The following is a 57119-nucleotide window of genomic DNA, read 5'->3' as shown; positions in this document are numbered from 1 at the left end:
ACTTCTTCGATGCCATCTGGCAGCAGCCAGCGGTCTACCGTTGCCATTACGCCATTCCCCTTTGATCCGGGCGGCCAGCCCTCGGCCGAGCCTTGAGTGAAGCAGAAAACACCCGCCCCCTGCATAAACCACGCGCAAGAGCGACGTGACGAACGGCCTGCAATCGGCCTCGTCGGGCACTTTCCTCGAAAAACCTGTCACGCCTGCCGAATCAAACATGCAGACGCAAAAAAGCCGGGAATTTCCCGGCTGCCGCATCATACACCCGTTTTCTGAAAGGATCACCCCGCCTGGCGTTTTAGCCGCCCGACGGAGTGCTTCCTACACAGTGACGAGCTGATTACTTGGCCTTTTCCAGGTAGCGGAAGAAATCGCTACTTGGGTCCAGCACCATGACGTCGGTTTTGTTCGCGAAGCTTTCACGGTAGGCACGCAGGCTACGGTAGAACGCGTAGAACTCCTGGTCCTGCCCGTAGGCCTTGGCGTAGATCGCCGCGGCTTGAGCGTCGCCATCACCACGGGCCTCTTCAGACTCGCGATAGGCTTCAGCCAGCAGTACACGACGCTGACGGTCGGCATCTGCACGGATACCTTCGGCCAACTCGTTACCCTTGGCGCGGTGCTCACGGGCTTCACGTTCACGCTCGGTGCTCATGCGCTCGAACACGCTGCGGTTCACTTCCTTCGGCAGGTCGATAGCCTTGACCCGGACATCGACCACTTCGATGCCCAGCTCTTTTTCCGCCATGGTGTTCAGCGAACGGGTGATGTCAGCCATCAGCGCGTCACGCTCACCGGATACCACCTCGTGCAGGGTGCGCTTACCAAACTGGTCACGCAGGCCCGATTCCAGACGACGCGACAAGCGCTCGTCGGCAATCTGCTTGAGGCCGGAGGTCGCGGTGTAGAAGCGCTCGGCATCCTTGACGCGCCACTTGGCGTAGGCGTCAACCATCACGGCTTTCTTTTCCAGGGTCAGGAAGCGCTGTGTCGGTGCATCCAGGGTCATCAGGCGGGCGTCGAACTTGCGCACCTGGTTGACGTAGGGGACTTTCACATGCAGGCCCGGCTGGACATCCGCCTGGACCACGCGACCGAATTGCAGCAGCACCGCACGCTCGGTCTGAGCCACGATGTAGAAGCAGTTCCAGGCAGCGATGACCACGACGACGCCCACAATCAGGGCGGTCAGCGATTTATTGCTCATCAACGACTCTCCCTGGTACGTGTTTGCTGTTGCAGCAAGTCGGCGGCCGCACGGGCGCTCGCTTCGTTGGCAGCGGCATTGGAACCGGTGGACGGTGCGCTGGTGCTGCTACGACCACCTTCGATCATCTTGTCCAGCGGCAGGTACAGCAGGTTGTTCTGCCCACCCTTGCTGCCGGTCACGAGAACCTTGCTGGTGTTGCTGAAGACTTCCTGCATGGTGTCCAGGTACAGACGCTCACGCGTGACTTCCGGCGCCTTGCGGTACTCGGCAACCAGCTTGGTAAAGCGATCCGCCTCACCCTTGGCGCGGGAGACCACTTCGTCGCGGTAACCGTTGGCATCCTCGAGGATGCGCTGGGCCTGACCACGGGCTTCCGGCACGACGCCGTTGGCGTAGGTTTCAGCCTGGTTGCGCGAACGCTGCTCGTCTTCACGGGCGCGGATCACGTCGTCGAAGGCTTCCTGTACTTCACGCGGTGCGGCTGCGCTCTGTACGTTCACCTGGGTGACGGTGATACCGGTGCGGTAGGTGTCGAGGAACCGTTGCAGGCGCTCCTTGATCTCGCTGGCCATCAATTCACGCCCTTCGGTCAGCACCTGGTCCATCGCGGTCGAACCGACGACGTGGCGCAGGGCACTTTCGGTGGCGTGTTGCAGGCTGATTTCCGGCTGGTCAACGTTCAGCACGAAGTCCTGCAGGTTGCTGATCTTGTACTGCACGGTCAGCGGCACTTCGACGATGTTCTCGTCTTCGGTCAGCATCTGGCCCTGCTTGGTGTAGGCACGCTCACGCGTGACGTTCTCCATGTACTTCTTGTCGATCGGCGGGAAATAGATGTTCAAGCCCGGTCCGACGGTTTCGTAGTACTTGCCGAAGCGCAGCACCACGGCCTGCTCCTGCTCGTCCACCACGTAAACGGCGCTGTACAGCCAAACGGCCGCCAGCACGACAAGACCCAAGCCCAGCAAGCCATAGCCACCGCCCTTGCTTGTGCGACCGCCGTCGTCACCACCACGTTTTTTCCCACCACCGAACAACCCATTCAGGCTTTCCTGCAGCTTTCGGAAGGCCTCGTCGAGATCTGGTGGCCCCTTGCGGTCGCCATTATTGCGGCGTTTACCACCCCAGGGATCCTGATTATTCGAGTTGCCACCCGGCTCATTCCAAGCCATAGCGCTCTCCATCTGATAAAGCAAAGACGCACCCACGGCGCGCCGACCAATGCTACAGAATGCCTGCCACTGCGGCACAACCGCTTTAGGAGGCTTTTATTGCAAAGTGTGTTGTTCGATGAACTCTGTCGGTACCACGCCTTCACGGCTGACCAGCCGATTCAGCTCCGAGCGCGGCAATCGAACGGCCAGCAAGCTGACACCCTCTTCGTCGTGTTCTTCTTTCTGTACCGCGCCCAACTCGAAAAACTGTGCACGCAGTCGAGCAAAACGCTGGGGCAAGCGCAAGGTGCCAACGAACAAATCGCTGCCGAGCAACTCGGCAATGGCTTGTTCAAGCAACTCGAGACCGCTGCCATCACGCGCCGACAGCCAGACCCGCTGGGGCTTGCCGTTCTCATCGCGCTGGATTTGTGGCTCAACGCCCTCAAGCAAATCGAGTTTGTTATAGACCTCGAGGATCGGCAAGTCCTGGGCGCCAATCTCGCCCAGCACCAGCATCACCTGTTCAATCTGCAACATGCGATCCGGTTCCGCCGCATCGATCACGTGCAACAGTAAGTCGGAATTGCTCGACTCTTCGAGCGTAGACCGAAATGCCTCGACCAGCTTGTGCGGCAAGTGACGAATGAAACCCACGGTATCGGCCAGGACAATCGGCCCCAGGTCGTCAAGATCCAGACGGCGCAGGGTCGGGTCGAGGGTGGCGAACAGTTGGTCGGCCGCGTACACGTCCGACTTCGTCACGTTGTTGAACAGTGTGGATTTGCCGGCGTTGGTATAACCCACCAGGGACACGGTCGGGATATCCGCACGGGAACGGCCACGCCGCGATTGCTCGCGCTGGCTGCGCACCTTCTCGAGGCGACCCTTGATCTGGCGCAGGCGAACCCGCAGCAGGCGTCGGTCGGTTTCGAGCTGGGTTTCACCCGGGCCGCGCATACCGATACCGCCACCCTGGCGCTCAAGGTGAGTCCAGCCGCGGACCAGCCGGGTGCTCATGTGGTCAAGCTGGGCCAGTTCGACCTGGAGCTTGCCTTCATGGGTACGGGCGCGCTGGGCGAAAATATCGAGAATCAGACCGGTACGGTCGATCACGCGACACTCGAAGACACGTTCGAGGTTACGTTCCTGACTGGGCGTGAGGATGTGGTTGAAGATCACCAGATCGGCTTCTTCGGCGTGGACCAGGTCGCGCAGTTCCTCGACCTTGCCGCTGCCAATCAGGAATTTGGCGGTTGGCCGATGACGCGGCACGTTAAAAAACGCAACGGTCTCGGCGCCGGCCGAATTTGCCAACTCCTGAAACTCCTGCGGATCTTCGCGCGCCTCAGGGTCCTGTCCATCCAAGTGAACGAGGATCACTCGCTCACCACCACCGTGGCGCTCAAAGAACAAAGGAGACTCCTATCAGGCGTTACCTGCCTCAACGTCACCCTGTTCATCACCCGCTGCGCTAGGCAGACGGATTGGACGAACTGGAACGACTGTCGAGATAGCGTGCTTGTAGACCATCTGGCTGACGGTGTTTTTCAGCAGGATCACGAACTGGTCGAACGACTCGATCGTACCTTGCAGCTTGATACCGTTGACCAGATAGATGGAAACCCCCACTTTCTCTTTACGTAAAGTATTCAAGTAAGGGTCTTGTAGCGAATGCCCTTTTGACATGTGCCGCACTCCTTTAAGGATCAATAATAAAAAATCGGAAAATAGATAGCTTATGGCCGTCACACCCCCAAGGATAGACGGCAATTGCAAGGACTCAGCTCAATATGGAGACCGTTCCCAAGTATTTCAAGGCGCGTGACAGATTGTCGCTGTCCAGGCTGTCCAGCCAGTGCAAATCGCTCCAGCTGCGCAACCAGGTGAACTGGCGTTTCGCCAATTGGCGCGTGGCAATGATGCCGCGTTCCTGCATTTCGGCTGACGTCAGCTTGCCATCCAGATGATCCCAGACTTGGCGGTAGCCTACGGCACGTATCGAAGGCAACCCTGGATGCAGGTCACCTCTGGAACGCAGAGCTACGACCTCGTCCACAAACCCCTGTTCCAACATAATTGTGAATCTTTGTGCAATTCGTTCATGCAGCACCTGGCGATTTGCCGGAGCGATGGCCAGATTCGCCACAGTATAGGGCAATTGTGACTGTCCCGAAGCGCCTGCGTCAGCACTTTGCGCACTTTGTTTGCGCCGGTGTTCAGTCATGGTCTGCCCGCTCACACGCCAGACTTCCAGGGCGCGGGTGAGGCGCTGGGGGTCATTGGGGTGAATGCGTGCGGCGGAGACCGGGTCGACTGCCGCCAACTGGTCGTGCAGGGCTTGCCAGCCAAGGCGTGCCGCTTCTTCTTCGAGCTCGGCGCGCACCTGGGCGTCGGCCGGGGGCATATCCGCCAGGCCTTCCTGCAAAGCCTTGTAGTAGAGCATCGTCCCCCCCACCAGCAGCGGGATATTGCCCCGTGCGGTGATGTCGGCCATGGCGGCGAGTGCATCGGTACGAAAATCTGCAGCCGAATAGCTCTCGGACGGGTCGATGATGTCGATCAACCGGTGCGGATACTGGGCCAGAAGCTCTTTCGAAGGCTTGGCGGTGCCGATGTCCATGTCCCGGTAAACCAGGGCAGAGTCGACACTGATCAGCTCGCACGGCAACACCTTGGTCAGCTCGATGGCCAGGTCGGTCTTGCCGGCGGCCGTGGGGCCCATCAGGAAGATCGCGGGGGGCAAGGCACTCATCAACGGCCGCGCAGGAATAGTTTGTCCAGATCGTCCAGGCCCATCTGGGTCCAGGTCGGTCGGCCATGGTTGCATTGCCCGCTGCGCTCGGTGTTTTCCATGTCGCGCAGCAAGCCGTTCATTTCCGGCAGGGCCAGGCGGCGGTTGGCGCGGATGGCGCCGTGGCAGGCCATGGTGCCGAGCAGCTCGTTGATGTGCGCCTGGATGCGGTCACTGGTGCCGTACTCCATCAGGTCAGCCAGCACGTCAGCCACCAGCCGGTTAGCCTCGGCCTGCTTGAGCAGCGCGGGAATCTGGCGGATGGCCAGGGTTTCCGGGCCAAGGCGTTGCAATTCAAAGCCCAGTTTCTGGAACACGCTGTGGTGCTCTTCGGCGCAGTCGGCCTCACGCTGGCTGACTGCCAGGGATTCCGGCACCAGCAGCGGCTGCCCACTGAGGCCTTCGCTGGCCATGGCAATCTTGAGGCGTTCGTACATGATCCGCTCGTGGGCGGCGTGCATGTCCACCAGCACCAGGCCGTGGGCGTTCTCCGCCAGGATGTAGATGCCCTTGAGCTGCGCCAACGCGTAACCCAGCGGCGGAATATCACCACCGCCCTCCGGCAAGGCGACCGGCGCCCCCGGCTCAGCCCCCGGCAGCGGTGCAAAAAACTCGCGATACGCAGCCTGGGCTTCGGCCACCGGCACCGCCGATTGCGGGCGCGGGGTGTATTGGTACTGATAACCCGAGCCGGAGCCGGCATTCGGCGCGGTATACGAAGGTTGCTGCTGTGGCGATTGCAGCAGGTTTGCCGCCAGGCTCATTTCGCCTTGAGGGCCGAACTCACCGGCTTGCGGGCCACTCGGCCGGACCACTGCCGTCACAATCGGTGCGGACAACTGATCATCCGGACGCACATCCCCCAGGGTGCGGTGCAAGGTGCCATAGAGGAAGTCATGCACCATGCGTCCATCACGGAAGCGCACTTCGTGCTTGGTGGGGTGCACGTTGACGTCCACCACCGACGGGTCGACCTCAAAGAACAGCACAAACGTCGGGTGACGCCCATTGAACAGCACGTCGCGATACGCCTGGCGCACCGCATGGGCCACCAGCTTGTCGCGCACCGCTCGGCCGTTCACGAAGAAATACTGCAAGTCCGCCTGGCTGCGGGAGAACGTCGGCAACCCGACCCAGCCCCACAACCGCAAGCCATTGCGCTCGATTTCAATCGGCAGCGCCTGCTCCAGGAAACCCGCGCCGCAAATCGCCGACACCCGGCGCGCACGCGCAGCGTCATCGTTGGCTTCATGCAGGCTGAGGATGGTCTTGCCGTTATGGCGCAGGTGGAAAGCCACGTCGAAGCGGGCCAGGGCCAAGCGCTTGATGACTTCCTGCAGGTGATCGAATTCGGTTTTCTCGGCCTTGAGGAATTTACGTCGCGCCGGGGTGTTGAAGAACAGGTCGCGCACTTCCACCGAGGTGCCGACCGGATGCGCCGCCGGCTGCACCCGAGGTGCCATGTCGCGGCCTTCGGTTTCCACTTGCCAGGCTTGTTCGGCGCCGCGGGTGCGGGAGGTCAGGGTCAGGCGCGCCACGGAACTGATGGACGCCAGGGCCTCGCCGCGAAAGCCCAGGCTCATCACCCGCTCAAGGTCTTCCAGGTCGCGAATCTTGCTGGTGGCGTGACGCGCCAGAGCCAGCGGCAGGTCATCGGCGGAAATACCGCTGCCATCGTCGCGCACGCGCAACAGCTTGACGCCGCCCTGCTCCACATCGACGTCGATGCGCTTGGCGCCGGAGTCGATGCTGTTTTCCAGCAGCTCCTTGATCACCGATGCGGGGCGCTCGACCACCTCGCCTGCCGCAATTTGGTTGGCAAGACGCGGGCTCAGCAGCTCAATGCGCGATCCGCTGTTCAGGAGTGATTCGCTCATTACTGTGCCGCCAATTCAGTGCCGGGGATAGTCAACACCTGGCCGACTTTCAATTCATCGGTTTTCAGGTTGTTGGCGCTGCGCAAGGTCGCGGCCGATACCTGGAAACGCACCGCCAGCATGGCCAGGGTGTCACCCGGCTGCACGCGATGGTCACGCGGGCCCTGGGCGATTTTCCCCGAGTCACGCAGCCAGGCGATGTAGGTGCCCGGCGGCGGGTTCTGCTGGAAGAACTGGCGGATACCGGCACTGATCGAACGCGCCAGCGCCTGCTGGTGACTGGCGCTTGCCAGCTTCGAGGCTTCGTTGGAGTTGGAGATAAACCCGGTTTCCACCAGGATCGAGGGGATATCCGGCGATTTCAGCACCATGAACCCGGCCTGTTCCACACGCTGCTTGTGCAGCGAAGTGACCCGGCCGATGTTGCTCAGGACCTTCTGGCCCACGTTCAAGCTGGACGTCAGCGAAGCGGTCATCGACAGGTCCAGCAGTACGCCGGCGAGCATTTTGTCTTTGTCATCGAGGGACACGTTGCCGGCGCCGCCGATCAGGTCGGAACGGTTTTCACTGTCGGCCAGCCAACGGGCGGTCTCGGACGTAGCACCTCGATCCGACAGGGCAAACACCGAGGCGCCAAACGCGGCGGCCGAAGGCGCGGCGTCGGCGTGGATCGACACAAACAGGTCGGCGCCTTTCTTGCGGGCGATTTCGGTACGGCCGCGCAGCGGAATGAAGTAGTCGCCGGTACGCGTCAGCTCGGCGCGGTAGCCCTTCATGCCATTGACCTGGCGCTGCAGTTCGCGGGCGATGGCGAGTACCACGTCTTTCTCATGCTGGCCGCGTGAGCCGGAAGCACCCGGGTCTTCCCCCCCGTGACCGGCGTCAATCACCACGATAATGTCACGCTTGCCGGCCGGGGCCGGTGGCGGCGGTGGCAGCTTGACCTGCGGTTGCGACGGGTTCACCGGCACCGCCGGCACCGTTGCCACGCTCGGGGTCGGCGCAGGCGGCGGCGCGGCATCGGCGGCGTTGTCGAACAGATCGACCACCAGCCGGTTGCCGTACTGGGCGTTGGGCGCCAGAGAGAAGCTTTTGGGGGTCACGACCTTTTTCAGGTCGATGACCACGCGCAAATCGGTCGGCGTACGCTGGGCCGAGCGCATGGCGGTAATCGGGGTGTTGGCGGTGGAGACTTTCAACGGCGCGGCCAGGGTCGCCCCGTTGATGTCGATCACCAGACGATCAGGCGCCGTCAGGGTAAAGACGCTGTGCTGGACCGGGCCAGACAGGTCGAACACCAGTCGCGTGTTATCCGGCGCTCGCCACAGGCGAACACTCTTCACCTGTGAAGCAGCCAGAGCATTGACAGTCATTGCCGCAAGCAACACCCCCACGACAGCAACCAACGCGCGAAAGCGCATACCTAACCCCACCAATTATTTGAATTCCAATGCCAAAGCCGCGCACCACGACTGGCCGCGCACGCTCTGGGGCAACAACTTCAACTGACGTCCATGCTCATGCGGCGTAATGGTAATGGTCAGGTCGGGCTTTGGCAAAAAGCCTGTGCCTTTATCTGGCCACTCGATCAGGCACAGCGCATCTTCGTCGAAGTAATCCCGGATACCCATGTATTCCAGTTCTTCGGGATCGACCAGGCGATAGAGGTCGAAATGGAACGCTCGCACGTCGCCGATTTCGTAGGGCTCTACCAGGGTGAACGTCGGGCTTTTTACCGCCCCCGTGTGGCCCAACCCGCGAATGATCCCCCGGGACAGCGTGGTCTTGCCCGCCCCCAGGTCGCCTTCTAGAAAGATCAGCCCCGCTCCCGCCGTGACCTGGGCGATGCGCTGGCCGAAGGCAACCATGGCCTCTTCATCGACCAGGAAAAGAATTACTTCAGACACGGTGACTGCTCCTCCAGCAATTGACGAATGGCAGGGATCAGGTCACTGGCGGCCAACCCGCGACCGAACGTGCCCTGGCGATCTCCCGCCGTTGCGTGCAACCACACGGCCAGGCAGCTTGCCTCATAGGCTGGCATGCCCTGGGCCAGCAGTGCACCCACCAGACCGGCCAACACGTCGCCCAGCCCTGCCGTGGCCATCGCCGGGTGGCCTTGGTCACAGCGTGAAACACGCCCGTCCGGGCTGGCAATCAAACTGCCTGCGCCCTTGAGAATAGCCACTGCGTTGAATTTCTGGCTCAACGCGCGCGCCACCTTAAGGCGATCGGCCTGAACCTCGGCTGTCGACAGACCCAACAACCGCGCCGCCTCCCCGGGATGCGGTGTGATCACGCAGTTGGCCGGCAAGCTGACGCTGCCGGTGGCGAGTTGATTCAAGGCGTCGGCGTCCCACACCTGCGGCTGGCTGGCGTTGGCGGCGACCGAAAGCAGGCTTCTGCCCCAAGACGCGTCACCGAGCCCAGGCCCGATCACAATGACCGAGATCTTTTCCAGCAGGCCCATCAGTTGGTTGGCCGAGGCGACGCCGACGGTCATGACTTCCGGCAGTCGCGCCAGGGCCGCGGGCACATGCTCCAGGCGAGTAGCCAGGGACACCATGCCCGCGCCGCTGCGCAAGGCGCTTTCGGCACTCAGCAGCGCTGCGCCGCCAAAGCCGTGGTCACCACCGATGACCAGCAGGTGGCCGAACCGGCCTTTATGGGCGTCCGGGGAACGCGCAGCGAGTTGCGGCAAATGGCCGTGCAGCAGCGGTTGTACGTCGGTTATTGCGTGTTTTGTCTGCGGCATGCGTCTTCAAGCTCCGATGTCTGGCAGAATTATACCTATCTAACCTGCGGTTTCCCTTGTCTCATGCCTGCCATCACCACCGATCTGCCTGCCCTCGCCCAATCGATCAAAGACTGGGGCCGCGAGCTGGGCTTTCAGCAAGTCGGCATCAGCGGCCTGGACCTGGCCGAGCATGAACAGCACCTGCAACGCTGGCTCGACGCGGGTTACCACGGCGAGATGGACTACATGGGCGCCCATGGCAGCAAACGCTCCCATCCGGATGAGCTGGTGCCCGGCACCTTGCGCGTGGTGTCGCTGCGCATGGATTACCTGCCCGGCGACACACAGATGGCGCAACTGCTGGCCAAGCCGGAAAAAGCCTATATCTCGCGCTACGCCCTGGGCCGCGACTACCACAAGCTGATCCGCAAGCGCGTGCAGCAACTGGCCGACCGTATCCAGGCGCAAATCGGCCCCTTCGGCTTCCGTGCCTTCGTCGACAGCGCACCCGTGCTTGAGAAAGCCATCGCCGAAAAAGCCGGGCTGGGCTGGATCGGCAAGAACACCCTGGTGCTCAATCGCAAGGCCGGCAGCTACTTCTTCCTCAGCGAGCTGTTTGTCGACCTGCCACTGCCGATCGACGCACCTCATAGCACTGAACATTGCGGGCGCTGCACCGCCTGCCTGGACATCTGCCCCACCAATGCCTTTGTCGGCCCCTACGTGCTGGACGCCCGGCGCTGCATTTCCTACCTGACCATCGAGCTCAAGAACGCAATCCCCGAAGACCTGCGCCCGTTGATCGGCAACCGCGTGTTCGGTTGTGATGACTGTCAGATCGTTTGCCCGTGGAATCGTTTCGCCCGCGCCACGGCTGAAGGCGACTTCAAGCCACGCCACAACCTGGATAACGCCGAACTGGCCGAGTTGTTTATGTGGGATGAGGATAAATTCCTCAGCAGCACCGAAGGTTCACCCCTGCGCCGCGCCGGCTATGAGCGTTGGTTGCGCAACCTGGCGGTAGGCCTGGGCAACGCACCGTCGAGCATTCCGGTGCTGGAAGCCTTGAAGGCGCGGCGCGAATATCCCTCCGAACTGGTGCGCGAACATGTGGAATGGGCGCTGAACCAGCACGCCAACCGCTAGTGCACGTCGTCGTTGTAGACGAACTTGGGCATTTCCCAGTGGAAACGGATCGCCAGCAAGCGCAGTAGAAAGCCGCTGAACAGCGTCAGCAGGATCGATTGCTCACTGGGCAATTCCAGATACAGGCACAGCATGTAGAACCAGGCGGCCAGGAACGACACGCTGGCGTACAGCTCACGGCGGAAGATCAGCGGGATATCGTTGCAGAAGATATCCCGCAAGATGCCACCGAAAACCCCGGTGATCACGCCGCTGACCGAGGCCACCAGCATGCCATGGCCCATTTCCAGGGCGGTCATGCAACCGATCAGGGTGAAGGCCACCAGGCCCAGGGCGTCCAATGCCAGGAACAACGAACGCAGGCGGCGCATCAGCGGGGCGATGAAGATCGTCACCAGCGCGGCGACGGAGGTCAGCACCAGGTATTCCGGGTGCTTGACCCAAGTCAGCGGGTAATGCCCCAGCAACACATCGCGCACCGAACCACCACCCAGTGCCGTCACGCAGGCGATCAGCACGACGCCAAACCAGTCCATGCCTCGCCGCCCAGCCGACAGCGCACCGGTCATGGCTTCGGCAGTGATGGCGATGAGGTAGAGCATCAGCAGCATGAGGGCGATCCTTGCAAAACTGTGGCGAGCGGGCTAGCCCCGCGTTGGGCTGCGCAGCAGCCCCAAAGCCGGCAATCATATCTGTTTGGAGAGGTGTGTTGGCAGTATTAGGGCTGCTTCGCAGCCCAACGCGGGGCTAGCCCGCCCGCCACAAAAAACCGGCTCACCAGTGAAGGAATTCAAGCCTTGATGAAATGCTTGCGGTAGTGCTGCAACTCGGCAATCGACTCGCGAATATCATCCAGCGCCAGGTGCGTGCTGCCTTTATGGAAGCTGTCCTTCACTTCCGGCGCCCAGCGCGCCGCCAGCTCTTTAAGCGTGGACACATCCAGGTTGCGGTAGTGGAAGTAGCTTTCCAGCGCTTTCATATGCGTATAAAGGAAGCGGCGATCCTGGCAGATGCTGTTGCCGCAGATCGGCGACTTGCCCTTGGGCACCCATTTTTCCAGGAAGGCGATGGTTTCGGCTTCGGCTTCGGCCATGCTGATGCGGCTGTCACGCACGCGCTGGGTCAGGCCGGAGTTACCGTGGGTGCGGGTGTTCCACTCGTCCATGGTGGCGAGTACGGCATCGCTGTGGTGGATGGCGATCACCGGACCTTCGGCCAAGGTGTTGAGGTTGCTGTCGGTGACAATGGTCGCCATCTCGATGATGACGTCGGTGTCGGGGTTCAGACCGGTCATTTCCAGATCGATCCAAATCAGGTTCTGTGGGTTTTGCATGGGTTGATTCTCTTGGCACCTTGGCGTAGCTGCGCAGTTTAGCAGGCGGGGCCGTGCTAGACTCGCGACCGTTTTACCCAACCTTTGCATTATCGACACGGAACACCAATGGCCAAACGCCAGCTCAACCGTCGCCAAAACTGGCGCATCGAAAAGATTCAGGGCGAACGCGCCGCGCGCGCCGCCAAACGTGAATCCTCCGCCGTGGAAGCGCTCGAGGGCGGCGACCTCGGCCCTGAACAAACAGGCCTGGTGATCGCGCACTTCGGCGTGCAGGTCGAAGTCGAGGCGCTCGAAGGCGAACTCGCCGGCCAGGTGTTCCGCTGCCACTTGCGCGCCAACCTGCCGGCGCTGGTCACTGGTGACCGGGTTGTGTGGCGTGCTGGCAACCAGGGTATCGGCGTAATCGTCGCCCAACTGCCGCGCACCACCGAACTGCGCCGCCCCGATAGCCGCGGCCAGCTCAAGCCGGTGGCGGCCAACGTCGACATGATCGTGATCGTGTTCGCGCCGCTGCCCGAGCCCCATGCCAACCTGATCGACCGCTACCTGGTGGCGGCCGAACACGCCGGCATCCGCCCGCTGTTGCTGCTGAACAAATTCGACCTGATCGACGAGCAGAATGCCCCGGCACTCAACGCCCTGCTGGCGGTCTATCGCACCCTGGGTTACCCGGTGCTGGAGGTTTCGGCGCATCACGGTAATGGCATGGAACAGCTGCAACAGCAGCTGGACGGGCGCATCAGCGTGTTTGTGGGCCAGTCCGGCGTGGGTAAGTCCTCGCTGGTCAACAGCCTGCTGCCGGAAGTCGACACCCGCGTAGGTCCGCTGTCGGAACTGTCCGGCCAGGGCACCCACACCACCACCACCGCGCGGTTATTCCACTTCCCCGGCGGTGGCGAACTGATCGACTCCCCCGGCATCCGCGAATTCGGCCTCGGCCACGTCAGCCGCAGTGATGTGGAAGCGGGCTTCATCGAGTTCAACGACCTGATCGGCACCTGCCGCTTCCGCGACTGCAAACACGACCGCGAACCGGGCTGTGCGTTGCTCAAGGCGCTGGAGGATGGGCGCGTGCAGCAGCAGCGGATGAACAGCTATCGGTCGATTATTGCGAGCTTGCCGGAGAGCAGTTACTAAAACCGCCATGCCTTGATACACATAAAGCACGGCACAGCATGGCCTCGTCCATTGATTTAACGGGGTCTGACATCAAGAATTCAGGACAACTGGACGGCCCACCGACACGAGCCAGCCTGAATTCGGAATTCCTGATGCGCATAATTGCTCCGTCACCAGCGCAAGCTGGCAGGAGTCTGGATCCTCTTCGGGGTTGATCCAGCGGCGCAGAAGGGGCGAAGCAAGCTCCATAGAAAGACGCGAGCCACAGGGCGGGAGTACTTCGTACCGCGCCTGTGCACCGATGACATGCGAGGCGTGATCAAAGGCGTCAAAGCCTACCTCCCGCTATGACTGCAAAAGAAAACGCCCCGATCAGTATCGGGGCGTTTTCATGAGTGAAGCAGCTTCGGCAGCTTAAGAACCCGTCTTGGGCACCGTAGGATCCTTCACCCCACCGTCATCAAACAGGTTCAGCTTCTGGCGCAACTCATGCGCCGGCAACGGCTCCTGCCCTGGCGGAATGGCGTTCGGGTCGGCCGGTACTTCACCCGGTGCGCCGGCCCCCGGAGTAGGTTGCGGCGCTGGCGGCTGGTCACCTTCAATCGCACGCTGGGCCTTTTTGGTCAGCACCACGATGTCGATCCGGCGGTTGACCGGGTTGAACGGGTCTTGATGATCAAACAGCTGCGACGAAGCAAAACCCACCACCCGCGCCACCTGCGCATCCGGATAGCTGCCGGCCACCAGCGCACGGCGTGCGGCGTTGGCGCGGTTGGCCGAGAGTTCCCAGTTGCCGAAATCCCCCTGGCCCGCGTAAGGCTTGGCGTCGGTGTGGCCGCTGATGCTGATCTTGTTGGGTACCGCTTTGATGGTATCGGCCATGGCCAGCAGGATGTCTTCGAAGTACGGCTTCAAACGCGCGCTGCCGGAGTCGAACATAGGCCGGTTGGCGGCGTCGGTGATCTGGATGCGCAGGCCTTCAGGCGTGATTTCGAAGGAGATCTGGTCCTTGAACTTCAGCAGTTGCGGGTTTTCCTCGACCTTGTTCTGCAGCTCCTGCAGCAACAGCTCAAGGCGCTCCTGCTCGACCTGTTCGGCCATCGACTCGACAGTATCGCGCTCGATCGGGATTTTTTCCTGAGGCGCTTCAGTCTTGACTTCGGGGTTGATGGTGCGCTCAGGCGCCAACTGCGGCGAACCGCCCAGGTCGATCACAAAGGGCGTGCCGCTTTCCGAAAAGCCAATCGGGTCCTTGAAGTAACCGGCAATGGCGATCTTCTGTTCGGGCGTGGCGGTGGACATCAGCCACAGCACCAGGAAGAACGCCATCATCGCCGTCGCAAAGTCGGCGAAGGCGATTTTCCAGGCGCCACCATGGTGCCCCGCAGCGAAGCGCTTGACGCGCTTGATGATTATCGGCTGGTTGTTCTCCATGGCTTAGCGACCGCGAACCGCTTGTTCCAGCTCGGCGAAGCTTGGGCGATGCTTGGGGTACAGCACTTTACGACCGAACTCCACCGCCAGCGACGGCGGCATGCCGGAAGCGGAAGCAACCAGGCTGGCCTTGATCGATTCGTACAGGTTCACTTCTTCCTTGGCGTCATGGGCCAGGGAAGTCGCCAGCGGGCCGAAGAAGCCATAGGCCGCCAGAATACCGAAGAAGGTACCGACCAGCGCTGCACCCACGTGCATGCCGATAGCGGCCTGGTCGCCCTCACCCAGGGACGCCATGGTCACCACGATACCGAGTACCGCCGCGACGATACCGAAACCCGGCATACCATCGGCGATGCCGGTCACAGCGTGGGAGGGGTGCTCCAGCTCTTCTTTAAGGCTGAACAACTCCATGTCGAACAGGCCTTCCAGCTCATGGGGGGCCATGTTGCCGGAGGACATGATGCGCAGGTAGTCACAGATGTAGGCGGTCATGCGCTCGTCCTTGAGCACGGCCGGGTACTTGGCGAAAATCGGGCTGGCGGCAGCGTCTTCGATATCGGCCTCGATGGCCATCATGCCTTCGCGACGGCTCTTGTTGAGGATCTCGTAGACCAGGCCCAACACCTCCAGGTAGAAGGTATGGGTAAAGCGTGAACCGAACATGCCCAGCGACTTCTTGATCACGTGCATGGTCATGTAGCCGGGGTTGGCCTGCAGGAATGCACCCAGCGCCGCACCGCCGATGATCATCACCTCGAAAGGCTGGATCAGCGCAGCGATTTTACCGTGGGACAGGACGTACCCGCCGAGCACGCTTGCGAAGACGACGATGATGCCGATAATTTTAGCCATAGGAGATGAGTACTTGCGCCGTCGGGTTCATGGACATATTGGGTGTAGCAGAAAACTCTTGTTCTACTTATCGGCAAAACTGCGCCAGACTATAGCCCGTTAAGGCGAAAAGCCAGTTCGGCCCGCTCCGGGCGTGTAGACCGCAAGTGATGATCGCGCCCCAATCATGGCTAATGAAACGACAGTCCCAACTGCAAAACCCAACTCTCTCGCCGCTTGGATCAAGCGCCTGGACGAAGTGCTGCTGCCCGTTCCCCAGGCCAGTCACGACCGTGTGTGCAAAGGCATCCGCGATAACCGCAGTTCATTGCGGGATATTGCCGAACTGATGCAAAGCAGCCCGGCCCTGGTGCTCAGCGTGATGCGCGAGGCCAACAGCCACACCCATGGCAGCCTGGCGGAACCGGCGGAAAACCTGGAAGTGGCGCTCAACCGCCTGGGCCTCAAGCGCGCCGAAGAACTGCTGGCACGCCTGCCCTCGGTGCCGGCCAACGAGATCCCCGTGGCGTTGCGCCAACTGTTGCTGGTCAGCCAGCACGCGTCGCAGCAGGCCAACGGTTTGTTCGGCAGTCGCCTGGCGCGGCTGTGGCAAGACATCCACTGGGGCAGCCTGTTGTTCCTGTCGCCACTGTGGCCGATGGCGGTGGCCTACCCCAAGCTTCTGGAGGAGTGGGAGCTGCGGGTTATCCACAAGGGCCAATCAGCCCGCACGGTCGAGCAGGAATTGTTCGGCGTACGCCTGCTGGACCTTTGCGTCGGCATGACCGAAGCCTGGCACCTGCCGATCTGGGTGTCCCAGGGCTATAAGTTGCTGATGAGCGAGCAGCGCCTGCTGGTCAAGGCCCTGCATATCGCTCGTGAAGACGACCCGCTGCGCCATCAGCAATTGCTCGACGCTGAACCCAATCTGCGGCGCTGGCTGAACCAGCCGGCCAATACCGTGTTGCTGGCCAACGGCCTGGCGATGTCGGCCCAGGAATCCTGGACCTGCCCGCACACCGAACGCTGGCAGTTGCTCACAGCGCTGTACCTGCAACAACCGTTGGGTGAGGTGCAGCAACTGGTCCACCAACAAGCCGTCACCAGTGCCCGTACCACCCTGATGCCCGACCTCTGGCACCCGGCGCTATCGCTGATCTGGCCGTGGCACGTGGCGAAGATCCATCGCGGCCTGCTGCCGGCGCCACCGCCCACCGCCGAGGCCCTGGCCGTGTGGCGCAAGCGCTGCACTGAACTGTTGGTGGAACCGAGCCGCTTTGCCAACGCGATGCACCTGACCACCTGCGCCAAGGAGGCCTTGGTCGCCAGCGGCATGCAACGGGTCATGCTGTTGATGGCCGATCGCGCCATGAGCACCTTGCGCGTGCACCAGGTCGATGGCCTGCCCAAGGACGCCGCCAACCTGAGCCTGGACGTGGTCAACAGCACCTTGCTGCAACGCCTGCTGGAAAAGTCCGCCCAGGTGCGCCTCAACCCCGAAAACCATGCCCAGTTCTCAGCCTTGCTGCCGCCGATCCTGCGCCGTCTGTTCACCGGCGAACACCTGCTGCTGCGCTCCCTGAGCTGCAATGGCAAGGTGGTGATGCTGATGGTGGCCGACCAGGGTGGGGGGCCGTTCTCGGAAACCACCGTGCAGGCCTTCGGCAAAACCGCCCAATGCATCGAAAAAGCCCTGCACTGCTTTACCAACCGCAGCGCCTGATGCTTGCGCTACAATCGCCCTCTTTTATCGCCAACATTTGTGCCCAGGAGACCTCACATGCCTGACTTCTCTGGCTTGCCGCTGGTGATCGAATCCAGCGACCTGATTGGTCGCCTCGGTGCCGAACACCTGATTCTGGTGGACCTCACCAGCGCTGCCCGCTACGCCGAAGGGCATATCCCCGGCGCGCATTTCGTTGACCCCAAGCGCACCCAACTGGGCCAGCCGCCGGCGCCCGGCCTGCTGCCCAGCAAGGCGGACCTGGAAAAACTGTTCGGCGAACTGGGCCACACCCCGGATGCAACCTACGTGGTCTATGACGACGAAGGCGGCGGCTGGGCCGGGCGCTTTATCTGGATGCTCGACGTGATCGGCCACCAGAAATACCACTACCTGGATGGCGGCCTGCTGGCCTGGCTGGAAGAACACCACCCGGTATCCACCGACGTGCCCGCGCCTGTCGGTGGCCCGGTCAGCCTCACGCTGCACGAAGGCCCCACCGCCACGCGTGAATACCTGCAAAGCCGGCTGGGTGCTGCCGACCTGGGCATCTGGGATGCTCGCGGGCCGCTGGAATACTCCGGCGAGAAGGTCCTCGCTGCCAAAGGCGGGCATATCCCCGGCGCGGTCAACTTCGAATGGACCGCCGGCATGGACAAGGCACGCAACCTGCGTATCCGCCGTGACATGCCGCAGATTCTCGAAGACCTCGGATTGACCAAAGATAAAGAAATCATCACTCACTGCCAGACTCACCACCGCTCTGGCTTCACCTACCTGGTGGCCAAGGCGCTCGGTTATCCGCGAGTCAAAGGTTATGCCGGTTCCTGGGGCGAATGGGGCAACCACCCCGACACCCCCGTCGAGATTTAAGGTTTAAGGACAGTTATGAAAAAGCAGTTGTTTATCCTCAGCCAATACTTGCTGCCGCACCACTTGCTGTCGCGCCTGGCAGGTTGTATCGCCGAGTGCCGCGTGCGCTGGTTCAAGAATGCCTTCACCGCCTGGTTTGCCAAGCGCTATCAAGTGGACATGTCCCAGGCCCTGGTTGAAGACCTGAGCGCCTATGAGCACTTCAACGCCTTCTTCACCCGCGCCCTGAAAGACGGCGCCCGCCCGCTGGATCAAACCCCAGGCGCGGTGCTGAGCCCTGCCGATGGCGCGGTCAGCCAACTGGGCTCGATCGAACATGGCCGCGTATTCCAGGCCAAGGGCCACAGCTTCAGCGTGCTGGAACTGCTGGGTGGCGATGCGGCCGTAGCTGCACCGTTCATGGGCGGCGACTTCGCCACCATCTACCTCTCACCGAAGGACTACCACCGCGTGCACATGCCGTTGGCCGGCACGCTGCGCGAGATGGTCTACATTCCTGGACGCATCTTTTCGGTCAACCAGACCACCGCTGAAAACGTACCCGAGTTGTTCGCACGTAACGAGCGCGTTGCCTGCATCTTCGACACCGAACGCGGCCCGATGGCCGTGGTATTGGTGGGCGCGATGATTGTGGCGTCGATTGAAACCGTATGGGCCGGCTTGGTGACACCGCCAAAGCGCGAGCTGAAAACCTTCCGCTACGACGAAGCTGCACGTGCGCCGATCCACCTGGAAAAAGGTGCCGAGCTGGGGCGCTTCAAGCTGGGATCGACGGCGGTTGTGCTGTTCGGGCCGGATCAGGTGAAGTGGGCTGAAGAATTGGCGGCGGGTACGCCAGTGCAGATGGGCGAGGGTATTGCACTGCCAAAAGCCTGATTTGAATTCAGTACAGAGCAAATGTGGGAGGGGGCTTGTCCCCTCCCACATTTTTAACTGTATTCCTACTGTGAGATCGAGTTACAGCTGACCGTCGCGATCGCGAAAGCCCAGCAGGTACAACACACCGTCCAGCCCCAGCGTCGAAATCGCCTGCTTGGCCGATTGCTTTACCAACGGCTTGGCCCGGAACGCCACACCCAACCCGGCAATCGCCAGCATCGGCAAGTCATTCGCCCCGTCGCCGACTGCAATGGTCTGCTCCAGACGCAACCCTTCCTTGTGAGCCAATTCCTTGAGCAGATCCGCTTTGCGCTGTGCGTCGACAATCGGCTCCACCGCCACGCCGGTCACCTTGCCATCCACCACTTCCAGCTCGTTGGCGAACACATAGTCGATACCCAGCCTGGCCTGCAATTGCTTGGCGAAGTAGGTGAAGCCGCCGGACAGAATGGCGGTCTTGTAGCCCAGGCGCTTGAGTTCGGCGAACAGGGTTTCGGCGCCCTCGGTCAGGCGCAGGGAAGCGCCGATGGAGTCCAGCACGCTCACGTCCAGGCCCTTGAGCAGCGCCAGGCGCTCCTTGAAGCTGGCGCGGAAGTCGAGTTCACCGGCCATGGCGCGCTCGGTGATTTGCGACACCTGCTCGCCAACACCCGCGGCCTTGGCCAGCTCGTCGATGACCTCAGCCTCGATCAGCGTCGAGTCCATGTCGAACACTGCCAGGCGGCGGTTGCGGCGGAACAGCGAGTCTTCCTGGAAGGCGATATCGACGTTCAGCTCCTGGGCCACGCTGAGGAACTCGGCACGCAGGGCCTGCGGGTCGGCCGGTTCACCGCGCACGGAGAACTCGATGCAGCCCTTGCCCTTGTCGGCCGGCGTGTCCAATGGCATACGACCCGACAAACGGTCGATATGGTCGATATTCAGGCCATATTGCGCGGTGATGGAGCTGACGCGCTGCAGTTGCTCGGCGGTGACCTTGCGGGTCAGCAGCGTCACGATGTGGCGCTTCTTGCCCTGGCCGGCAACCCATTGCCGGTAATCCTCTTCGGACACCGGGGTGAAACGCACCTGTTGGTCCAGCTTGTAGGCCGTAAACAGGATGTCCTTGAGCACCGAAGACGCCTGCTCGGTGCTCGGGATCTCGACCAGGATGCCGAACGACAGGGTGTCGTGGATCACCGCCTGGCCGATGTCGAGAATGTTCACACCACCCTGGGCCAGAACGCCGGTTATGGCTGCGGTCAGACCCGGGCGGTCTTCCCCAGTGATGTTAATCAGGACAATTTCGCGCAAGGCGCACCCCCAGGCTGGAAAAAAACCGCATTCTACCCACTTTCAGTGACCATCGGGCACAGCCAGCGCTTTGCCGGTCATGGGGCTGTCGCTATACTGCGCGTCAACTTCACGGACCAAGAGCCGAGCGCAAGTGAACCGGCCCACGCCAGTAAAAACCGATAACTTCTTCCTGCTGATCTTCCGGGCACTGCGCCACCGCCGTGTACCGATCGCATTACGCATCGCCAGCCATAACGTGATCCTGGTCGCCCTGGCCCTGGTGATCTACGCCTGCGTGATGGGATTGCAGTTCAAGCAGGCCATGCACGAACAAGCCGACGCCCTGGGCGAGAGCCTGACGACCCAGACCGCCACCTCGGCGACTGAGTTGCTGGTGTCCAACGACATCCTCAGCCTCAACGTACTGCTCAACAACCTGACCAAGAACCCGCTGGTGGCCCACGCCGCCATCTACAGCGTGGACAACCGGATCATGGCCGAAGCCGGGCAACGCCCGAAAAACGGCCTGCTGGGTGAAGCCGAAGGCCTGTATTCGAGCAATATTACGTTTCAGGATGTGAAGGCCGGCCAACTGCGCATCAGCCTCGACATGCAGCAATTCCAGCAGCCGATGACCATCAGCCTGCAAAGCATGGGCATTCTCAGCGCGATCCTGCTGGCCCTGGCCCTGGCCCTGAGCCTGCGCCTGGGACGGCATATCTCTACGCCCTTGATGCAACTGCGCATCTGGCTGCGGGACATCGACGAACATACTCCGGCCACTGATCGCCAGGACGAAATAGGCGACCTCGCTCGCCAGCTGCACGCCAGCTTCGCCCCGGAACCGGTGGTGCGCGAGATTGAGCCCGAGCCTGAGTTCGACGATGAGCCTGAGTTTGAAGTGGAAGACGCCCCGGTCGCAGGCCTCAAACCTGCCACTCGCCAGGCGTTCAAAGCCGAAGAGGACGAGCTGGACGACGAAGACCCGTTCGCCGATCTGCGCGACACCTCGGCCAGCGCCCCGGCCGTCGCCGCCAAACCGGCTCCGGTAAAGAGTGCGGAACCCCAGTACAGCGCCGTTCTGGCGGTGCAACTGGGAGCACAGGATCAACTCCGTCGCCTGCCACGCGCACGCCTGACCGAGTTGCTGGAACGCTACCGTGACTGCCTCGACCAGGCCGCTTCGCTGTACCAGAGCGAATTGCACACCCTGAACGATGGCAGCACGCTGATGCTGTTCCACAGTGAAGACAGCGGTGAAGACTACCTGACCAACGCCATCTGCTGCGGCGAGTTGCTGCGTGCCCTGGGTCATGAATTGCAGATCGAAGTGGCGGACAGCGGCATTACCCTGCAACTGCAGCTTGGCCTGACAGTGGGCGACGATCTGTTCGGCATAAGCCAGATCGACCTGCTGCTCACCGAAATCGCCCAGGACGCCCTGGCCCTGTCCCAACACAGCCGCAACCTGCTGCTGGTGGAGCGCAAGATCAGTGAAGACACGCTGATCCGCCAACGCGCGCGTATCCGCCCGATTGCCAGCCCCGAGGGGGCCAGTTGTGTGGAGCGATTGATGGAGCCGTATCCGTCGATGCTGGAGCGGCAGTTGGCGCGGATGCATGAGACCCGCGCCAAATAAAACGGTAGGACTCATGTGGGAGGGGGCTTGCCCCCGATAGCCGAGTATCAGTTAACACATCATTAACTGAACTACCGCTATCGGGGGCAAGCCCCCTCCCACATTGGGTCCGCAGCCTGGCTCAAATTGCGCACAAACAAAAAGGCCCGCTTAATCAGCGGGCCTTTTGTTTGTGCGCGATTCAGGTCAGAACCTGAACACTTCCATATCCGTACGGATCGGCGTAGCCATCGGCATCTTCGGCTTTTGCGGCTCTGCCGGCCTGGCCTGCGCCGGCGCGCTTTGCTTGCGCGGCGCTTCGGCAATCGGCGGTTGGTTGGCCAATGGCTTGAGCGCCACCGACAACTGCTGCGCCAAATGCTGCAACAACACGCCCTGGGCCTGGACCTGGGACGCAGTGGAACCGGTGTGCTGTTCCTGCAAGTGCACGATACGGTTATCACGCACCTGCCCACGACGGTCGATCAAGCGCCATTGCGCATCGAGGATGGCCGGTTGCGACGTGCCGGAGTCAAGCCGGGTAATGGTCAGCAACACCTGTACATCAGGCGTGAACCCGGAGGGCCCTGGTGCCAGGACCACCCGCTGGCTGTCCAACTGACCCGCCACCTGGCGCAACATCAACTGATTGATATCAGAGGACAAACTCCCCGCCCAACGGCCATCGGTGGAACCTTGCAGGCTTCCATCGTTCTGACGTTGCAGGAGGGTTTCGCGTTGCAGGTAGTCGGCTACGACCACCGGGCCGAGCAGGACGGCCATGCCGGCGGACTGTGCAGGTTGAGCCGGGCTTCCGCTGTCCAGCTGGTACAGCGACACCGGTTGGTGCGTGCTGCAGCCCGCCAGCCCCAACAGGCCAGCGAGCATGAAAATAAAAGGAAGGCGTGGAGCAGTCATCATCCCATCCAGGTGGCTGCCACAAGGCGAACCACAATGTAATACTAAAAATAACCTAAACACGCTCGGCCACGCCGGCGCTGGAAAGGCCATATCATCCGTGAATATGCGCCATGACTCCAGCGCCAAAGCATCGATCTACGCGTTAAATCGTAGATCGAGAGCTCTAAAACGCGTTAAACCGGCGCTTCTACCAGCAAGGCATCCACTCGCTGGAAGCCTCGAGGCAGTTTGTTACCACGCCGACCACGTTCGCCCTTGTAATGTTCAAGGTCGTCAGGGCGTAGCGACAGCGTACGCTTGCCGGCCTGGAGCACCAGGGTCGCGCCTTCCGGGATCACCGCGATGTCGGTCACGTACTCTTCGCGACTGGCCACCCGCTCGCCGGGAATACCGATGATCTTATTGCCTTTACCTTTGCCCAACTGCGGCAGGTCGCTGATCTTGAACACCAGCAAACGCCCTTCGGTGGTCACCGACGCCAGCCAGTTGCTCTCACGATCATCCACCGGCCGCGGCAGGATCACCTTGGCGTTGTTGGGCAAGCTCAGCAACGCCTTGCCCGCCTTGTTCTTGGCCTGCAGGTCTTCACCCTTGACCACGAAACCGTAACCCGCGTCGGACGCGATCACATACAGCGCATCGTCGTCCGGCAGCAGCACACATTCGAAATTCGCCCCTGGCGGCGGCGTCAGACGCCCGGTCAACGGCTCGCCCTGTCCCCGTGCGGATGGCAAGGTGTGAGCCGGCACCGAATAACTGCGCCCGGTGGAATCGATAAACACCGCAAACTGGTTGGAACGCCCGGCCGCAGCGGTCTTGAACCCGTCACCGGCCTTGTACGACAGACCAGTGGCGTCAATATCATGCCCCTTGGCGGATCGAACCCAACCCTTTTCCGACAGAACGACAGTAATTTTCTCGTTTGGCAGCAGCTCGGTTTCTGTCAGGGCTTTCGCCTCGGCACGCTGCACAATTGGCGAACGACGCTCGTCACCGTAGGTTTCGGCGTCTTTGATCAGCTCGCTGCGCACCAGTTTCTTCAGCTTGGCCTCACTGCCCAGCAGGGCTTGCAGCTTGGCTTGCTCCTTGAGCAGCGCGTCCTGTTCGTCGCGCAGCTTCATCTCTTCCAGTCGCGCCAATTGACGCAAGCGGGTATCGAGGATGTAGTCAGCCTGGATCTCGCTCAGCTCAAACCGCGCGATCAGCTCGGCTTTCGGGTGCTCGGCGGTACGGATGATATGGATCACTTCATCCAGGTTGAGGTAGGCAATCAGCAAGCCGTCCAACAGGTGCAGGCGGCGCTCGACCTTGTCGAGGCGGAATTGCAGGCGGCGACGCACGGTCTGCACCCGGAACTCCAGCCACTCCACCAGCAGGTTGCGCAGGTTCTTCAACTGCGGCTTGCCGTCCAGGCCGATGATGTTGACGTTGACCCGGTAGCTGGACTCCAGGTCCGTGCTGGCAAACAGATGCTGCATCAACACTTCGTGGTCGACCCGGCTGTTGGTCGGGATGATCACGATGCGGCATGGGTTCTCGTGGTCGGACTCGTCACGCAGGTCGGCCACCTGCGGCAGTTTCGACGGTTTGGCCTGCATCAGCGCGGCGATCTGCTCCAGCACCTTGGCGCCCGACACCTGGTGCGGCAGCGCGGTAACGATAATGTCGCCATCCTCGATGTGGTACACGGCGCGCATGCGCACCGAGCCCTTGCCGGTTTCGTACATTTTCAGCAGGTCGGCGCGCGGTGTGATGATTTCCGCTTCGGTCGGATAGTCCGGGCCCTGGATGTGCTCGCAGAGCTGTTCAACCGTGGCTTTGGGCTCATCCAGCAAACGCACGCAGGCCGTGGCGACCTCACGCAGGTTGTGCGGCGGTACGTCAGTGGCCATACCCACCGCAATACCGGTGGTGCCATTGAGCAGGATATTCGGCAAACGTGCCGGTAACACCAGTGGCTCGTCGAGCGTGCCGTCGAAGTTGGGCCCCCAGTCGGCGGTGCCCTGCCCCAGTTCGCTCAGCAAGACTTCCGAGTAACGCGACAGGCGCGCTTCGGTGTATCGCATGGCAGCGAAGGACTTGGGATCATCCGGCGCACCCCAGTTACCCTGGCCGTCCACCAGCGTGTAGCGATAGCTGAACGGTTGGGCCATCAGCACCATGGCTTCGTAGCACGCCGAGTCGCCGTGGGGATGGAACTTACCGAGTACGTCACCGACGGTACGTGCCGATTTCTTGTGCTTGGAATCAGCGTCCAGGCCCAACTCACTCATGGCGTAGATGATGCGCCGTTGTACGGGCTTCAGGCCGTCGCCGATATGCGGCAAGGCACGGTCCATGATCACGTACATGGAGTAGTTGAGGTAGGCATTTTCGGTGAAGTCAGCCAGCGACCGGCGTTCTACGCCGTCTAAGCTGTCTGCGAGGATGTCACTCATGCGGGCCTCATCATGCTTGGGTATGGCGCAGCGGAAATGCCACGGCACCGGGTCAATTCAAAAAAGTGTTGGCTCATGGCTTGGCGCTCCAGCCACCCACAGGGGCGGCAAAACGATAGACCATGGGGCGTTTTTCACCATCGGCACGTGGGCCGAAATTGTTGTCCAGACCGATCCAGGCGCCATCGGCGTCCACCACCAACGCTTCGGCCAGGCCGTAGGGCTGATCGTATCGGCGTTGCGGCGTGAGCATCTCGGAAGCAAATGACCAGCATTGCTCGACAGCCCCTGTGACGGCATCGCGGCGGCACAGCTGGTATTGGCTGCTTTCGAGCGTGAACAATTTGCCCTGAAACAGCGCCACATCCGAAAAATTCCTGGCGACCGCCTTGGCCTTGGGCACCTGGGCAGGCTGCATCTCGGTGCCCGCCTCGCTCAATAACACGCACGGACCATCGCAGTCCCAGAGGCTTTGCGGACGCTTGATGGAAATCAGGCCACGCCGTTCACGCTCAGCCGCCAGCCAGATCTGATTGCCTTCAGGATTGATCGCCAGGCCTTCAAACAATGCATTGAAGTGCAGCAACAGGCCGCTGGCCCGGGCCTCACGCACCATGCCCGGTGCGATCCTCAACCAGTCCGGCGCCCCCGTAACCGGCACTTGCAGCACCGCCGCATGGGCTTCGCTGACAATGTAGCGGTTACCGGCGGCATCGCAGGTGATACCTTCAAAATCCAGGTCGCCACCGCGAATGAGCGAGGCTGCCTTGGTGCGCGAACGCAACCCCCAGGGCAAGCCGGACTCGGGCACCGGCGGCACGTCGATCTTCACGGTTTCGGCCTTCCAAGTCGTCTCGCTTGTATCCAGGCGGTAGATCTGGTCGTCGTCACGATCGGAAACCGTCCACAACTCGTTACCGCACAACGCCAGGCCCGACAGGTTGCCGCCGCGCATGCCGTCCACCGGGTGTTCGGACACCAGCTTGAGCTCGGCCGCAGGCGCGGCAGCCACCTGGGCGGCCGCCAAACTGCTCAACATCAGGATCGCCAGGGCGAAACCTGTGCGCATCAGCCCAGAACCTCGGCCAGGTTGCCTTTGGATTCCAGCCAGGACTTGCGGTCCGGCGCGCGTTTCTTCGCCAGCAGCATGTCCATCATTTCCGAGGTGGCGGCGAAATCGTCGCCCAGCGTCAACTGCACCAGGCGCCGGGTGTTCGGGTCCATGGTGGTTTCGCGCAGTTGCGGCGGGTTCATTTCACCCAGGCCTTTGAATCGCGTGACCTGTGGCTTGCCGCGCTTCTTCTCGGCCACCAGGCGGTCGAGGATGCCATCGCGCTCGGCTTCATCCAGGGCGTAGTAAATCTCTTTGCCCAGGTCGATCCGGTACAGCGGCGGCATGGCGACGTAGACGTGGCCGGCATCCACCAGCGGGCGGAAGTGCTGGACGAACAGCGCGCACAACAGCGTGGCGATGTGCAGGCCGTCGGAGTCGGCGTCGGCGAGGATGCAGATCTTGCCGTAGCGCAACTGGCTCATGTCCGCCGCGCCCGGGTCTACCCCAATGGCCACGGCGATGTTGTGCACTTCCTGGCTGGCCAGGACTTCGCTGCCATCGACTTCCCAGGTGTTGAGGATCTTGCCGCGCAACGGCAGGATCGCCTGGAACTCCTTGTCCCGCGCTTGCTTGGCGGAACCGCCGGCGGAGTCACCTTCCACCAGGAACAGCTCGGAGCGCATCGGATCCTGCCCGGCGCAATCGGCCAGTTTGCCGGGCAATGCCGGGCCCTGGGTGATGCGTTTGCGCTCGACCTTCTTGCTGGCCTTCAAGCGACGGCCGGCGTTGTTGATTGCCAGCTCAGCCAGGGCCAGGCCCAGTTCAGGGTGCTCATTGAGCCACAGGCTGAACGCATCCTTGACCACCCCAGAGACAAACGCCGCCGCTTCACGGGACGACAGGCGCTCTTTGGTCTGGCCGGAGAATTGCGGCTCCTGCATCTTCATCGACAGCACGAACGCAATGCGCTCCCACACGTCTTCCGGCGCCAGCTTCACCCCGCGTGGCAGCAGGCTGCGGTATTCGCAGAATTCGCGCATGGCATCGAGCAGGCCCTGGCGTAAGCCGTTGACGTGGGTGCCGCCCTGGGCCGTAGGGATCAGGTTGACGTAGCTTTCCTGCACGCTATCGCCGCCCTCGGGCAACCACAGCAGCGCCCAGTCCACGGCCTCTTTATTACCGGCCAGGCTGCCGCAGAACGGCTCGTTGGGCAGGCGCTCGAAGTCGCTGACGGAGTCTTCCAGGTACGAACGCAGGCCGTCTTCGTAATGCCACTCGACCTTCTCGCCGGTGCCTTTGTCTTCAAAGGTCACCAGCAGGCCCGGGCATAGCACGGCCTTGGCCTTGAGCACATGCTTGAGGCGGCTGATGGAGAATTTCGGCGAATCGAAGTATTTCGGGTCCGGCGCGAAGTACACGCTGGTGCCGGTGTTGCGCTTGCCAACGGTGCCGATCACTTCCAGGTCGGTGGCTTTGTAGCCATCGGCAAAGGTCATCTGGTACTCGTTGCCGTCGCGCTTGACCTTGACCCGCACCAGCGTGGACAGGGCGTTGACCACGGAAATACCCACACCGTGCAGGCCACCGGAAAACTGGTAGTTCTTGTTGGAGAACTTGCCACCCGCGTGGAGCTTGGTGAGGATCAGCTCGACGCCCGGCACCCCCTCTTCCGGGTGGATGTCCACCGGCATGCCGCGACCATCGTCGGACACTTCCAGGGAGTGGTCAGCGTGGAGAATGACATGCACCGACTTGGCGTGCCCGGCCAAGGCTTCGTCGACGCTGTTGTCGATGACTTCCTGGGCAAGGTGGTTCGGCCGACTGGTGTCGGTGTACATGCCGGGGCGTTTGCGCACCGGGTCGAGGCCCGAGAGGACTTCGATGGCGTCGGCGTTATAAGAGCTAGCGCTGGGAGTGGCCATGGGGTCTCGTCGTGAGTCGTTCGATTAAAAAATGACCTGCGACTTTACAGTGCAGCAAAGTCGAAGGATTGATACTGATCTGCGCCAATACCGGCAAAGCTCAAGATCGCCGGTAATTGCCGGGCGAAACCCTGGTAACCATGGTCGCCGCCGGCCTGGATGCGCAAGGCACAGGCCCGGTAATACTGCTGGGCGAGGCGATAATCCAGGGTTTCATCCCCGGTCTGCAACCACACCTGATACCGCGCGGCGTCCTGGGGCGCCGGCACTTCCAGTTCGGCCAGGGCCGTCACGTGGTCGTGGGTCAGCTCCCAGGTTTCATCGGTGTAGAGGTTCTTCTGGGTGCCCAGGTAACCGTCGAACATCCGATGGGGGCTGACCGCCGGGTTCACCAGCAATGCCTTGAGGCCATGGCGTTCGGCAAGATGGGTTGCATAGTAGCCGCCGAGTGAGCTGCCGACCAGCAGTGGCCGACCCAGTTCGGCAATCGCGGCTTCCAGTTGAGGAATCGCCTGACGGGGATGGTGATGCAGGGCCGGTACACGCAGTTGCCCGGCCAGGCCAAGGTTGTCCATCACGGTGATCAGCTGGCTGGCCTTGTTGGACGCCGGCGCGCTGTTGAAACCGTGGATATACAGGATCGAAGCGGACATGCCGGGCTCTCCATGACTCAGCCAAAGAGGCGCAGTTTACAGGGATCGAAGCCGTGTGTGATGACCTCAGCCCTCAATACACCGAAGATCCAATGTGGGAGTGGGCTTGCCCCCGATAGCGGAGTGTCAGGCACTGTTAGATGTGACTGATCCACCGCCATCGGGGGCAAGCCCCATCCCACAGTCAATAGCCGTTGCTGCCGTAGTCCACGGTAAATTCGAAGCCCTGGACACGCTCCACCCCGGTCTCCAACCGTCCGTCGGCGTGCAGGCGCAGCCAGCGGTAGCCCGGTGCCTGTTCACTGACCTTGAAATCCTCGCTGCCCGGCGCGAACTGGATGCAGGTGGACGGCGACGCCAGCAGGCGCACGCCGTTGCGCTCGTGGTCGATTTCCTGGTGCACATGCCCCCACAGTACCGCCCTCACCTGCGGGAAACGGTCGAGCACCGCAAACAGGGCCTCCGGGTTGCGCAGGCCAATGGGTTCCATCCAGGCGCAACCGATGGACACCGGATGATGGTGGAAGCACACCAGATGGTGACGGTTCGGCGCTTCGCTCAGGGCCTGGGCGAGCAGTTGCAATTGGCTGTCCTGCAAGTAACCGGGCACAGAGCCGGGTACAGCGGAGTCCAGCAGGGTGACACGCCAATGGCCGATATCGACCACCGGTTCCAGCAAGTCGCTGTGCACGGCGGCGTGGGCCATGATCTGCGGCTCGTCGTGATTGCCAGGAATCCAGCGCGTCGGGGCGCCAATGGGCGCAGTCATATCGCGAAACTGCTGATACGACTCCAATGTGCCGTCCTGGGAAATATCCCCCGTAGCCAATAGCAGGTCGATCCGGGGCTGCTGCGCACGCACCAGCTCGATCACCCTTTGCAGGCTGTCACGGGTGTTCATGCCCAACAGCGTGCCATCGGCCTCGGCAAACAGGTGGCTGTCGGACAGTTGCACCAGCAAGGCCGGTGCATCGGGGCTCACGGTGGATACGCTCGGCAAGGCGCTCTCCCAAGGCAATCGCAGGAATGGACGTTTGGCGTGATTATGCTGGGGCAGGACACAAAGAGGAAACCCAGGAAGCGGACGCAGTTCACATCTACCGCACGGCTTCGAACTCATGGCCCAGGGCCAGGCAGTGGCTCAACCATTCACCGAGGAACACATTCAGTTGTGCTTTCTCGTCGGGCTGGTGCATGAACACGTTGGGGTAAGGATAGATGCTGCGAAAGCGCCGCGCATGTTCGGCGCTGATCACTTCGGCCATGCGTGCGTCGTGGTACACCTGCACTTCCAGCTGCGGCACCGGCAGCCAAGGCAGGCTGTGCTCCTGGCGCACGCGCAGGGTGGTGGTGTACGGGCAGTTGACGATCACTTCCAAGGCCAGCACGCCGAGCATCTGGTCGCCATGGGTCACGCCGATACGCCGCGCCTCGGGGGCGTGGCGCATGTCGGGGAGCAGGCGCATCAGCCGCGCATAGTTGGCCTCGCAGGCGGCTTGCAGCCCGATCAGGTCGACTCGATAACGTTCCCGTGCCTTTACTGCCATAACCCCCTCACTTCCGCGCGATTAAGCGCAAGCCACTGCAGGGCGATAATGCTGGCTGCGTTGGAAATTTTGCCGTCGCGCACCGCTTGCAGGGCATCTTCGAAGGCCCACACGGTGACGCGGATATCTTCAGCTTCTTCTTCCAATCCATGGACGCCCCCCGCGCCCGAGCTGTCGCAACGGCCCAGGTACAAGTGGACAAATTCGGTACTGCCACCGGGCGACGGGAAATATTTGGTGATCGGCCACAGCGCGGAGAATGTCAGCCCAGCTTCCTCCTCGGCTTCGCGGTGTGCAACCTCCTCCGGCTCTTCATCCTTGTCGATCAGGCCGGCGACCATCTCTACCAGCCACGGGTTGTCGGTACGCCCCATGGCGCCGACGCGGAACTGCTCGATCAGCACCACTTCGTCACGCTGCGGGTCGTAGGGCAGCACGCACACGGCATCATGACGAACAAAGACTTCACGGTTGATCACCCGGCTCATGCCGCCATCGAACTTCTCGTGGCGCAGTTGCACGCGATCAAGCTTGTAGAAGCCCTGGTAGGCATTGTCGCGCTGAACAATCTCGATTGTGCTCGGCGTCGATTTTGCAAAATCCGTCATATCCCTTCCTCGTTGAGCCTGCGCAATTGGCGCCATCCTAACGCGCTCATGCCTCTGGATGCAGCCCCTTTCCAGTTGCCGGGATAGACGGCGGGCGTCAAACACACTCTAATCAGCTTAGTGGCGAACTGACTGCCGTGCTGGCAGTCGAAGCTCCACAAATTTCGCTCTTATCGATAGACGAAGGACTTACATGTCGCTTTTAAAAATCGCCTCCGTGGCCTGCATCGCATTGACCCTCGGCGCGTGCCAGAGCCTGTTCCAGCCGAGTTACAAAACCCCGGTGGAAGCCACCCGCGACGCCACCGAGCAAAGCAAGCCGGGCTGCGCCAGCGCCGATTGCCCGCTGGTGAATATCGACACCGTGCACTTTGCCAAGGAACCCAAGCTGGACGCATTGATTGAACAGCGCCTGCTGGAAATGACCCAAAGCGATCCCCTGCCGACGAGCCTGGAGACCTATCGCGAGCAATTCCTGAAAACCGCCGCTCCACGCAACAGCATGTACTTGCAGGCCAAGGTACGTGAACAGCATGACGGCTTGGTGATCATCGAATTGTCCAGCTACCTGGACCAGGGCGCCACCCACGGCGAGCCCGGCCGTGCGTTCATCAACTATTCGCGCCAGCGGCAAAAGGCCCTGACCCTGACCGACATGCTGCTGCCCGGCAAGGAAGATGCGTTCTGGAAAGCCGCCCAGGTGGCCCACAACAGCTGGCTGATCAGCACCCGCCTGAGCCTGGAGCCGGAGTATGTGAAGACCTACCCCTTCCAGAAAACCCCGAACGTGGCGCTGACCTATGGGGGCGTGATCCTCAAGTACCCTACCAACACCATCGCGCCGTACGCCCTGGGCCACGTCGAATTGCAGATTCCCTACTCACGCCTGGACGGCATCATCCAGCCTGAGCTGGTGCCTGCACGCCGCTGAAGGCTTTAGCCAGAATTAACTGCAACAGCCCTGCCAGCACCAGCGCCGGCAGGGTCGCGCCGATGTCCGGATAAAGATTGGCCAACAGGTGATACGTCGCGACGCCGCCCAGCCAAGCCAGCAGCGCCGGCCAACGCAGGTTGGCGACAGCGCCCTGGCCACGACGACGCAGGATAAAGTGATCCACCAGCACCACGCCGAACAGCGGCGCGAACACCGAGCCGATCAGCAACAGGAAGTTCTGGTATTGCGCCAACGGTGCAAAGCAGGCGATAAGCGTGCAGATCACGCCGATGGCCAACGCCAGGTGCTCCACCTTCAAACGCAACAGCATGCCGCTGGAAACCGCCGCCGAGTGAATATCGGCAAAGGCATTTTCCGACTCATCCAGCAGGATCAGCAGCAGCGGAATCCCCAGGCCAGCCCCGGCCAGCGCCAGCAACAGCGCATTCACCTCACCGCTCGGCGCAAACGCCAGGGTGTAGGCCACGCCCAGGCTCATCAGCCAGAAATTACCGATAAAGAAACCCAGCGCCGTGCCGCCGAACACGTTTTTGGCGCGCTTGCCGAAGCGTGAGTAATCGGCAATCAGCGGCAGCCATGACAGCGGCATGGCAATCGCGATATCAAAGCCCACCGCCGAACGGCATCGAACTGTCACCGGCGTTGGCCCAGAGTGCGGCGAGGTCGGCTTTGGCGAACAGGTTCCAGGTCAGCCACAGGCAGGCGGCGAGCAGCAGCCAGATACCCCATTTGCGCAGGACCTGACGCACAAACGTCAGTGGACCGCTGACCGCCAGCAAGGTCGCCAGACCGCCGAAGAACAGCGTCCACAGCAATGGGCTGGCCAACAGGCTGCCGTCGCTGAATGCCCGCGCGCCCAACAGGCTCGCGGCGTCACGCATCACGATGATTTCGAACGAGCCCCAGCCGATCAGTTGCAGCAGGTTGAGCAACGCCGGCAGGCTGGCGCCCTTGGCACCCAGGCTGAGCTTGAGCGCGGCCATGGCGGACAGGCCGGTATCGCTGCCGATGACGCCGACGGCGGCCAGCAGCAGGACGCCGACCAGGGTGCCAAGGGAAATCGCCAGCAACGAACCGGACAAGCCCAGGCCCGGCGCCAGCAAGGCGCCGGTCTGCAGGACCATCAGGCCGATGCCGAGGGAGAACCACAGGGAGAACAGGTCGCGGGCGCCGAAGACTCTTTTGTCGCTCGGCACTGCGATATCGGGGGAGTAAGTACTCGGTTGAATGCTCAAGGGGGTTATCTCTGAGGAACATTTGTTGTTTGTCGGATCGCTATCGGGGGCAAGCCCCCTCCCACAATTTGAGTAATGTGGGAGGGGGCTTGCCCCCGATAAGGCCGGTACAGGCGCCTACGATCTCGAATCAGACCTTTTTGTAGAGCTGACTGCCTTCCTGCTTGAACCGCTCCGCCTGCTCGGCCAGGCCCTTGGCCACATCCACGTCCACCGCTTCAATGCGCTGGTTGGCCGCGTACTCACGCACTTCCTGGGTGATCTTCATCGAGCAGAACTTCGGCCCGCACATCGAGCAGAAGTGCGCGACCTTGGCCGAGTCCTTCGGCAGGGTTTCGTCGTGATAGGAACGCGCGGTGTCGGGGTCAAGGCCAAGGTTGAACTGGTCTTCCCAGCGGAACTCGAAACGCGCCTTGCTCAAGGCGTTATCGCGGATCTGCGCGCCCGGATGACCTTTGGCGAGGTCCGCCGCGTGGGCGGCGATCTTGTAGGTGATGATCCCGGTCTTCACGTCATCCTTGTTCGGCAGGCCCAGGTGTTCCTTGGGCGTGACGTAGCAGAGCATGGCGCAACCGAACCAGCCGATCATCGCCGCGCCGATGCCGGAGGTGATGTGGTCGTAGCCTGGCGCGATGTCGGTGGTCAGCGGGCCGAGGGTGTAGAACGGCGCTTCGTCGCAGCACTCGAGCTGCTTGTCCATGTTCTCCTTGATCAACTGCATCGGCACGTGGCCAGGGCCTTCGATCATGGTTTGCACGTCGTGCTTCCAGGCGGTCTTGGTCAGTTCGCCCAAGGTTTCCAGCTCACCGAATTGCGCGGCGTCGTTGGCGTCGGCAATCGAACCCGGGCGCAGGCCATCGCCGAGGGAGAAGCTGACGTCGTAGGCCTTCATGATTTCGCAGATTTCGTCGAAATGCGTGTAGGTGAAGTTCTCTTTGTGGTGCGCCAGGCACCACTTGGCCATGATCGAGCCGCCACGAGACACGATGCCGGTGACGCGCTTGGCGGTCAGCGGCACGTAGCGCAGCAACACGCCGGCGTGGATGGTGAAGTAGTCGACGCCCTGCTCGGCCTGTTCGATCAGGGTGTCGCGGAACAGCTCCCAGGTCAGGTCCTCGGCGGCGCCGCCGACTTTTTCCAGGGCCTGGTAGATCGGCACGGTGCCGATCGGCACCGGCGAATTGCGGATGATCCATTCGCGGGTTTCATGAATATGTTTGCCGGTGGACAGGTCCATCACCGTGTCCGAGCCCCAGCGAATGCCCCAGGTCAGTTTGGCCACTTCTTCTTCGATGGACGAACCCAGGGCGCTGTTGCCGATGTTGCCGTTGATCTTCACCAGGAAGTTACGGCCGATGATCATCGGTTCCAGTTCGGTGTGGTTGATGTTGGCCGGGATGATCGCGCGGCCGCGGGCGATTTCTTCGCGCACGAATTCGGGGGTGATGATCTTCGGCACGCTGGCGCCAAAGCTGTGGCCGGCGTGCTGCTGGTCGAGCAGGCCACTGGCGCGGGCTTCTTCGAGCTTCATGTTTTCGCGGATGGCGACGTATTCCATCTCGGCGGTGATGATGCCTTTGCGCGCGTAGTGCATCTGGGTGACGTTGGCGCCGGCCTTGGCACGACGCGGGTTCTTCACATGGGCGAAGCGCAACGCGGTCAACTCGGCGTCGCTGAGGCGCTGTTGGCCGAAGTGCGAGCTGAGGCCCGGCAGGCGCTCGGTGTCGCCACGCGCTTCGATCCACGGCGAGCGCACATCGCCCAGGCCTTTGCGCACATCGATGATCACGTTGGGGTCGGTGTAGGGGCCGGAGGTGTCATACACGGTAACCGGCGCGTTGATCTCACCGCCGAAATCGGTGGGGGTGACGTCCAGGCTGATTTGTCGCATCGGTACACGGATGTCCGGGCGAGTGCCTTCTACGTAGATCTTCTGCGAGCGGGTAAAGGGCTGCACGGAGCCGGAGTCGACTTTGGCCGACTCACTCAAATGCACGGTATTTTTTAATTTTGTAGTCATCACGGGCTCCAATATCCAGGCGGTGGATTATTGTCGGAGCGAACCTGTGACGGACGGACGCACTGGAACCAGTGCTGTGCTTGGCGCACGAGGCTGTTCGATTGTCGAACAACATCCCGGACGAAGCACAAGAGGACTCGCCGGGTGACGAGAAATCTTGTTCCCTACGCAGGCGCTAACCTGATCAGGTTCAACGGGATCCGGTATTTACCGATCTCAGCCTTCCAACAAGGCACCCCGACAAGAACGCGGCCAGTCTAGACCATGCCGTGGGCAAATTGCCAATGGCGGTGCATTCAGCGTGATGAATGGCGTGATTGCGGGATTGTTGCGCCGAGTCAGCACCACTACACTCGGTTGCCGCCACAATGCTTGACGCCAGGAATGGCCGGCCTTAGCCTTGGGCGCTAAATTATCATCGTAATATTCAAACTAGGGATCGCCTCATGCTGCGCAAACTTTCACTGGCTTTTGCCGTGTCTTGTGCGACCAACGGAATGGTCTGGGCAGCTGAAGCGCCCTTGTCCGCCAAAACCGACCTGGTCAGCGTCTACCAGGAAGCGGTGGACAACAACGCCGACCTGGCCGCCGCCCGTGCCCAGTACGGCGCGCAAAAGGAAGTGGTGCCCCAGGCCCGCGCCGGCCTGCTGCCGAACCTGACCGGCGGTGCCGATATCAACAACGTGCGCACCCAGATCGACACCCCGGCCGCTACCGCCAACCGCGATGCGCACTCCTGGCGCGCCACCCTGAGCCAGCCGCTGTTCCGTGCCGACCGCTGGTTCCAGCTGCAAGCCGCCGAGGCCACCAATGAGCAGGCGGCATTGCAACTGTCGGCCACCGAACAGAACCTGATCCTGCAAAGCGCCGAAAGCTATTTTGCCGTGCTGCGCGCCCAGGACAACCTGGCCTCGACCAAGGCCGAAGAAAACGCGTTCAAACGCCAGCTGGACCAGTCCAACGAGCGCTTTGACGTGGGCCTGTCGGACAAGACCGACGTGCTGCAATCCCAGGCCAGCTACGACACCGCCCGCGCCAACCGCATCCTGGCCCAGCGCCAGGTCGAGGATGCGTTCGAAGCGCTGATCACCCTGACCAACCGCCAGTACAACTCGATCCAGGGCATCGTCCACACGCTGCCGGTGCTGCCGCCGCTGCCGAACGACGCCAAGGCCTGGGTCGAAACCGCCGGCCGCCAGAACCTGAACCTGCTGGCCAGCAACTACGCGGTCACTGCCGCCGAAGAAACCCTCAAGCAGCGCAAGGCCGGTCACGCGCCAACCCTGGACGCCGTGGCGCAATATGAGAAAGGCGACAATGACGCCCTCGGTTTCAGCAACCCGAACGCCTTCGGCACCCCGTACCGGGGTGATGTGGAACAGCGCACCATTGGCCTGCGCCTGAGCATCCCGATCTACAGCGGCGGGCTGACCAGCTCGCAGGTGCGTGAGTCCTACTCGCGCCTGGGCCAGACCGAGCAGCAGCGCGAAGGCCTGCGCCGCCAGGTGGTGGAAAACACCCGCAACCTGCACCGCGCGGTGAACACCGACGTGGAGCAGGTACAGGCGCGCCGCCAGTCGATCATCTCCAACCAGAGCGCGGTGGAAGCCACGGAAATCGGCTATCAGGTGGGGACGCGCAATATCGTCGACGTGCTCGACTCACAGCGCCAGCTCTACGCGTCGGTGCGCAACTACAACAACAGCCGCTACGACTACATCCTCGACAACCTGCGCCTGAAGCAGGCGGCCGGCACCTTGAACCCGGGAGACCTGCAGGACCTGGCGCGCTACCTCAAGGCTGACTACAACCCGGACCGCGACTTCCTGCCGCCGGACCTGGCCAAGGCTGCCGCCGAGCAGCTCAAGGCCCGCCCCGGCAACTGAATCCACTGCAACCCCCCTCCCACATTGAGTCAGGTGCTGATTCAGTTAGCCAGCAGTCGACCCAGGCCATCCAGTAAACGCTTCAACGCGCCCTGGTTGGCCTGCATCACCCTGAGCCCCGCCTGCGCCATCTTGCGCGCATCCTGCGGCAGTTCGAACAACTGGCGCACGGCTTCGGCCAACCCTTCTGCGTCGTCCACCGCGCGCAACGCCCCGGCTTCACGCATCATCGCGGTGATTTCGAGGAAGTTGAACACATGTGGCCCCATGATCACCGGCAAGGCCAGCGCCGCCGGTTCCAGTGGGTTGTGCCCACCGGTCGCCACCAGGCTGCCGCCTACGAACGCGCTATCGGCCAAGGCGTAGAGAAACAGCAACTCGCCCATGGTGTCGCCGAGCAGTACCGACGTGTTCGCGGTGACGGGTTCGCCACTGGAGCGACGCACCGTGGCAAAACCCTGCTGCTCGCACAATGCGAACATCGGGCCGAAGCGCTCCTGATGGCGCGGCACCAGAATCAGCAGAGCGTTGGGGTAGCTGTCGAGCAGTCGGCGATGGGCGGCCAGCACCACCTCATCTTCACCTTCATGGGTACTCGCTGCGATCCACACCGGACGCTCGCTGGCACCCCATTGCGCGCGCAACGCGGCGGCGCGCACCGGCAACTGGGGGTCGATGGTCAGGTCGAACTTGATCGAGCCGGTGACTTCGACGGTTTCCGGCCGAGCCCCCAAATCCAGGAAGCGCTGCGCTTCGGCTTGCGTCTGCACAGCGAACAGGCTCATTTCGGCCAACATCGGCGCCGTCAGCCTGGCAAAGCGCCCATAGCCCTTGGCCGAACGCGCCGACAACCGCGCATTGGCCAATGCCACCGGAATCCCGCGCCGGGCGCAGGCGTGGATATGATTGGGCCACAGCTCGGTTTCCATGATCACCGCGAGCTTGGGCTGTACACGATCAAGAAAACGCTTGGCCGCGCACGGCAAGTCATACGGCAAGTAGCAGTGCTGGATTCGCGGTTCATTGGCGAACAACGCCTGGATACGCTCGGAACCGGTCGGCGTCATGCAGGTGACGGTGATCGGCAGCGTCGGATAACGCTCCAGCAACCCGCGCACCATAGGCGCAGCGGCAATGCTTTCGCCCACCGACACGGCGTGCACCCAGATCCCACCCGGCCGCATCACCGGCAAGCCATAGGAGAAGCGCTCGCCGACGCGCTTGGCATAGGCCGGCGCCTTGCGCGCGCGCAGCCACAGACGTAAAGCCACCAAGGGCAGCGCCAGGTAAAACAGACAGCTGTAGAGAGTTCTATTCATGGCGGCGGAGTTTATCGGCTTTTTCAGTCGATCGCCTGCAAGCACTCGGCAAATCGTTTGGCCAGGAAGCGCGCTGCCGGCCCCAGATGTTCGTCGCGCCGCCAGACCAGCTCGACCACCAGGGCCGGCGGCGTCCATTCGCTGTCCAGTTCGACCATCTGTTGCTGGTAGGTCGGGTATTGCACGATATGCCGCGGCAACCAGGCCCAGCCCAGGCCACTCATCAGCCATTCGGCCAGCACGTAGAAACTGTCGGCGCGCCACACCAGCGGGCTGGCGGCTTCGCTGCCGGGGTAGACACTGGTCTGGGTCGACATCAGCAACTGGCGGAACTGCGCCAGGTGCTGGCACGTTACATAGGTTTGCTTGGCCAGCGGGTGATTCACACCGCACACCGTGACCATCTCCACGCTGCCGACCACGCGCCGCTCCAGGGCTTCAGGGATCTGGTCGTGATAGAACAGCAGGCCCAGGTCAGCCTTGCGCTCCACCAGCTTGCGCGCCACATCACCCTGGGCCGCGCTGGACAACTGTACCTCCAACAACGGGTACTGCCCGGCCAGTGCCTCAAGACTATCGAGCACTGGCTGGAACAGCATGGCTTCATCCTGGGCCAGGCGCAGGCAGGCCTCTTCACCACGGGTCAATGACAGTGCCCGGCCATTGAGTCGCTCGCACTGGCGCAGCACTTCGCGCGCTTCTTCCAGCAACACACTGCCGGCTTCGGTCAGCCGGGGCTGGCGGCCGCTGCTACGCTCGAACAGGCTGACGCCCAGGTCCGCCTCCAGCATGGCAATCCCATTGCTGACCGCCGATTGAGCCTTGCGCTGCTGGCGCGCCACCGCCGAAAACGAACGCTGCTCGGCGACGCTGACAAACAAACGCATCCGTTCCAGATCCCACTGTACGCTCATGGCTCAACCCATCTTTGATTCGGATAGGTAATGACTTTACCCCATCTGACATAACTCTAAAATGCCAGCCTTAACTGACCGCTTTATCCGAGGACTGCCCCATGAACGCCGCCTACTGCTATCTGGCTATCGCCATCTGCTCGGAAGTGATCGCCACCGTTTCCATGAAAGCCATCAAGGGCTGGAGCACGCCTATCCCACTGCTGCTGGTGATCGTCGGCTACGGCGTGGCGTTCTGGATGCTGACGCTGGTGGTGCGCACCGTACCGGTGGGCGTGGCCTACGCGGTGTGGGCTGGAATGGGCATTGTGATGGTCAGCATCGCGGCGTTGTTCATCTACGGGCAAAAGCTGGATATCCCGGCGATGCTGGGGATGGGCCTGATTGTGCTGGGCGTGGTGGTGATCCAGCTGTTCTCGAAAACCGCCGGGCACTGACCACTCCTCAACAGCCTGTATACTGCGCCTCTTGTCTTGAACACTGAGGTCGCCCATGCCATCCGTTATTTCCACCGACGTTCTGATTGTCGGCGCCGGGGTTGCCGGCCTCTGGCTGAATGCGCGCCTGCGCCGCCAGGGGTTTTCCACGGTAGTGGTGGAAAACGCCACCTTGGGTGGTGGGCAGAGCGTGAAGTCCCAGGGGATCATTCACGGTGGTGCTAAGTACGCCCTGCACGGCGCGATCACCGGCGCGTCCGAAGCCATTGCCGACATGCCGCGTCGCTGGCGCGAAGCACTGGCGGGTAGCGGTGAGCTGGACCTGCGCGGCGTACGCTTGTTGTCCGAGGCGCATTACCTGTGGTCCCCCGGCACGCTCGCCGGCAACCTCACTAGTTTTTTCGCCAGCAAGGCCGTGCGTGGCCGTGTTGATCAGGTCAAGGGCGACGATTTGCCCCCAGCGCTGCAAGACCGCCGCTTCAAGGGCAAGGTCTACCGCCTTGCCGAGTTGGTCGTCGATGTACCGAGCCTGATCGAACGCCTGGCCCAACTGGCCGGCGATGGTTTGCTCGCCGGCCAGCACATCGAACCTTTGTTGGAAGGCGACACGTTGGTGGGCTTGAAGGTGGACAGTCGCGAGATCCGCGCCCAGCGCATCGTGTTGAGTGCCGGCGCAGGTACGGCGGATCTGCTGACCGCGCTGGGCATCAGCCAGCCGGCCATGCAAAAACGCCCATTGCATATGATCATCGCCAAAGGGCCCGGCCTGAAGCCGCTGTATGCCCACTGCCTGGGCGGCGGCACCAAACCGCGCATTACCGTTACCACTCACCCGGCGGCCGATGGCAACTGGGTGTGGTACATGGGCGGCGATATTGCCGAAGCCGATGGTGTGGCGCGCACCCCGCAGGAACAGATTGCTACGGCGCAAAAAGAGCTGGCGCAGTTGCTGCCCTGGATCGACATGAGCCAGACCCAATGGGCGACCCTGCGCGTCGACCGCGCGGAGCCCCTGCAATCGGGCCTGACCCGGCCCGACAACGCCTTCATCGCCGAGCAAGGCCGTCTGCTGGTGGGCTGGCCGACCAAATTGGCCCTGGCACCAGACTTCGCCGATCGGGTGATCAACAGCCTGGAGCGTGACGGCATCCGCCCAAGTGTCGGCGAGCCGCTGCCCGACCTGCCAAGACCCGCCATCGGCGTGCCTGCCTGGGAGCAACTGTTGCCATGAGCCTGCCCACCCTGCACGACCTGCACCGCCCCCTGGGCAGCACTGGCCTGCTGGTATCACCCCTGGGCCTGGGCACCGTCAAGCTGGGCCGCGACCAAGGGGTGAAATACCCCAGCGGCTTCCAGATCCCCGGCGACGACGAGGCCCGCATGCTGTTGCGCCAGGCCCGTGAACTGGGCATCAACCTGATCGACACCGCGCCGGCCTATGGCATGAGCGAAGAACGTCTGGGGCCGCTGCTGCGGGGCCAGCGCAAAGACTGGGTGATCGTCAGCAAAGTCGGCGAAGAATTCGAGAATGGCGCGTCCAGCCACGACTTCAGCGCGGCCCACACCCGGATGTCGATCGAGCGCAGCTTGAAACGACTTGAAACCGATTTTATCGACCTGGTGCTGGTGCACTCCGACGGTAACGACCTGCATATCCTCAATGACTGCGAGGTCTACCAGACCCTGGCGGCGCTGAAACAGGAAGGCAAGATCCGTGGTTTCGGCTTTTCCGGCAAGACCGTCGAGGGCGGCGTGAAGGCTCTGGAACAGGGCGATTGCGCGATGGTCACCTACAATCTGAACGAACAGGCCGAGAAAGCCGTCATTGAATATGCGGCGGCCCATGGCAAGGGCATCCTGGTGAAAAAGGCCTTGGCCAGCGGCCACGCCTGCCTGGAGCCGGGAATGGATCCAATTCGCGCCAGTTTCATGTTGTTGTTTGCGCAAACAGGCGTTGCCAGTGCTATTGTCGGGACCATTAATCCGCTGCACCTGGCCCATAACGTGGCGACCGCTGCCCAGGTCATTCGTCAACTCTGATGCCGCCGACGCGGCCGACCCCGTCGCAAGAAGGAGCCGACATGCCGCGAACGCTCATAAGAAAAAACCCCAGCAACTTCAAGACACTGCCGCTGCACGTCGAAGCCACCCCCGAAGGCCTGAGCTACCAGAGCGTCGGCATGCCGCTCAACTTTGCCCAGACCCTGCAACGGCGCAAGCCGGTGGAGGTGGCAGACCCCGAACGTTTCGCCCTGGAACTGGCCAACCTCGGCGTGTCGGTGCGCCTGACCCTGCATTGGCAAAACAAGGATTACTGGGTGCTGGTGCGCCAGCGCCGCCAGGACCGTGGCGACGTGGTACTCAAGCTGATCTCAGGCTACGTGCCCGCCCATGAGCTGAACCTGCCGCTGCACACCGCCATCCAGGAAATTGCCGAAGAATGCCTGCTGGAGACGCCGGAAGGCTGGCTCGGCGGGCGCTTCAACGACACCTGGCTGCCGGCCCCCTACTCCGCCGCCCTGCATTACCGCGAAGCCCTGCCCTTTCGCCTCAGCCCGCTGTCCGGCGCGGCTCGCCCGGTGCGCTGCGCCACCACCCAACTGATCGAACGCCCGCGCGCCTACGTGCACCTGCCCACGGCATCGCTGCAATTGATCTACGACCTGCGCCTGGAAGTACCCAAGGAAGCCAAATCCCTGAGCCTGTTCCATGTGGACGAACGCCTCGAAGGCGACCAACTGGTCGCCCGCCTCGACCGTCAACGCCCGGACCTGTACCTGATGCCATTGAAAGACGGCCAGCCCCAGGCTGAGTTGTACACCGTCAAGAAAGACCAGTTGTATCCGGCGAGCACGCGAGGCTTGTACCTGGCGGAGAGCTTCGCCCAGCAGGAAGGCTGGCTGGTTCGTGAGGAGCGGATTCGCTGGAAGGATTGGCTGCGCCAGCAAGGTCTGGCAGAGCCTGAGAAAGAGTCGAAATTGAAACGCCTGGCCCAGCGGGTGCTGCGCAAGATCGTGCCGAAGAAAAAAACCAAGGCCTGACGCAAGCCAGCTCCCACAGCGATGGCGTTCAGCCTTTGAGCAAGCGCTCCAGGCCCACCTTCAACGGCGTGGGCTCCGGCAGTGTGAAGCTCGCCAGCAACCGCTGGTTGTTCGCCCGCGAATGCCGGATATCGCCGGAGCGTGCCGGCCCGTAAGTCACCGCCGGCAGCTTGCCGACGATGTCTTCCAAGGCCCGCAGCACATCCTTGAGCGTGGTGGTGCGGTTCCAGCCGACATTGATTGCGCCCAGCGGAGCTTCAGGCGCTTCAATAGCCTGCACCAGCAAATCCACCAGGTCCCCCACGTACATGAAGTCGCGGGTTTGCTCGCCATCGCCAAACACGGCAATCGGCACGCCCTGTTGCACGCGCTCGCTGAAGATACTGATCACGCCGGAATACGGCGATGACGGGTCCTGCCGTGGCCCGAAGATATTGAAGAAACGGAAGATCACCGGCTCCAGGCCATGCTGGCGACGGTAGAAATCGAAGTAGTGCTCGCCGGCCAACTTGTCGGACGCATAGGGCGTGAGCGGCGCCTTGGTGGTCTCTTCGTCGATCGAAGCCCCTTCGCCATTGTTGCCATATACCGCAGCGCTGGAGGCATACACCACACGCTTGACGCCGGCCTTGCGCATGGCTTCGCACACATTCAGGGTGCCGACGAAATTGCTCTGGTGCGTGCTGACCGGGTCATCCACCGAGGCCTGCACCGAGGCCACCGCTGCCAGATGCACCACCGCCGCTGCGCCGACAGCGGCACGGGCGACCCACTCGGCATCGGCCACATCACCTTCCAGCAGTTCGACGCGCGGATTGTCCAACGGCAAGTTACTGCGCTTGCCGGTGGAGAGGTTATCCAGTACCCGCACGCCGTAGCCTTTGGCGAGCAGCGCATCGACCAGGTGCGAGCCGATAAACCCCGCGCCGCCGGTGACAAGAACCTGCTTACTCATTGTTGCGGATCTTCTCGACAATGGCGGTGGTCGAGCTGTTCTCGACCAGGCCCAGCACCTTGACCTTGCCACCGTAGGCGCTGACGATGTCCGCCCCCACGACCTGGTCGACAGAGTAGTCGCCGCCCTTGACCAGCACGTCCGGCTTGACCTGGGCCAGCAGGTTTTCCGGGGTCGCTTCAGGGAAGCTGATCACCCAGTCCACCGCGCCCAGCCCCGCCAGCACCGCCATGCGCCGGTCGACACTGTTGATCGGACGGCCAGGGCCTTTCAGGCGGCTGACCGACGCATCGTCATTGACCGCGACAATCAGTCGATCCCCCTGGGCACGCGCCTGTTCCAGGTAGGTCACATGGCCGGCGTGCAGGATGTCGAAACAACCGTTGGTGAACACAATGCTTTCGTTGTGGGCGCGGGCATCGTCAATCGCCAGCAGCAATTGTTCGATAGTCAGCACGCCCCGCTCCGAGCCTTCGGAGCGCTGGATCGCACGGCGCAATTCAGGTGCGCTGATGGCAGCAGTACCCAACTTGCCCACCACGATGCCCGCCGCCAGGTTGGCCAGGGCCACGGCGTGGGGCAGTTCTTCACCGGCGGCAATCGAGGCCGCCAGGGTAGAAATCACGGTGTCGCCGGCGCCGGTGACGTCGAATACTTCACGGGCACGTGCCGGCAAGTGCATTGCCGGGTGGCCGGGGCGCAGCAGGGTCATGCCGTGCTCGCCGCGGGTCACCAGCAAGGCGCCGAGGTCGAGGTCGGCCATCAGCGTCGCGCCCTTGGTCACCAGATCGTGCTCATCGGCGCAACCGCCGACGATGGCTTCGAATTCGCTGAGATTCGGCGTAATCAGGCTGGCTCCGCGATAAATCGAAAAGTCCTTGCCCTTGGGATCGGCCAATACCGGAATGCCCCGGGCCTTGGCGGCCTGGATCAGTTCCTGGTGGTTTTTCAAGGCGCCTTTACCGTAGTCGGACAACACCAGCACCTTGATGCCTTCCAGCAACTGATCGACCTGACCACTCAAGGCCAGGGCGTCGGTGGCGAAGGGTTCTTCAAAATCGATACGCAGCAATTGCTGGTGACGGCTCATCACCCGCAGCTTGACGATGGTCGGCTGATGGGCAATGCGCTGGAACTGCGCACGCACGCCAGCACCGCGCAGGCTGTTGGCCAGGCTGTCGGCGGCTTCGTCGTCGCCGGTCACGCCGACCAGCGAGGCCGGGGCGCCGAGCGCGGCAATATTGAGGGCAACGTTGGCAGCGCCACCTGGACGGTCTTCGATTTGCTCGACCTTGACGACCGGCACCGGCGCCTCAGGGGAAATCCGTGAGGTACCACCATGCCAGTAACGGTCGAGCATGACATCGCCGACCACCAAGACAGGGGCTTGATCGAATCGCGGCATGGACAACTTCATGGAGCAACCCACATACAAAATGAACAGGGGCGCGATATTAGCACAGGGTTGTGGGAGGTTTGCGGGAGGGTTTTGCAAGGAGCCGGCTTGCCGGCTCCTACAGGGAGGTTCAGGTGATGTCGGCGGAAATCGGCGCATCCAGGCCCATGGCATGCAGGCGGGCGTAATAGCCGTTCTGTGCCAGCAGCTCACTGTGCGTGCCACGCTCGACAATTCGACCGTCGTCCATCACCAGGATCAGGTCGGCCTTCTCGATGGTGGACAAACGGTGAGCAATCACCAAGGTGGTGCGACCTTGCATGACCTTGTCCAGCGCTGCCTGTATGTGGCGCTCGGACTCGGTGTCGAGGGCCGAGGTGGCCTCGTCGAGAATCAGCAGCGGTGCATTCTTCAGGAGGGCGCGGGCAATCGCCAGGCGCTGGCGCTGGCCGCCGGACAGCAACACACCGTTTTCGCCAACCTGGGTGTCGAAGCCCTTGGGCAACTGGTCGATGAAGTCCTTGGCATTGGCGTCCGCCGCGGCCGCTTCAACGTCCGCCCGAGGCGCACCCGCCAGGTCGCCGTAGGCGATGTTGTTGGTCACGGTGTCGCTGAACAAGGTCACATGCTGGGTCACCTGGGCAATGTGTTTGCGCAGGTTGAGCAGCTTGTAGTCTTCGATCTCGACACCATCCAGCAGGATTTCGCCACTTGCGTGGTGGTAGAAGCGCGGGATCAGGCTGGCCAGGGTCGACTTCCCGCTGCCCGAGCGCCCGACCAGGGCGATCATCTGCCCAGGCTCGGCGGTGAAGTTGATGTCCTTGAGCACATGGCGCTCGGTGCCCGGGTAGGTAAAGTTCAGGTTGCGTACGTCGAGACGACCGCTGACCTTGTCGCGCTCGATGGTGCCGTTGTCGACTTCGACCTCTTCGTCCAACTGTTCAAAAATGCTTTCGGCACCCGCTACGCCCTTCTGGATCGTGGAGCTGACTTCCGAGAGCTGGCGAATCGGCTTGGGCAGCAGGCCGGCCAGGGTGATGTAGGCCACCATGTCACCGGCCGATGCGTCACCGCGAAGATAAAGGACCAGGAACATCAGCACCGCCATCGCGGTGTAGATCACCAGTTGCAGTGCCGGTGTGTAGATCGCCCCGGTGCGGGTCATGCGCAGTTGCTTGTTGGTGTTGCTCTGGCTGGCCTTGAGGAAGCGTTTTTCTTCGTAGACCTCCCCCCCGAAGCTGCGCACCACGCGGTAGCCCTGGATGGTTTCGGAGGCCACGTGAGTCACGTCGCCCATCGCTACCTGGATCTTCTTGCTCTGCTTGCGGAATTTCTTGCTGGCCGTGCTCACCATCACGGCGATCAACGGCAGGATGGCAATCATCACCAGCGTCAGGCGCCAGTTCATGTACAGCAGCGAGGCGAACAGAAAGATCACTGTCATGCCTTCACGAATCACCACTTTGATCGCATCGGTCGCCGCCCCCGTGACCATGGTCACGTTGAAGGTGATGCGAGAAATCAGGTGCCCGGAGTTGTGGTTGTCGAAGTAGCGATTGGGCAGCGTCAGCAAGTTGTTGAACAACTGCACGCGCAGGTCATGGACCAGGCCCAGGGACACCTTGGCCAGCAGGTAGTTGCCCAGGAACGAACCCAGGCCCTGCCAGGCGGCGATCAGGATGATCAGCAGCGGCACGGCTTGCAGCAGTTGCAGGTCCCGAAGGTACGGCACGGTAGGGAATAGCACGGCTTCAGGGTTGGAAAGGCCGTCGACGAAGTACTTGAGGATGTACCCCAGCATGGGCTGGGTCGACGCGAAAATCAGAAATCCGACGATACTCAGCGCGAACAAGCCGGCGTAAGGCTTAACGTAACTGAGCAGGCGGAAGTATATTTTCAAGCTCGAAGGGCTTGCGCTCGGACTGGAGTCGGTCATATCACGCGGCGTTTTGAAAAAGGAGGCTGACTTTAGCACAGCTTCTCTGTTGTACTTGCACCCTGCATGACCCTCAAACCGGTTGGCTCCAACCGGCGACATTATATAGCCACTACTTTATGATGGTCGGCTTTCTCAAATGGAATGGCTTTACTGTATGCACTCCAAGCGCCTGATCTATGGCTCAAATCGCGTTTTTGACTTCCTGGTCCTGTGGATCTTGCCCATTGGCTTGTTGCTGTTGCTGAGTTCGCTGTTCTTCGTATCCAACCGCAACGTGCTGCATCGAATCGTCTACATCCTGTTCAGCGTCCCGACGCTCTTCATGTTGTGCATGCGCCCCCGGGAGCTGAAAGAGTTACTGCGCGAGCCCCTGGCGCTCGCCTTTCTGGTCTTCTCCGCATGGGCCTTGACCAGCCTGCTGTGGAGCCCGGAGCCCACCACCGACACCGACCTGTTCAAGCGCCCGCTCAATACCTTCATGTTGTTTGGTGGCTGCGGGCTGTTGCTGCATTACCGCAACGAACTGTTCAAGCCGATCTTCTTCAGTGCGGCGGTAATCGCACTGGTGGTGAGCCTGTGCAACCTGGTGGCGTTCGTCAAAGGCTTCGAACCGGGCATGCGCATGATCGGTGGGCGTGGCGCTCTCGACAATCCGCTGCTCAGTTCTCATCTATTCGGTTTCTTCTGCGTCTACTGGTTGTATGTCTGCATGACCACCCAGCGCCTGAAAGTCCTGTGGTTCAGCGCCCCGGCTCTGGCAGTCATGCTCGCGGCGGTTCTGGCTACAGGCTCGCGTACACCGCTGGTAGCCCTGACACTGACCGTCCTGTGGATGACCTTCGTCAGCCGCAACCGCCGCTCGGCCCTGCTGATAGCAAGCCTGGTCCTGGGGGCTGCTGCATTGCTGCTGCTATACCCGGAATCCATTACCGAACGAGGCAGCTCATTTCGCTTTGAACTGTGGGGCATGTCACTGCAACGCATTGCCGAACATCCATGGATCGGCCACAGCTACGACTCCGAGCTGTACCTGACCCTGTCCGACGGCTATCAGCTGCGCGAGCCGCACAGCTTTGCCCTGGGCGTGTTGTATTACGTCGGCATCATCGGCTTTATCCCGTGGATCTTCATGATCGGCTGGGGGCTGTACAAGGGCCTGAAAGAACGCGCCCAGCCACTCTTCATCCTGGCTTCGTCGCTGCTGACCTATGGCATCGGCGCCGGGCTGACCGAAGGGGGTGGCATCCTGTCACGCCCGAAAGAGCACTGGTTCGTGCTGTGGATCCCGCTGGCGATCATTGCCGGCCTGAGCATCGCCCAGCGCCGCCACAGCCTGTTGCGCATGCCGGTACAAGCGCTCAAGCCCGCAGCTTTCGACCAGTTGTGCAGCAATGCCCACGTGATCGAAGCCGACGGGCTGGGTCCGAAAGTCCTGCGCCTGGCCGACGGCCGCTTCCTGAAGATCTTCCGTGCGCGCCACTGGTACACCTCGGGCAGCTTCAACCCCTACTCCGAGCGGTTTGCCAGCAACGCCGAGCAATTGCGCACCCTGGGCATCCCCACGCCGCAGATTCTAGGCCTCTATAGCCTGCGCGATGCCAGCACTGCCGTCAGCTACGCGCCACTGCCCGGCCTGACTCTGCGCCAGGCCCTGCAAGGCCTGGACAACAGCCTGCGTGAGTCGCTGATCGAACGTTTCGGTCAGTTCATGGCCAAGCTGCATGAGCGCGGTGTGTACTTCCGCTCGCTGCACCTGGGTAACGTGCTGTTGATGGATGACGGTGAGTTCGCCCTGATCGATATCGCCGACCTGCGCATCTTCCCGTCGCCGCTGCGCAACGCGTTGCGCCAGCGCAACCTGCGCCATATGCAGCGATACCCACAGGACCGCGCCTGGTTGTTCGAGACACACTTCGAACAATTGGCCAAAGGTTATGCATCCGTTGCCAGCCAAGGCGCCACGGCGAAGATCCGCGCGCAAGTGCAGGCATTGACCAGCCCCGCCACCTGATAAAAAAGGCGACTATCACTGCTGATAGTCGCCTTTTTCATACCCCCCGCCGCCTCATTTCCTGAGGGGCGCCAGGTACAACCGCACCAAGCCACGCAAGGTCTTGCGCCCCCAGAACTTCAGCGGGATCTGCTTGAGGATCTCGCGCGCCAGTGGCCGGTCACGATCAGCCGTCTTCAGGAACATCGAGTTCAGGAAGTTGTAGCGCACCGCGTCATAGGCCGGGTGCTCGCTGAAATGGGCATAGGTCTTGAGAATGTTCTGGATCATATAGCGGTGGTTCTTGTAGGTGTTGCTTGCGTGCTGCCGATACTGCGCCATCACTACGCCGAGTGCGTCAATGGTGTAGCCCGCGGCGGTGATCTTCAATTGGATCAGCAGGTCTTCCAGAGGGATCAATGGGTCGAAGCCACCGACTTCTTCCAGCACTTCGCGGCGAATCAACATGGTCGGTGCCGGCGGGAAGGGCTTGCGGTCCATGAACATGTCGTCGAAATCCAGGCTGCGAAACGGTACGTCGCGGCGCTGCTTTTTCTCCGGGTGCAGATTGCCGTCACCATCGATCAACTCGATGTTGCCAGCGCACATGCCCACCTTCGGCTTGTCCGCCATGTAGGCCACCTGGGTGGCGATACGGTCCGGCAACATGATGTCATCGGAGCCGAACGGGGCGATCAGGCTGCCCTTGGCGCGGGCGATGGCACCGTTGAGCGTGGCGGTCAGGCCCTGGTTCTGCTGCACCTGGAAATCAAAGCCGTGCTCGGCCTGCAGGCGCTGGATGCGCTCGACACTGTCATCCTTGGAACCGTCATCCACCACCAGCAGCTCGATGTTAGGGTACGTCTGACCAAGCACGCTGAGGATGCTCTCCTCGATGTACCGGCCGTGGTTGTAGGACGCGATGATCACCGAGACCAGGGGTTGTTGTGCTGTCATGCTCTACCTACTTCTTTCAAACCGGTTTCGATGAGGTTCAGGTACTTTTGCTGGAACTCGGCCAGGGCGTGGTTTTCTTCCAGATAACGGAACACCTGTTCACCCTTGGCGCGCAATTGCTCGTCGCTCATGGCCAGATAAGTGTCCAGGGCCGCTGTCAGTTGCTCGACATTGCCAGGCTCGTGAGACAAGCCTCCCGCCCCTTCCACCAGCGGCAGCATGGCCGGCCCGTTGGAAGCAATCACCGGCAGGCGTCCACTCATGCCTTCGAGCAGGGCCAGGCCCAGGCCCTCAAGCAAGGAAGGCATGGTCCAAATATCGAAGGCGCGTACATATTTGAGGCCATCCTCGCGAAAGCCCAGCAAGTGCGCACGACCAGTGAGGCCAAGGCGCTCGATGTCCGCACGCAAGTCGGCTTCGGCACGGCCGGAACCAATGATGCCGACTTGAGCGTCAGGGTACTTATCCTTGAGGCGGGCAAACGCTTGCAGCAGGTGCGTATGGCCCTTGATCGGCACCAGTCGCCCCAGTGCGCCGATGATCCGCGCGTCGAGCGGCAGCCCGAGCGCGTGGCGCGCCTGCTCGCGTGGCAACTGCAAGGCTTCGGCCTGGGGAATATCGATGGCATTGGTGACGAAGGTGGTGTTCTCTTGGGTAAAGCCGCAGTTGAGGCCGATCAGGTAATCCCTGACTGCCGCCGATACCCCGACAAAGCGCCAGGCCGGGCTGACCAGGCGGCGCGTCTGGCGCCGGCGATAGGCGCGTTCGTACTCGCCGAAACCGTGGGAGATGCCGATGCACAACGGGATCTTCAACCAACGGTTGAGCGACAGCATCATGTTCACCGACTTGAAGCGGTTACAGATGACCACATCGAATTTCTGCTCACGGCAGTACTTGTAGATTTCCCACATGGCGCCCAGGCGGATGCCTTTGAGGGCCTTCTCGGGAAACTCGAAATACTTGGAATGATCCGCCACGCTCAACGGCTGGCCCGGCTGCGGTCGACCGCTCAGGAAGGCGGACGTTACCTCGAATCGCTCCGTCGGCAACGCCTTGACGATCTGCTCGCCGAGATCAGCGAAATCATTGAGCTTGACGTTGTAGTCAGGCTGCAACTGCAAAACCTTGAAACGAGGCTTCATATCACTCCATGAGGCAATCGGGCTACTGCACGCGGGCAGCCCGACGAAAAAAGTCAATTTCAGTCCTGCTTCAGCACCCAAAGCAGCTCGTGGCGGCGCACGGCCTTGCGGAAAAATTCGTTCTCGCCGTAAGGCGATGGACCACGGCCGGCCAGCCATTGCTGCAACAGACGACGCACCCGGCGCTTGAACGGTGCACGGGGCTGCAGATCATGCATCATACCCAGCGCCATGGCCTTGTCCTGCTGCTGGCTCAAGCTGAGCACCCGGCAATAGGGCTCAAGTATCTGGGCGGCATCGAACTGCGGCGGCAAAGCGATGCCGGCGCCTGAATCACCCATGGGCCAACGGTCGTTATCATGCAGATGGTTGGCATAACCAAGCAACGTGGTCGGTTGCCACTCAAGCCCCTGCAGCGCCTGCACCACCGCGGTGTGCGCGCAGATATGGTCAGGGTGGGGGTCGAGCACTGGCGTCGGCAACACAATCACCTCGGGACGCGCCTTGAGCAACACCGCCCGCAGGTCGGCTATCAGGTTGTTCCAGGTCGGCGCACCGTCCACATCCCCCGGCAACGCCAAGGCATTGAACTGGCGGAACAGCCGCGTATCGTCCAACTGCGCTTCGCGCGATGCCTGGGGTTGATCGGGGGCGTCACGCATGGCCGACAGTTGCAGGCAGAAATACCCCAACTGCACGCAGTGCGCCTCGGGCACACCGGCCCAGCGCGGCACGGCAATGCTGTCCCAGGCACGCAAGCGCCCTTTGATCCGCGCCGCTTCAGCCTTGGGCAAGCCCATTTGCTGATAGTGCTCGGCCTCGATCTCACCTGCGGTCAGGGTCACGATCCAGCTTTCATCCGCCTGGCTGTACAGACCGAAGGCAGCCAGCTCAGCATCATCGGCGTGAGGGGCGATCACCATCACCCGCTGGCGGGCAGCATCTGGCTGGCGAAACACCCACAAGACCGGCTGGCCGATCACGCGACAAAAGCGCCCGCGCAGGCGCAGTTCACCGCCGGCCAATGCCGCCGCCGAACCGGTGAGATTGAGGCAACGCTTGCCGGCAACCCCGCGCTCGAACGCCTGGCGATCGTCCAGAAAATCAACTGCAGGATCAAACAAGCGCCCCCAGAGAGTGCTCTTGAGCTGCACTTCGACGATCAGCGTTTCATCGCCAGCCAGCTCGAGCGGTGTCTCTGCCAGCAACCTGCCGCCCTCCAGACGCAGCCCGACCTGCTGGCCACTCGACGCAAACCTGTATTGGTAGTCTTCCTTGGGCGAATAAAACAGGTGGTCGGCAAACCAGGCTTCGTGGGCCACCCACAGCACGACCGCGAGGATCAGCGGCAACCACCAGGCCACCAGCACACCGGTCGCGATCAACAGCAGCAGCCCGATCAGCAGCGCAATGCGTTTATTGCGCCGGTGGCGCTTGAGCAGTTGCTGTTTGCGGCTCATACGCTGAACACCGGCACCGGGTTGCACCAGCGCTCCTTGTACTCGCGGTCGGCACGCCCGAAGGAAAAACGCAGCGGTTTATCCACGGCCCGCGCCTGTTCCCAGGCACTTTGGGTGTTGAGGAAGCTCAGCACACTGCCGGGGCTGAATGCCCGGGTTTCAGGGTCGACACCGCCATTGACGTACTCGATGCTGATCCACTCCGGCGCCTCGACGCGGTACACCAGTTGTACGGCAATCGGCGCATCGTTGAGAAACAGGACCGAGCCGATCAGGAACTCTTTGAGCAGCTCCAGCACCTCAGCCAGGCGCTCGGCGCCTGTGGCGGCAAAGCCCCAGCGGCGCTGGAACAGATCGCAGTAGATCGCCGACAGCTCCACACTGGAAAACTCGCTCACCGCCCGCACCACGCCGCCCGCCTCTTCCAGCAGACGCAGTTCGCGGCGCTGGTTGTAGCGAAACTTCTTCGACAGGTCTTCGGGGGTACGCGCCATGGCCAACTGCTCGGCCTGGGACTTGAGGGTGCTGATGCGGCCCTCGTTCAGCGCTGACAGGTAGCGCCCGCGATGGCGCACCGGCAACTGGGCATGGGCAGTGATCGGCAGGATGATCTCAGCATTGCCCAAGTCAAACAGGCCTTTCTTGCCGCTGCGCTTGAGTACGTCCTTGGACAGGGCCAGGTCGCGCCCCCAGGTGGCAATCGCCCCCCGGAGTTCGCCGTCCTGTTCCCAGCCCAGGTAACGCACCGGAATCTGCGCCAGGCCCGCCAAGCGTTCGACAACCTGCGGATGGGTCGCAACGCTGCCGCCAAACCGCTGCCAGGCCTGGGCGTAAACCTCGGCCTCGACAGGCGCCCAGCCACGCTCACGCCACACCTGGAAGCGGTTCAGCATTTAGACCACGGCGTCATAAGGGTCCACGCCGTCCTTGACGACCAGAATGTCTTCCATGATCAGGTATTGCAGGTCGGAACCGAAGAACATGTTCAGCGCGTCGGTCGGCGAGCAGATCATCGCTTCGCCGCGACGGTTGAGCGAGGTGTTCAGGGACACGCCGTTGCCGGTCAGCACTTCGAGCTCTTTCATCATGTCGTAGTAGCGCGGGTTGTACTCGCGCTTGAGCACCTGGGCGCGGGAGGTGCCATCTTCATGGACCACTTCCGGCACGCGGGTCTTCCACTCTTCGGCCACTTCAAAGGTGAAGGTCATGAAGGGTGCCGGGTGGTCGACCTTGATCATCTGCGGCGCGACGGTGTCGAGCATCGACGGGCAGAAAGGCCTCCAGCGCTCGCGGAACTTGATCTGGTGGTTGATACGGTCCGCCACGCCGGTGGCGCTCGGGCAACCGATGATCGAGCGGCCGCCCAATGCACGCGGGCCAAACTCCATGCGGCCCTGGAACCAAGCCACCGGGTTGCCGTCGACCATGATCCTGGCGATGCGCTGGGGCATGTTCTCGATCTTGCGCCAGTTCGGCTTGCTCTCATGCCTGGCGCACGCGGCGATCACGTCTTCGTTGCTGTAGGACGGGCCGAGGTAGACGTGTTCCATCTTCTCCACCGGCACACCCCGGGCGTGGGACACGTAGGCCGCCGCGCCCACGGCAGTACCGGCATCGCCGGAGGCTGGCTGTACGAACAGCTCCTTGACGTCATCACGGGCGATGATTTTCTGGTTCAGCTTGACGTTCAGCGCGCAGCCGCCGGCGAAGGCCAGCTTGCCGGTGTCCTTGAGGATGTCGCCCAGGTAGTGGTCGATCATCTGCAGGGCCAGCTTCTCGAACAGCGCCTGCATGCTGGCGGCGTAGTGGATGTACGGCTCGTCGGCGATATCGCCTTCGCGCTTGGGACCCAGCCACTCGATCAGTTTTGGCGAGAAGTAGAAACCCTTGCCCTTCTCTTTATAACGGCGCAGGCCGATGACGTTGGCGTAGTCGGTATTGATCACCAGCTCGCCGTTCTCGAAGGAGGCCAGGCGCGAGAAATCGTACTTGCTGGCATCGCCATACGGCGCCATGCCCATGACCTTGAACTCACCGTCGAGCATCTCGAAACCGAGGAACTCGGTGATCGCGCCGTACAGGCCGCCCAGGGAGTCCGGGTCGTAGAATTCCTTGATCTTGTGGATCTTGCCGTTTTCGCCGTAGCCGAAGAACGTGGTGGCGTACTCACCTTTACCGTCGATCCCGAGGATCGCGGTTTTCTCCTGGAAGCCGGAGCAGTGGTAGGCGCTGGAAGCGTGGGCCAGGTGGTGTTCAACCGGTTCGATCTTGATTTTCTTCGGATCGAAGCCCAGTTGCTCCAGGCACCAGACGATCTTGTTGCGATAGCGCTTGTAGCGACGGTTGCCCATCAGGATCGCATCAAGGGCGCGGTCCGGGGCGTACCAGTAACGCTTGGCGTAATGCCAGCGCGCCTCACCGAACAGGCTGATCGGGGCGAACGGGATCGCCACCACGTCAACGTCGGAAGGCTTGATACCGGCCTGTTCCAGGCAGAACTTCGCCGACTCGTAGGGCATGCGGTTCTTTGCATGTTTGTCGCGTACGAAGCGTTCTTCTTCGGCGGCAGCGATCAGCTTGCCGTCGATATACAAGGCTGCGGAAGGATCATGGCTAAGGGCGCCGGACAGGCCAAGAATCGTCAATGCCACAGGGGTCTAGCCTCTTTTAGTCTGCATGCAGGCGGGTTGCGCCTGAAAAAAGTGTGCTCCCCGCCTGGGCGGGAAACAGCTAAAGGGCGGGATTATAGCGTAAAAGCGAAAGGAAGCTGTTAGCGGCGAGCGTCAAGAGGGATCAGCGGAAGATCTCGATGCTGCCGTCCCGGCTTTGACGGTAAACGGTGTAGGGCAGCACAAGGGTGTCCAGCACGCCGGAGGCGACAAACTCGACCGCGACAAAGGGTAGCATGCTCCCGTCATGGTCGATCAGGCTCTTGTCCTTCAGGCTCTTGTCGGGCGCCGGCTCCCCATTGAGCGTGCAGAACCCGTAGATCACCCCGCTGTAGATACGCGGCACGTTTTCGCAGTGACTGCGCGAGTCCTTGAGGTTCTGGCTGGTGACCGCGTCGGGCCGGAAGACCGTATTGATGGTTCCGCAGCCCGTCAACACAAGCGACAGCGCACTGCACAAGACTTTCGACCCCATTCTCATGACCCTCTCCTTATGGCCCATCCGCCATTGTTATTGCCAAGGCTGACCACGCTACCATCGCCAAGGTGGGTGACCCAAAGCAGCAAAATTGATTTGCAGCGTAGGACGATTCCCAAATGATAAAAATCGCCTGAGCCACTAAACTCGCGCCCCTTTGCGCGTCTACCTCCTATGCGCGCCATGGATTCCGGCTGACTGATGAAAACCCTCGCCCGCTTCACCTTGTTGTTGCCTGGCCTGTTGGCCCTGAGCGATACCGCTCGGGCCGACGACGCTCCGCTGGTCCTCGACCCCAGCGTGGTCACCGGCTCGCGCAGCGCCAGCCCGACCTTCGACCTGCCGTACTCGGTGGACGGCATCAGCCGCGAACAGATCAGCGACGGCCAATTGGGCATCAACGCCTCCGAGGCCCTGTCCCGCGTGCCTGGCCTGGTGGTGCAGAACCGCCAGAACTATGCCCAGGACCTGCAGATTTCCTCCCGAGGCTTCGGCGCCCGCTCGGCGTTCGGCGTGCGCGGCATCAAGCTGATTGCCGACGGCATCCCCGCCAGTACCCCGGACGGCCAGGGCCAGGCGGCCACCTTCAACCTCGATACCGCCGAACGCATCGAAGTGCTGCGCGGCCCTGCCGCCACCCTGTATGGCAGCAATGCCGGCGGCGTGATCCAGATGTTCTCCCGCGACGGCGAAGGCCCACCGCGCATCGGCGTCGAGACCCTGGTGGGCAGCGACGGCCTGAACAAGAACCACCTGAACGCCGAAGGCGCGACCAACGGCGCCGGTTTCGTGCTCGACGCTTCGCGCATGGACACCAACGGCTACCGCGACCACAGCAGCGCACGCCGCGACCAGACCTTCGCCAAGCTCAATGTCCAGCCGGATGACGACAGCAAGCTGGCGCTGATCTACAGCAGCCTGGAGCAGAACGGCACCCAGGACCCGCTGGGGCAGACCTGGGCAGCGTACAAGGCCGACCCACGCTCGGTGAGCGCCAACGCGCTGACGTACAACACGCGTAAAAGCATCGATCATCAGCAATTGGGAATGAATTACGAGCGGTACTTCGGCGATGCGACACTGCAGGTGAACGGATATACGGGGCGGCGGAGTGTGATTCAGTATTTGTCGATTCCAAAGGGCACACCCGCCAACGAGCGTGGCGGCGGCG

Annotated in this window: 49 protein-coding genes, 1 pseudogene and 1 riboswitch (2 of these 51 running past the window's edge); of the genes and pseudogenes, 14 read left to right on the top strand and 36 right to left on the bottom strand. The window is 62.0% G+C overall.

The features are described from left to right. The 10 genes from AC3WP7_RS09105 to AC3WP7_RS09060 form a co-directional block, all read right to left on the bottom strand. Positions 1-47, bottom strand: the 5' portion of a protein-coding gene (locus tag AC3WP7_RS09105; protein ID WP_016972601.1) for an ATP phosphoribosyltransferase regulatory subunit. Its footprint begins 1141 nt before the window's first position; the window shows 47 of its 1188 coding nt (coding positions 1-47); it begins with the start codon at positions 45-47; the stop codon falls past the left edge of the window. 293 nt (positions 48-340) lie between these two features. Then, entirely contained in the window at positions 341-1207 is an 867-nt protein-coding gene (hflC, locus tag AC3WP7_RS09100; RefSeq protein ID WP_025857365.1) for a protease modulator HflC, read from the bottom strand. Next, positions 1207-2382, bottom strand: coding sequence for an FtsH protease activity modulator HflK (hflK, locus tag AC3WP7_RS09095; RefSeq protein ID WP_028615515.1), 1176 nt, complete (start codon positions 2380-2382; stop codon positions 1207-1209). Before hflK ends, hflC begins: the two co-directional genes overlap by 1 nt. Positions 2383-2478: 96 nt before the next feature. Next, complete coding sequence (hflX, locus tag AC3WP7_RS09090) at positions 2479-3780, bottom strand: ribosome rescue GTPase HflX (RefSeq protein ID WP_071491677.1); 1302 nt, start codon at positions 3778-3780, stop codon at positions 2479-2481. A 12-nt stretch (positions 3781-3792) separates the two neighbouring features. After that, positions 3793-4053 (bottom strand): RNA chaperone Hfq, encoded by a 261-nt coding sequence (gene hfq / locus AC3WP7_RS09085; protein WP_058423463.1) that lies wholly within the window; start codon positions 4051-4053, stop codon positions 3793-3795. A 94-nt stretch (positions 4054-4147) separates the two neighbouring features. Beyond that, positions 4148-5119 carry a tRNA (adenosine(37)-N6)-dimethylallyltransferase MiaA gene (miaA, locus tag AC3WP7_RS09080; protein ID WP_071491678.1) on the bottom strand — a complete coding sequence of 324 codons (972 nt, stop codon included), beginning with the start codon at positions 5117-5119 and terminating at the stop codon, positions 4148-4150. Continuing rightward, positions 5119-7035 (bottom strand): DNA mismatch repair endonuclease MutL, encoded by a 1917-nt coding sequence (gene mutL / locus AC3WP7_RS09075; protein ID WP_102591540.1) that lies wholly within the window; start codon positions 7033-7035, stop codon positions 5119-5121. The genes miaA and mutL overlap by 1 nt, the downstream gene beginning before the upstream one ends. Continuing rightward, a complete protein-coding gene (locus AC3WP7_RS09070; protein ID WP_025857370.1) occupies positions 7035-8456 on the bottom strand; it encodes an N-acetylmuramoyl-L-alanine amidase in 1422 nt (473 codons plus the stop codon). Before AC3WP7_RS09070 ends, mutL begins: the two co-directional genes overlap by 1 nt. A 15-nt stretch (positions 8457-8471) precedes the next feature. Continuing rightward, positions 8472-8942 (bottom strand): tRNA (adenosine(37)-N6)-threonylcarbamoyltransferase complex ATPase subunit type 1 TsaE, encoded by a 471-nt coding sequence (tsaE, locus tag AC3WP7_RS09065; RefSeq protein WP_071491680.1) that lies wholly within the window; start codon positions 8940-8942, stop codon positions 8472-8474. Beyond that, positions 8930-9790 (bottom strand): NAD(P)H-hydrate dehydratase, encoded by an 861-nt coding sequence (locus tag AC3WP7_RS09060; RefSeq protein ID WP_092246616.1) that lies wholly within the window; start codon positions 9788-9790, stop codon positions 8930-8932. The genes tsaE and AC3WP7_RS09060 overlap by 13 nt, the downstream gene beginning before the upstream one ends. A 63-nt stretch (positions 9791-9853) precedes the next feature. On the opposite strand from AC3WP7_RS09060, the gene queG reads away from it, so the two are divergent. Next, complete coding sequence (queG, locus tag AC3WP7_RS09055) at positions 9854-10918, top strand: tRNA epoxyqueuosine(34) reductase QueG (RefSeq protein ID WP_092246613.1); 1065 nt, start codon at positions 9854-9856, stop codon at positions 10916-10918. On the opposite strand, the gene AC3WP7_RS09050 is transcribed toward queG, so the two are convergent. After that, entirely contained in the window at positions 10915-11529 is a 615-nt protein-coding gene (locus AC3WP7_RS09050; RefSeq protein WP_058423469.1) for a trimeric intracellular cation channel family protein, read from the bottom strand. The two genes, queG and AC3WP7_RS09050, sit on opposite strands and share 4 nt — an antisense overlap. Positions 11530-11708: 179 nt before the next feature. Beyond that, positions 11709-12251: an oligoribonuclease gene (gene orn, locus AC3WP7_RS09045; protein WP_010213620.1), complete on the bottom strand. Its 543-nt coding sequence runs from the start codon at positions 12249-12251 to the stop codon at positions 11709-11711. Positions 12252-12359: 108 nt separating this feature from the next. On the opposite strand from orn, the gene rsgA reads away from it, so the two are divergent. After that, the gene (gene rsgA / locus AC3WP7_RS09040; RefSeq protein ID WP_071491684.1) at positions 12360-13391 is read left to right on the top strand and encodes a small ribosomal subunit biogenesis GTPase RsgA; all 1032 of its coding nucleotides are present in this window, start codon (positions 12360-12362) and stop codon (positions 13389-13391) included. A 396-nt stretch (positions 13392-13787) separates the two neighbouring features. Here rsgA and motB read toward each other — a convergent pair whose 3' ends face one another. Together motB and motA are read right to left on the bottom strand one after the other, a co-directional pair. Next, on the bottom strand, positions 13788-14807 hold the full coding sequence (motB, locus tag AC3WP7_RS09035) for a flagellar motor protein MotB (RefSeq protein ID WP_071491685.1): 1020 nt from the start codon (positions 14805-14807) through the stop codon (positions 13788-13790). A 3-nt stretch (positions 14808-14810) separates the two neighbouring features. Continuing rightward, a complete protein-coding gene (gene motA / locus AC3WP7_RS09030) occupies positions 14811-15662 on the bottom strand; it encodes a flagellar motor stator protein MotA (RefSeq protein ID WP_058423471.1) in 852 nt (283 codons plus the stop codon). Between the two features lie 166 nt (positions 15663-15828). Between motA and AC3WP7_RS09025 the strand changes: the two genes are divergently transcribed. From AC3WP7_RS09025 to asd, 3 genes are read left to right on the top strand one after another with little or no spacing between them, the layout of a single operon-like run. Continuing rightward, positions 15829-17364, top strand: a complete 1536-nt coding sequence (locus AC3WP7_RS09025; protein ID WP_093121280.1) for an HDOD domain-containing protein — start codon at positions 15829-15831, stop codon at positions 17362-17364. A 57-nt stretch (positions 17365-17421) separates the two neighbouring features. Further along, complete coding sequence (locus AC3WP7_RS09020; protein ID WP_071491687.1) at positions 17422-18237, top strand: rhodanese-like domain-containing protein; 816 nt, start codon at positions 17422-17424, stop codon at positions 18235-18237. Between the two features lie 15 nt (positions 18238-18252). Beyond that, on the top strand, positions 18253-19113 hold the full coding sequence (asd, locus tag AC3WP7_RS09015; protein WP_102591539.1) for an archaetidylserine decarboxylase: 861 nt from the start codon (positions 18253-18255) through the stop codon (positions 19111-19113). Between the two features lie 81 nt (positions 19114-19194). Here asd and serB read toward each other — a convergent pair whose 3' ends face one another. Next, a complete protein-coding gene (gene serB, locus AC3WP7_RS09010; protein WP_071491689.1) occupies positions 19195-20409 on the bottom strand; it encodes a phosphoserine phosphatase SerB in 1215 nt (404 codons plus the stop codon). 133 nt (positions 20410-20542) lie between these two features. On the opposite strand from serB, the gene AC3WP7_RS09005 reads away from it, so the two are divergent. Beyond that, positions 20543-22030, top strand: a complete 1488-nt coding sequence (locus tag AC3WP7_RS09005) for an AhpA/YtjB family protein (RefSeq protein ID WP_071491690.1) — start codon at positions 20543-20545, stop codon at positions 22028-22030. 186 nt (positions 22031-22216) lie between these two features. Here the strand turns inward: AC3WP7_RS09005 and AC3WP7_RS09000 are convergent, their stop codons facing one another. The 8 genes from AC3WP7_RS09000 to AC3WP7_RS08965 all read right to left on the bottom strand — a co-directional run bounded on the left by AC3WP7_RS09000 (position 22217) and on the right by AC3WP7_RS08965 (position 31152). Then, positions 22217-22927: a PqiC family protein gene (locus AC3WP7_RS09000; RefSeq protein WP_071491691.1), complete on the bottom strand. Its 711-nt coding sequence runs from the start codon at positions 22925-22927 to the stop codon at positions 22217-22219. A 176-nt stretch (positions 22928-23103) separates the two neighbouring features. Then, complete coding sequence (gene parC, locus AC3WP7_RS08995; protein WP_092246599.1) at positions 23104-25368, bottom strand: DNA topoisomerase IV subunit A; 2265 nt, start codon at positions 25366-25368, stop codon at positions 23104-23106. A 73-nt stretch (positions 25369-25441) separates the two neighbouring features. Continuing rightward, positions 25442-26437 (bottom strand): esterase-like activity of phytase family protein, encoded by a 996-nt coding sequence (locus AC3WP7_RS08990; RefSeq protein WP_093121283.1) that lies wholly within the window; start codon positions 26435-26437, stop codon positions 25442-25444. After that, positions 26437-28344 (bottom strand): DNA topoisomerase IV subunit B, encoded by a 1908-nt coding sequence (gene parE, locus AC3WP7_RS08985; RefSeq protein WP_071491693.1) that lies wholly within the window; start codon positions 28342-28344, stop codon positions 26437-26439. Before parE ends, AC3WP7_RS08990 begins: the two co-directional genes overlap by 1 nt. A gap of 44 nt (positions 28345-28388) precedes the next feature. Beyond that, entirely contained in the window at positions 28389-28997 is a 609-nt protein-coding gene (locus tag AC3WP7_RS08980) for a YqiA/YcfP family alpha/beta fold hydrolase (RefSeq protein ID WP_071491694.1), read from the bottom strand. Between the two features lie 184 nt (positions 28998-29181). Further along, positions 29182-29997 carry a 3',5'-cyclic-AMP phosphodiesterase gene (cpdA, locus tag AC3WP7_RS08975; protein ID WP_093513444.1) on the bottom strand — a complete coding sequence of 272 codons (816 nt, stop codon included), beginning with the start codon at positions 29995-29997 and terminating at the stop codon, positions 29182-29184. Positions 29998-30094: 97 nt separating this feature from the next. Next, positions 30095-30544: a DUF1249 domain-containing protein gene (locus AC3WP7_RS08970; protein WP_012721893.1), complete on the bottom strand. Its 450-nt coding sequence runs from the start codon at positions 30542-30544 to the stop codon at positions 30095-30097. Then, entirely contained in the window at positions 30535-31152 is a 618-nt protein-coding gene (locus AC3WP7_RS08965; RefSeq protein WP_058423483.1) for an NUDIX domain-containing protein, read from the bottom strand. Before AC3WP7_RS08965 ends, AC3WP7_RS08970 begins: the two co-directional genes overlap by 10 nt. 193 nt (positions 31153-31345) lie before the next feature. Here AC3WP7_RS08965 and AC3WP7_RS08960 point away from each other — a divergent pair, with 193 nt between their 5' ends. After that, complete coding sequence (locus AC3WP7_RS08960; protein ID WP_092246590.1) at positions 31346-32083, top strand: RsiV family protein; 738 nt, start codon at positions 31346-31348, stop codon at positions 32081-32083. On the opposite strand, the pseudogene cytX reads toward AC3WP7_RS08960, so the two are convergent. Beyond that, positions 32049-33342: pseudogene (gene cytX / locus AC3WP7_RS08955) on the bottom strand (putative hydroxymethylpyrimidine transporter CytX). The gene AC3WP7_RS08960 and the pseudogene cytX sit on opposite strands and share 35 nt — an antisense overlap. 130 nt (positions 33343-33472) lie before the next feature. Further along, on the bottom strand, positions 33473-35362 hold the full coding sequence (thiC, locus tag AC3WP7_RS08950; protein ID WP_071492292.1) for a phosphomethylpyrimidine synthase ThiC: 1890 nt from the start codon (positions 35360-35362) through the stop codon (positions 33473-33475). A 144-nt stretch (positions 35363-35506) separates the two neighbouring features. Further along, positions 35507-35612: riboswitch (TPP riboswitch) on the bottom strand. A gap of 196 nt (positions 35613-35808) precedes the next feature. On the opposite strand from thiC, the gene AC3WP7_RS08945 reads away from it, so the two are divergent. Then, positions 35809-37248 (top strand): TolC family outer membrane protein, encoded by a 1440-nt coding sequence (locus AC3WP7_RS08945; protein ID WP_071492293.1) that lies wholly within the window; start codon positions 35809-35811, stop codon positions 37246-37248. Positions 37249-37289: 41 nt separating this feature from the next. Here AC3WP7_RS08945 and waaA read toward each other — a convergent pair whose 3' ends face one another. Both waaA and AC3WP7_RS08935 read right to left on the bottom strand, forming a co-directional pair. Further along, the gene (gene waaA / locus AC3WP7_RS08940) at positions 37290-38567 is read right to left on the bottom strand and encodes a lipid IV(A) 3-deoxy-D-manno-octulosonic acid transferase (RefSeq protein WP_102591538.1); all 1278 of its coding nucleotides are present in this window, start codon (positions 38565-38567) and stop codon (positions 37290-37292) included. Between the two features lie 23 nt (positions 38568-38590). Beyond that, complete coding sequence (locus tag AC3WP7_RS08935; protein ID WP_071492295.1) at positions 38591-39481, bottom strand: LysR family transcriptional regulator; 891 nt, start codon at positions 39479-39481, stop codon at positions 38591-38593. Positions 39482-39582: 101 nt separating this feature from the next. Here AC3WP7_RS08935 and AC3WP7_RS08930 point away from each other — a divergent pair, with 101 nt between their 5' ends. The 4 genes from AC3WP7_RS08930 to AC3WP7_RS08915 are packed head-to-tail and all read left to right on the top strand — an operon-like array spanning position 39583 to position 42959. Beyond that, entirely contained in the window at positions 39583-39918 is a 336-nt protein-coding gene (locus tag AC3WP7_RS08930) for a DMT family transporter (protein ID WP_012721885.1), read from the top strand. A gap of 55 nt (positions 39919-39973) precedes the next feature. Next, positions 39974-41149 (top strand): NAD(P)/FAD-dependent oxidoreductase, encoded by a 1176-nt coding sequence (locus AC3WP7_RS08925; protein ID WP_102591537.1) that lies wholly within the window; start codon positions 39974-39976, stop codon positions 41147-41149. Beyond that, positions 41146-41958 carry an aldo/keto reductase gene (locus tag AC3WP7_RS08920; RefSeq protein WP_102591536.1) on the top strand — a complete coding sequence of 271 codons (813 nt, stop codon included), beginning with the start codon at positions 41146-41148 and terminating at the stop codon, positions 41956-41958. Before AC3WP7_RS08925 ends, AC3WP7_RS08920 begins: the two co-directional genes overlap by 4 nt. A gap of 41 nt (positions 41959-41999) precedes the next feature. After that, a complete protein-coding gene (locus AC3WP7_RS08915) occupies positions 42000-42959 on the top strand; it encodes a metal ABC transporter ATPase (protein WP_071492298.1) in 960 nt (319 codons plus the stop codon). A 28-nt stretch (positions 42960-42987) separates the two neighbouring features. On the opposite strand, the gene AC3WP7_RS08910 is transcribed toward AC3WP7_RS08915, so the two are convergent. The 3 genes from AC3WP7_RS08910 to msbA all read right to left on the bottom strand — a co-directional run bounded on the left by AC3WP7_RS08910 (position 42988) and on the right by msbA (position 47246). After that, entirely contained in the window at positions 42988-43914 is a 927-nt protein-coding gene (locus tag AC3WP7_RS08910) for an NAD-dependent epimerase/dehydratase family protein (protein ID WP_071492299.1), read from the bottom strand. Next, on the bottom strand, positions 43907-45331 hold the full coding sequence (gene hldE / locus AC3WP7_RS08905) for a bifunctional D-glycero-beta-D-manno-heptose-7-phosphate kinase/D-glycero-beta-D-manno-heptose 1-phosphate adenylyltransferase HldE (RefSeq protein ID WP_093513448.1): 1425 nt from the start codon (positions 45329-45331) through the stop codon (positions 43907-43909). The genes AC3WP7_RS08910 and hldE overlap by 8 nt, the downstream gene beginning before the upstream one ends. 109 nt (positions 45332-45440) lie before the next feature. Further along, positions 45441-47246 carry a lipid A export permease/ATP-binding protein MsbA gene (msbA, locus tag AC3WP7_RS08900; protein WP_093121291.1) on the bottom strand — a complete coding sequence of 602 codons (1806 nt, stop codon included), beginning with the start codon at positions 47244-47246 and terminating at the stop codon, positions 45441-45443. A gap of 157 nt (positions 47247-47403) precedes the next feature. Between msbA and AC3WP7_RS08895 the strand changes: the two genes are divergently transcribed. Further along, entirely contained in the window at positions 47404-49260 is a 1857-nt protein-coding gene (locus AC3WP7_RS08895; protein ID WP_092246570.1) for an O-antigen ligase family protein, read from the top strand. Between the two features lie 54 nt (positions 49261-49314). Here AC3WP7_RS08895 and AC3WP7_RS08890 read toward each other — a convergent pair whose 3' ends face one another. From AC3WP7_RS08890 to AC3WP7_RS08865, 6 genes are all read right to left on the bottom strand, one after another. Further along, a complete protein-coding gene (locus AC3WP7_RS08890; protein ID WP_102591535.1) occupies positions 49315-50196 on the bottom strand; it encodes a glycosyltransferase in 882 nt (293 codons plus the stop codon). Next, positions 50193-51341 (bottom strand): glycosyltransferase, encoded by a 1149-nt coding sequence (locus tag AC3WP7_RS08885; RefSeq protein WP_102591534.1) that lies wholly within the window; start codon positions 51339-51341, stop codon positions 50193-50195. Before AC3WP7_RS08885 ends, AC3WP7_RS08890 begins: the two co-directional genes overlap by 4 nt. A 59-nt stretch (positions 51342-51400) precedes the next feature. Next, complete coding sequence (locus AC3WP7_RS08880; protein ID WP_102591533.1) at positions 51401-52801, bottom strand: PIG-L deacetylase family protein; 1401 nt, start codon at positions 52799-52801, stop codon at positions 51401-51403. Then, positions 52798-53694: an antimicrobial resistance protein Mig-14 gene (locus AC3WP7_RS08875; RefSeq protein ID WP_092246559.1), complete on the bottom strand. Its 897-nt coding sequence runs from the start codon at positions 53692-53694 to the stop codon at positions 52798-52800. The genes AC3WP7_RS08880 and AC3WP7_RS08875 overlap by 4 nt, the downstream gene beginning before the upstream one ends. Continuing rightward, entirely contained in the window at positions 53695-55452 is a 1758-nt protein-coding gene (locus AC3WP7_RS08870) for a carbamoyltransferase family protein (RefSeq protein WP_092246556.1), read from the bottom strand. It lies immediately after the preceding gene. A 142-nt stretch (positions 55453-55594) separates the two neighbouring features. Next, positions 55595-55951 carry a YceK/YidQ family lipoprotein gene (locus tag AC3WP7_RS08865; protein WP_092246553.1) on the bottom strand — a complete coding sequence of 119 codons (357 nt, stop codon included), beginning with the start codon at positions 55949-55951 and terminating at the stop codon, positions 55595-55597. Positions 55952-56149: 198 nt separating this feature from the next. On the opposite strand from AC3WP7_RS08865, the gene AC3WP7_RS08860 reads away from it, so the two are divergent. Further along, positions 56150-57119, top strand: the 5' portion of a protein-coding gene (locus AC3WP7_RS08860; RefSeq protein ID WP_102591532.1) for a TonB-dependent receptor family protein. It continues 1115 nt past the right edge of the window; 970 of the gene's 2085 nt are visible here — the first part of the coding sequence; the start codon lies at positions 56150-56152; its stop codon lies off the right edge, out of view.

The sequence above is a fragment of the Pseudomonas sp. FW305-3-2-15-C-LB1 genome, from assembly GCF_058787615.1.
Note: the sequence above shows the minus strand (reverse complement) of the source record. Positions and strands in the feature narration are given on the sequence as shown.

Excerpts from the sequence above, each read along its gene's own strand:
- AC3WP7_RS08920 (WP_102591536.1), top strand. The coding sequence starts at position 41,146 with ATGAGCCTGCCCACCCTGCACGACCTGCACCGCCCCCTGGGCAGCACT.
- hflK (WP_028615515.1), bottom strand. The coding sequence starts at position 2,382 with ATGGCTTGGAATGAGCCGGGTGGCAACTCGAATAATCAGGATCCCTGG.
- AC3WP7_RS08915 (WP_071492298.1), top strand. The coding sequence starts at position 42,000 with ATGCCGCGAACGCTCATAAGAAAAAACCCCAGCAACTTCAAGACACTG.
- rsgA (WP_071491684.1), top strand. The coding sequence starts at position 12,360 with ATGGCCAAACGCCAGCTCAACCGTCGCCAAAACTGGCGCATCGAAAAG.
- msbA (WP_093121291.1), bottom strand. The coding sequence starts at position 47,246 with ATGACCGACTCCAGTCCGAGCGCAAGCCCTTCGAGCTTGAAAATATAC.
- orn (WP_010213620.1), bottom strand. The coding sequence starts at position 12,251 with ATGCAAAACCCACAGAACCTGATTTGGATCGATCTGGAAATGACCGGT.
- AC3WP7_RS08925 (WP_102591537.1), top strand. The coding sequence starts at position 39,974 with ATGCCATCCGTTATTTCCACCGACGTTCTGATTGTCGGCGCCGGGGTT.
- AC3WP7_RS08885 (WP_102591534.1), bottom strand. The coding sequence starts at position 51,341 with ATGAAGCCTCGTTTCAAGGTTTTGCAGTTGCAGCCTGACTACAACGTC.
- AC3WP7_RS08990 (WP_093121283.1), bottom strand. The coding sequence starts at position 26,437 with ATGCGCACAGGTTTCGCCCTGGCGATCCTGATGTTGAGCAGTTTGGCG.
- asd (WP_102591539.1), top strand. The coding sequence starts at position 18,253 with ATGAAAAAGCAGTTGTTTATCCTCAGCCAATACTTGCTGCCGCACCAC.
- AC3WP7_RS08895 (WP_092246570.1), top strand. The coding sequence starts at position 47,404 with ATGCACTCCAAGCGCCTGATCTATGGCTCAAATCGCGTTTTTGACTTC.
- hflC (WP_025857365.1), bottom strand. The coding sequence starts at position 1,207 with ATGAGCAATAAATCGCTGACCGCCCTGATTGTGGGCGTCGTCGTGGTC.
- queG (WP_092246613.1), top strand. The coding sequence starts at position 9,854 with ATGCCTGCCATCACCACCGATCTGCCTGCCCTCGCCCAATCGATCAAA.
- thiC (WP_071492292.1), bottom strand. The coding sequence starts at position 35,362 with ATGACTACAAAATTAAAAAATACCGTGCATTTGAGTGAGTCGGCCAAA.
- AC3WP7_RS08960 (WP_092246590.1), top strand. The coding sequence starts at position 31,346 with ATGTCGCTTTTAAAAATCGCCTCCGTGGCCTGCATCGCATTGACCCTC.
- motA (WP_058423471.1), bottom strand. The coding sequence starts at position 15,662 with ATGGCTAAAATTATCGGCATCATCGTCGTCTTCGCAAGCGTGCTCGGC.
- AC3WP7_RS09025 (WP_093121280.1), top strand. The coding sequence starts at position 15,829 with ATGGCTAATGAAACGACAGTCCCAACTGCAAAACCCAACTCTCTCGCC.
- AC3WP7_RS08875 (WP_092246559.1), bottom strand. The coding sequence starts at position 53,694 with ATGCTGAACCGCTTCCAGGTGTGGCGTGAGCGTGGCTGGGCGCCTGTC.
- hfq (WP_058423463.1), bottom strand. The coding sequence starts at position 4,053 with ATGTCAAAAGGGCATTCGCTACAAGACCCTTACTTGAATACTTTACGT.
- AC3WP7_RS09020 (WP_071491687.1), top strand. The coding sequence starts at position 17,422 with ATGCCTGACTTCTCTGGCTTGCCGCTGGTGATCGAATCCAGCGACCTG.
- hldE (WP_093513448.1), bottom strand. The coding sequence starts at position 45,331 with ATGAAGTTGTCCATGCCGCGATTCGATCAAGCCCCTGTCTTGGTGGTC.
- AC3WP7_RS09070 (WP_025857370.1), bottom strand. The coding sequence starts at position 8,456 with ATGCGCTTTCGCGCGTTGGTTGCTGTCGTGGGGGTGTTGCTTGCGGCA.
- mutL (WP_102591540.1), bottom strand. The coding sequence starts at position 7,035 with ATGAGCGAATCACTCCTGAACAGCGGATCGCGCATTGAGCTGCTGAGC.
- AC3WP7_RS08865 (WP_092246553.1), bottom strand. The coding sequence starts at position 55,951 with ATGAGAATGGGGTCGAAAGTCTTGTGCAGTGCGCTGTCGCTTGTGTTG.
- AC3WP7_RS08890 (WP_102591535.1), bottom strand. The coding sequence starts at position 50,196 with ATGACAGCACAACAACCCCTGGTCTCGGTGATCATCGCGTCCTACAAC.
- miaA (WP_071491678.1), bottom strand. The coding sequence starts at position 5,119 with ATGAGTGCCTTGCCCCCCGCGATCTTCCTGATGGGCCCCACGGCCGCC.
- AC3WP7_RS08935 (WP_071492295.1), bottom strand. The coding sequence starts at position 39,481 with ATGAGCGTACAGTGGGATCTGGAACGGATGCGTTTGTTTGTCAGCGTC.
- AC3WP7_RS08930 (WP_012721885.1), top strand. The coding sequence starts at position 39,583 with ATGAACGCCGCCTACTGCTATCTGGCTATCGCCATCTGCTCGGAAGTG.
- waaA (WP_102591538.1), bottom strand. The coding sequence starts at position 38,567 with ATGAATAGAACTCTCTACAGCTGTCTGTTTTACCTGGCGCTGCCCTTG.
- AC3WP7_RS08880 (WP_102591533.1), bottom strand. The coding sequence starts at position 52,801 with ATGAGCCGCAAACAGCAACTGCTCAAGCGCCACCGGCGCAATAAACGC.
- motB (WP_071491685.1), bottom strand. The coding sequence starts at position 14,807 with ATGGAGAACAACCAGCCGATAATCATCAAGCGCGTCAAGCGCTTCGCT.
- AC3WP7_RS09050 (WP_058423469.1), bottom strand. The coding sequence starts at position 11,529 with ATGCTGCTGATGCTCTACCTCATCGCCATCACTGCCGAAGCCATGACC.
- parC (WP_092246599.1), bottom strand. The coding sequence starts at position 25,368 with ATGAGTGACATCCTCGCAGACAGCTTAGACGGCGTAGAACGCCGGTCG.
- AC3WP7_RS08910 (WP_071492299.1), bottom strand. The coding sequence starts at position 43,914 with ATGAGTAAGCAGGTTCTTGTCACCGGCGGCGCGGGGTTTATCGGCTCG.
- AC3WP7_RS08945 (WP_071492293.1), top strand. The coding sequence starts at position 35,809 with ATGCTGCGCAAACTTTCACTGGCTTTTGCCGTGTCTTGTGCGACCAAC.
- AC3WP7_RS09060 (WP_092246616.1), bottom strand. The coding sequence starts at position 9,790 with ATGCCGCAGACAAAACACGCAATAACCGACGTACAACCGCTGCTGCAC.
- parE (WP_071491693.1), bottom strand. The coding sequence starts at position 28,344 with ATGGCCACTCCCAGCGCTAGCTCTTATAACGCCGACGCCATCGAAGTC.
- AC3WP7_RS08980 (WP_071491694.1), bottom strand. The coding sequence starts at position 28,997 with ATGTCCGCTTCGATCCTGTATATCCACGGTTTCAACAGCGCGCCGGCG.
- AC3WP7_RS08970 (WP_012721893.1), bottom strand. The coding sequence starts at position 30,544 with ATGGCAGTAAAGGCACGGGAACGTTATCGAGTCGACCTGATCGGGCTG.
- AC3WP7_RS08965 (WP_058423483.1), bottom strand. The coding sequence starts at position 31,152 with ATGACGGATTTTGCAAAATCGACGCCGAGCACAATCGAGATTGTTCAG.
- AC3WP7_RS09000 (WP_071491691.1), bottom strand. The coding sequence starts at position 22,927 with ATGACTGCTCCACGCCTTCCTTTTATTTTCATGCTCGCTGGCCTGTTG.